General features: G+C 37.3%; 47 protein-coding genes and 2 pseudogenes (2 of these 49 cut by a window edge). 19 read left to right on the top strand and 30 right to left on the bottom strand.

Annotated elements, in window-relative coordinates; all coding sequences use genetic code 11:
* The 12 genes from F6K27_RS05230 to nifB form a co-directional block, all read right to left on the bottom strand.
* Positions 1-442 carry the 5' portion of a HesA/MoeB/ThiF family protein gene (locus tag F6K27_RS05230; RefSeq protein ID WP_287273446.1) on the bottom strand. 341 nt of this gene lie to the left of the window's left edge, so 442 of the gene's 783 nt are visible here — the first part of the coding sequence; its start codon is at positions 440-442; the stop codon falls past the left edge of the window.
* A gap of 9 nt (positions 443-451) precedes the next feature.
* The gene (gene nifW / locus F6K27_RS05225) at positions 452-763 is read right to left on the bottom strand and encodes a nitrogenase-stabilizing/protective protein NifW (RefSeq protein WP_287273448.1); all 312 of its coding nucleotides are present in this window, start codon (positions 761-763) and stop codon (positions 452-454) included.
* A gap of 207 nt (positions 764-970) precedes the next feature.
* Positions 971-1,441 carry a NifX-associated nitrogen fixation protein gene (locus F6K27_RS05220; RefSeq protein ID WP_287273450.1) on the bottom strand — a complete coding sequence of 157 codons (471 nt, stop codon included), beginning with the start codon at positions 1,439-1,441 and terminating at the stop codon, positions 971-973.
* Between the two features lie 39 nt (positions 1,442-1,480).
* Entirely contained in the window at positions 1,481-1,897 is a 417-nt protein-coding gene (gene nifX / locus F6K27_RS05215; RefSeq protein ID WP_287273452.1) for a nitrogen fixation protein NifX, read from the bottom strand.
* A gap of 171 nt (positions 1,898-2,068) precedes the next feature.
* Positions 2,069-4,876, bottom strand: a complete 2,808-nt coding sequence (locus F6K27_RS05210; RefSeq protein ID WP_287273454.1) for a bifunctional nitrogenase iron-molybdenum cofactor biosynthesis protein NifEN — start codon at positions 4,874-4,876, stop codon at positions 2,069-2,071.
* 822 nt (positions 4,877-5,698) lie between these two features.
* Positions 5,699-6,343 (bottom strand): type I restriction endonuclease subunit R, encoded by a 645-nt coding sequence (locus tag F6K27_RS05205; RefSeq protein ID WP_287273455.1) that lies wholly within the window; start codon positions 6,341-6,343, stop codon positions 5,699-5,701.
* A 112-nt stretch (positions 6,344-6,455) separates the two neighbouring features.
* Positions 6,456-7,994 (bottom strand): nitrogenase molybdenum-iron protein subunit beta, encoded by a 1,539-nt coding sequence (gene nifK, locus F6K27_RS05200; protein WP_287273457.1) that lies wholly within the window; start codon positions 7,992-7,994, stop codon positions 6,456-6,458.
* A gap of 310 nt (positions 7,995-8,304) precedes the next feature.
* The gene (gene nifD / locus F6K27_RS05195) at positions 8,305-9,762 is read right to left on the bottom strand and encodes a nitrogenase molybdenum-iron protein alpha chain (RefSeq protein ID WP_287273459.1); all 1,458 of its coding nucleotides are present in this window, start codon (positions 9,760-9,762) and stop codon (positions 8,305-8,307) included.
* A gap of 198 nt (positions 9,763-9,960) precedes the next feature.
* Positions 9,961-10,848: a nitrogenase iron protein gene (nifH, locus tag F6K27_RS05190; RefSeq protein ID WP_287273651.1), complete on the bottom strand. Its 888-nt coding sequence runs from the start codon at positions 10,846-10,848 to the stop codon at positions 9,961-9,963.
* A 356-nt stretch (positions 10,849-11,204) separates the two neighbouring features.
* A complete protein-coding gene (nifU, locus tag F6K27_RS05185; protein ID WP_287273461.1) occupies positions 11,205-12,080 on the bottom strand; it encodes a Fe-S cluster assembly protein NifU in 876 nt (291 codons plus the stop codon).
* 418 nt (positions 12,081-12,498) lie between these two features.
* Entirely contained in the window at positions 12,499-13,701 is a 1,203-nt protein-coding gene (nifS, locus tag F6K27_RS05180; RefSeq protein ID WP_287273463.1) for a cysteine desulfurase NifS, read from the bottom strand.
* A gap of 321 nt (positions 13,702-14,022) precedes the next feature.
* Positions 14,023-15,405 carry a nitrogenase cofactor biosynthesis protein NifB gene (gene nifB, locus F6K27_RS05175; RefSeq protein WP_353735934.1) on the bottom strand — a complete coding sequence of 461 codons (1,383 nt, stop codon included), beginning with the start codon at positions 15,403-15,405 and terminating at the stop codon, positions 14,023-14,025.
* Positions 15,406-17,400: 1,995 nt separating this feature from the next.
* On the opposite strand from nifB, the gene cysE reads away from it, so the two are divergent.
* The 5 genes from cysE (at position 17,401) to nifT (ending at position 19,311) form a co-directional block, all read left to right on the top strand.
* Positions 17,401-18,009 (top strand): serine O-acetyltransferase, encoded by a 609-nt coding sequence (cysE, locus tag F6K27_RS05170; RefSeq protein ID WP_287273652.1) that lies wholly within the window; start codon positions 17,401-17,403, stop codon positions 18,007-18,009.
* Positions 18,010-18,021: 12 nt separating this feature from the next.
* Positions 18,022-18,294 (top strand): Asr1405/Asl0597 family protein, encoded by a 273-nt coding sequence (locus F6K27_RS05165; RefSeq protein ID WP_124143219.1) that lies wholly within the window; start codon positions 18,022-18,024, stop codon positions 18,292-18,294.
* Positions 18,295-18,380: 86 nt separating this feature from the next.
* Positions 18,381-18,611 carry a DUF2949 domain-containing protein gene (locus tag F6K27_RS05160; RefSeq protein WP_124143218.1) on the top strand — a complete coding sequence of 77 codons (231 nt, stop codon included), beginning with the start codon at positions 18,381-18,383 and terminating at the stop codon, positions 18,609-18,611.
* Between the two features lie 233 nt (positions 18,612-18,844).
* Entirely contained in the window at positions 18,845-19,111 is a 267-nt protein-coding gene (locus F6K27_RS05155; RefSeq protein ID WP_124143217.1) for a nitrogen fixation protein NifZ, read from the top strand.
* On the top strand, positions 19,111-19,311 hold the full coding sequence (nifT, locus tag F6K27_RS05150) for a putative nitrogen fixation protein NifT (RefSeq protein ID WP_124143216.1): 201 nt from the start codon (positions 19,111-19,113) through the stop codon (positions 19,309-19,311). Before F6K27_RS05155 ends, nifT begins: the two co-directional genes overlap by 1 nt.
* A gap of 310 nt (positions 19,312-19,621) precedes the next feature.
* On the opposite strand, the gene F6K27_RS05145 is transcribed toward nifT, so the two are convergent.
* The 5 genes from F6K27_RS05145 to F6K27_RS05125 form a co-directional block, all read right to left on the bottom strand.
* Complete coding sequence (locus F6K27_RS05145; protein WP_287273469.1) at positions 19,622-20,104, bottom strand: hypothetical protein; 483 nt, start codon at positions 20,102-20,104, stop codon at positions 19,622-19,624.
* On the bottom strand, positions 20,029-20,502 hold the full coding sequence (locus F6K27_RS05140) for an ADP-ribosylation family protein (protein WP_287273471.1): 474 nt from the start codon (positions 20,500-20,502) through the stop codon (positions 20,029-20,031). Before F6K27_RS05140 ends, F6K27_RS05145 begins: the two co-directional genes overlap by 76 nt.
* Positions 20,503-20,654: 152 nt before the next feature.
* Positions 20,655-21,563, bottom strand: a complete 909-nt coding sequence (locus tag F6K27_RS05135) for a DMT family transporter (RefSeq protein ID WP_124154236.1) — start codon at positions 21,561-21,563, stop codon at positions 20,655-20,657.
* A 499-nt stretch (positions 21,564-22,062) separates the two neighbouring features.
* Positions 22,063-22,521 carry a Ycf66 family protein gene (locus tag F6K27_RS05130; RefSeq protein WP_287273473.1) on the bottom strand — a complete coding sequence of 153 codons (459 nt, stop codon included), beginning with the start codon at positions 22,519-22,521 and terminating at the stop codon, positions 22,063-22,065.
* Between the two features lie 316 nt (positions 22,522-22,837).
* On the bottom strand, positions 22,838-24,352 hold the full coding sequence (locus F6K27_RS05125) for a type II CAAX prenyl endopeptidase Rce1 family protein (RefSeq protein WP_287273475.1): 1,515 nt from the start codon (positions 24,350-24,352) through the stop codon (positions 22,838-22,840).
* Between the two features lie 803 nt (positions 24,353-25,155).
* Between F6K27_RS05125 and F6K27_RS05120 the strand changes: the two genes are divergently transcribed.
* The 4 genes and pseudogenes from F6K27_RS05120 to F6K27_RS05105 form a co-directional block, all read left to right on the top strand.
* Entirely contained in the window at positions 25,156-26,514 is a 1,359-nt protein-coding gene (locus tag F6K27_RS05120; RefSeq protein ID WP_287273477.1) for a histidine phosphatase family protein, read from the top strand.
* Between the two features lie 1,161 nt (positions 26,515-27,675).
* Positions 27,676-28,959, top strand: coding sequence for a dihydroorotase (locus F6K27_RS05115; RefSeq protein WP_287273653.1), 1,284 nt, complete (start codon positions 27,676-27,678; stop codon positions 28,957-28,959).
* 96 nt (positions 28,960-29,055) lie between these two features.
* Positions 29,056-29,307, top strand: a pseudogene (locus F6K27_RS05110) (transposase); the annotation flags it as partial.
* A 476-nt stretch (positions 29,308-29,783) separates the two neighbouring features.
* Positions 29,784-30,160, top strand: a pseudogene (locus F6K27_RS05105) (IS630 transposase-related protein); the annotation flags it as partial.
* Between the two features lie 365 nt (positions 30,161-30,525).
* Here the strand turns inward: F6K27_RS05105 and lepB are convergent.
* Positions 30,526-31,176, bottom strand: coding sequence for a signal peptidase I (gene lepB, locus F6K27_RS05100; protein WP_287273655.1), 651 nt, complete (start codon positions 31,174-31,176; stop codon positions 30,526-30,528).
* Positions 31,177-31,519: 343 nt separating this feature from the next.
* On the opposite strand from lepB, the gene F6K27_RS05095 reads away from it, so the two are divergent.
* Positions 31,520-32,851 carry a dihydroorotase gene (locus F6K27_RS05095; protein ID WP_287273481.1) on the top strand — a complete coding sequence of 444 codons (1,332 nt, stop codon included), beginning with the start codon at positions 31,520-31,522 and terminating at the stop codon, positions 32,849-32,851.
* Positions 32,852-33,278: 427 nt separating this feature from the next.
* Here the strand turns inward: F6K27_RS05095 and tsaE are convergent, their stop codons facing one another.
* Both tsaE and yvcK read right to left on the bottom strand, forming a co-directional pair.
* Positions 33,279-33,767 (bottom strand): tRNA (adenosine(37)-N6)-threonylcarbamoyltransferase complex ATPase subunit type 1 TsaE, encoded by a 489-nt coding sequence (tsaE, locus tag F6K27_RS05090; protein WP_287273483.1) that lies wholly within the window; start codon positions 33,765-33,767, stop codon positions 33,279-33,281.
* 2 nt (positions 33,768-33,769) lie between these two features.
* The gene (gene yvcK, locus F6K27_RS05085) at positions 33,770-35,158 is read right to left on the bottom strand and encodes a uridine diphosphate-N-acetylglucosamine-binding protein YvcK (RefSeq protein ID WP_287273485.1); all 1,389 of its coding nucleotides are present in this window, start codon (positions 35,156-35,158) and stop codon (positions 33,770-33,772) included.
* A 909-nt stretch (positions 35,159-36,067) separates the two neighbouring features.
* Between yvcK and F6K27_RS05080 the strand changes: the two genes are divergently transcribed.
* Positions 36,068-36,892 (top strand): ABC transporter ATP-binding protein, encoded by an 825-nt coding sequence (locus tag F6K27_RS05080; protein ID WP_287273487.1) that lies wholly within the window; start codon positions 36,068-36,070, stop codon positions 36,890-36,892.
* Between the two features lie 73 nt (positions 36,893-36,965).
* Positions 36,966-38,417: an MlaD family protein gene (locus F6K27_RS05075; protein ID WP_287273489.1), complete on the top strand. Its 1,452-nt coding sequence runs from the start codon at positions 36,966-36,968 to the stop codon at positions 38,415-38,417.
* A 561-nt stretch (positions 38,418-38,978) separates the two neighbouring features.
* Here the strand turns inward: F6K27_RS05075 and F6K27_RS05070 are convergent.
* Positions 38,979-39,938: a 3'(2'),5'-bisphosphate nucleotidase gene (locus F6K27_RS05070; RefSeq protein WP_124143205.1), complete on the bottom strand. Its 960-nt coding sequence runs from the start codon at positions 39,936-39,938 to the stop codon at positions 38,979-38,981.
* A gap of 224 nt (positions 39,939-40,162) precedes the next feature.
* Here F6K27_RS05070 and F6K27_RS05065 point away from each other — a divergent pair, with 224 nt between their 5' ends.
* Positions 40,163-40,309 carry a hypothetical protein gene (locus F6K27_RS05065; RefSeq protein ID WP_161564322.1) on the top strand — a complete coding sequence of 49 codons (147 nt, stop codon included), beginning with the start codon at positions 40,163-40,165 and terminating at the stop codon, positions 40,307-40,309.
* 151 nt (positions 40,310-40,460) lie between these two features.
* A complete protein-coding gene (locus tag F6K27_RS05060; RefSeq protein WP_287273656.1) occupies positions 40,461-41,279 on the top strand; it encodes a creatininase family protein in 819 nt (272 codons plus the stop codon).
* Between the two features lie 877 nt (positions 41,280-42,156).
* Here the strand turns inward: F6K27_RS05060 and F6K27_RS05055 are convergent.
* On the bottom strand, positions 42,157-43,482 hold the full coding sequence (locus F6K27_RS05055; RefSeq protein ID WP_287273491.1) for a lipid-A-disaccharide synthase: 1,326 nt from the start codon (positions 43,480-43,482) through the stop codon (positions 42,157-42,159).
* A 240-nt stretch (positions 43,483-43,722) separates the two neighbouring features.
* On the opposite strand from F6K27_RS05055, the gene F6K27_RS05050 reads away from it, so the two are divergent.
* Positions 43,723-44,373 (top strand): PEP-CTERM sorting domain-containing protein, encoded by a 651-nt coding sequence (locus F6K27_RS05050; protein WP_287273493.1) that lies wholly within the window; start codon positions 43,723-43,725, stop codon positions 44,371-44,373.
* A 251-nt stretch (positions 44,374-44,624) separates the two neighbouring features.
* Positions 44,625-45,110, top strand: a complete 486-nt coding sequence (locus F6K27_RS05045; RefSeq protein ID WP_353735933.1) for an ankyrin repeat domain-containing protein — start codon at positions 44,625-44,627, stop codon at positions 45,108-45,110.
* A gap of 176 nt (positions 45,111-45,286) precedes the next feature.
* Here F6K27_RS05045 and F6K27_RS05040 read toward each other — a convergent pair whose 3' ends face one another.
* Positions 45,287-46,249, bottom strand: a complete 963-nt coding sequence (locus F6K27_RS05040; protein WP_287273497.1) for an ROK family protein — start codon at positions 46,247-46,249, stop codon at positions 45,287-45,289.
* Between the two features lie 963 nt (positions 46,250-47,212).
* Here F6K27_RS05040 and F6K27_RS05035 point away from each other — a divergent pair.
* The gene (locus F6K27_RS05035; RefSeq protein ID WP_287238818.1) at positions 47,213-47,611 is read left to right on the top strand and encodes a DUF5132 domain-containing protein; all 399 of its coding nucleotides are present in this window, start codon (positions 47,213-47,215) and stop codon (positions 47,609-47,611) included.
* 190 nt (positions 47,612-47,801) lie between these two features.
* On the opposite strand, the gene F6K27_RS05030 is transcribed toward F6K27_RS05035, so the two are convergent.
* The 3 genes from F6K27_RS05030 to F6K27_RS05020 all read right to left on the bottom strand — a co-directional run bounded on the left by F6K27_RS05030 (position 47,802) and on the right by F6K27_RS05020 (position 50,210).
* The gene (locus F6K27_RS05030; protein WP_287273499.1) at positions 47,802-48,386 is read right to left on the bottom strand and encodes a DUF3226 domain-containing protein; all 585 of its coding nucleotides are present in this window, start codon (positions 48,384-48,386) and stop codon (positions 47,802-47,804) included.
* Positions 48,386-49,477 (bottom strand): ATP/GTP-binding protein, encoded by a 1,092-nt coding sequence (locus F6K27_RS05025; protein WP_287273501.1) that lies wholly within the window; start codon positions 49,475-49,477, stop codon positions 48,386-48,388. The genes F6K27_RS05030 and F6K27_RS05025 overlap by 1 nt, the downstream gene beginning before the upstream one ends.
* 460 nt (positions 49,478-49,937) lie before the next feature.
* Positions 49,938-50,210 carry a hypothetical protein gene (locus tag F6K27_RS05020; protein ID WP_287273503.1) on the bottom strand — a complete coding sequence of 91 codons (273 nt, stop codon included), beginning with the start codon at positions 50,208-50,210 and terminating at the stop codon, positions 49,938-49,940.
* 248 nt (positions 50,211-50,458) lie between these two features.
* On the opposite strand from F6K27_RS05020, the gene F6K27_RS05015 reads away from it, so the two are divergent.
* The gene (locus F6K27_RS05015) at positions 50,459-51,688 is read left to right on the top strand and encodes a transposase (RefSeq protein ID WP_287273504.1); all 1,230 of its coding nucleotides are present in this window, start codon (positions 50,459-50,461) and stop codon (positions 51,686-51,688) included.
* 55 nt (positions 51,689-51,743) lie between these two features.
* Here the strand turns inward: F6K27_RS05015 and F6K27_RS05010 are convergent, their stop codons facing one another.
* The 3 genes from F6K27_RS05010 to F6K27_RS05000 all read right to left on the bottom strand — a co-directional run bounded on the left by F6K27_RS05010 (position 51,744) and on the right by F6K27_RS05000 (position 55,998).
* Positions 51,744-53,993 (bottom strand): heavy metal translocating P-type ATPase, encoded by a 2,250-nt coding sequence (locus F6K27_RS05010; protein WP_353735932.1) that lies wholly within the window; start codon positions 53,991-53,993, stop codon positions 51,744-51,746.
* A 594-nt stretch (positions 53,994-54,587) separates the two neighbouring features.
* Positions 54,588-55,196, bottom strand: a complete 609-nt coding sequence (locus F6K27_RS05005) for an HMA2 domain-containing protein (RefSeq protein ID WP_287273505.1) — start codon at positions 55,194-55,196, stop codon at positions 54,588-54,590.
* Positions 55,197-55,458: 262 nt separating this feature from the next.
* Entirely contained in the window at positions 55,459-55,998 is a 540-nt protein-coding gene (locus tag F6K27_RS05000) for a DUF1499 domain-containing protein (protein ID WP_124143194.1), read from the bottom strand.
* 89 nt (positions 55,999-56,087) lie between these two features.
* On the opposite strand from F6K27_RS05000, the gene F6K27_RS04995 reads away from it, so the two are divergent.
* Positions 56,088-56,477 carry a nuclear transport factor 2 family protein gene (locus F6K27_RS04995; protein ID WP_287273507.1) on the top strand — a complete coding sequence of 130 codons (390 nt, stop codon included), beginning with the start codon at positions 56,088-56,090 and terminating at the stop codon, positions 56,475-56,477.
* 289 nt (positions 56,478-56,766) lie between these two features.
* On the opposite strand, the gene F6K27_RS04990 is transcribed toward F6K27_RS04995, so the two are convergent.
* A protein-coding gene (locus F6K27_RS04990) for a hypothetical protein (RefSeq protein WP_287300846.1) crosses the window boundary here: on the bottom strand, positions 56,767-57,671 show its final stretch. It continues 1,252 nt past the right edge of the window; only the last 905 of its 2,157 coding nucleotides appear in the window; its start codon lies off the right edge, out of view — the gene reads right to left on this strand; its stop codon occupies positions 56,767-56,769.

Below are 57,671 nucleotides of genomic sequence, written 5' to 3'. Positions count from 1 at the left end.
GTTTGCGCCAACGTACACAGGCAGCATTAAGTAAATTCCGTTCGTCAAAGTTGTGGGCGCAGTCGAGAGCAATATCTGCCGACTGTACTAATGTGTCTGCATTTTCAGCAGTGACATATTCAGGTACAGCTTCGATTTCAACATCTGGGTTAATGGCAGATAGAGTTTCTTTAGCTTTGTCTACTCGCAGCTTACCCACCCAATCATCTGTCATCAAGATTTGACGATTCATGTCATCAAGTCGTAGTTCCCCACCTCGGACTAAAATCAGCTTCCCGACACCTGCTACTGCTAAATACAGTGCTACTGTGCCACCCAACCCACCAACTCCATTGACCACTGCTGTAGCTGATTTGAGTCGTTGTTGTGCTTCCTCACCAAAACCTGGAAGCATCATTTGGCGACTATAACGTTCTAATTCTTTGGGTGTCAGATCGAACACTTTTACTCCTTACTCAGCAGTAATTTCTGTTAATTTAACTACATCTTTATGTTCTTGTTGGAATAATGGAAATACCTTTTGTTCTTGAGCGCTAGATGTCAAGAAAGTTTGATAAGCTGACTCTAATGCTTTTTTATATTCTGTCAATTTTTCAGCTTCTGCCAGTTCTGCTTTTTCATCAACTTCTGCAATTGCTACAGAAAACATTTTTAATATATGGAGGCGATTTACGTTGACTGCTGTTTGATCGTAAGGAATGTCAAAAAAGCTGAGGAAGTCTTCTGCATCTACGAGCTTTTGGAAATCTGTTAATGTTTTCATTATGATGAACCCCTTATTTATTGAATTGAGTAGTAGCTATTTGTTCTTTATTATTCTAGACAATAATCGCAATAATTGTTGAAAATTTTGATTTTTTTTAGATTCTTGCCAGCAAAAAAAATTTCCATAGGTTTTTAGATAGAGGCAGTTAGATATTCATGGAATATTCATCTAACTTACCTCTCAAACTCAGGAAAAGTTTACTGTTTAGAGTTTACAAACTTCCTTATATTTTTTGACTAACTCAATGCCAGCTTTAGCCATTTTTTCTCCTTCATCTTCTAATTTTTCCAGAGAAGTAAACCCAAAACGTTGAGCATCCCGTAAAGTTCTAGAAACTACTAAAAGACGACCACAAAATACAAGTGCCCAACCAAATCCTTCATGGTTGATACTAATAACTACTTGCATAATTTGATTAGTTTCTAATTCAATGCAAGTTGCTATTGCATTGTAGAATAACTTAATCCGAGCTAAAGTCATTGGATCGACTTCATTTTCAGTGGAAATTTGGCGTTTTTCTTGCTTACTAACAATATAAGGCTTGATAATTAATTCAGAAGACCAAGACTTATATACTCCATAAGAATCTTGAGCTTGAACTGCTCTAATTAATTCCTTAATAAAAGGAGCGGAATAAATGTCAGTTGTTGTTGTTGTTTCTGTTTGAACAGTCATAATTTTACACTTCTTCAAGTAAAGCTTCTAAGTTAGAGATTAGATATCGAGTAAAGCTTCTAAGTCAGCTACAGAGTCTTTTCGTAAAGCTTTCCTTAACCAAGGGGGAGGATTGCCTTTTAATGTTTCTACCAATCTATCAAGAACTTCAATAATTGTTTGTTCTTCTGAAGTTGACTTCATGGGAGTCACTTTTTTATTGATTAAGCGACCTGCTGCGGGACCGCCAATTTCTAGGACATAAACGATCGTGCAGTCGAGTAAAGCTGCAACTTTGGCATGAAGTTTATCTAGTTTCTCTTGTTTGGGAGCCTCTTGACTAAGATTACCTCCAAAAAACATGGGTGCTAGAACTTCATATCCTTTGTCATCAACTTCATATAATGCCATTTGTTTGGCAGAGCCAAAATGACCGTCTATATGAATAAAATCAGTTGTTGCAAATGCAACTTTCATTGTTATTTTTCCTCCTTGTTGTATGTACCAAAAACTAATAGCAAACTGCCATTAGTTCTTGATAACAAGCTTGTTTTGAAGCGGTATAGATGTTTGTAGTTGGGCTTTAGCCTTAAATCTTGATATTTCCTGCCAAAGTCCTACTACAAGCCCAAACTTAGTTTCTTGTTTCTAACGTAGCGACAATAATGAATAATCATTAGTGTGAATTTTCGATTCCTCTTGCTCTAGGAAAATATTACCAATTTCAAATAATAAATTCATTGTACCACGATAACCGACATAACAACGTTGCCCGTTACCGAGGCGATCGTGAATTGGCATTCCCATCCGATAGAGAGCAATACCTAACTTCTCAGATATTAGCTTACCATGAGAATTGGTAATTAGTAAATCTGAACCTGTTGCTACTTCCTCGAAGTCTCCCAAGTCCCCAACTATCACATTTTCTGCGGGCAACTTTTCTAGTAATGGCGATCGCGTCGTTGTGACAGCAGCTTGAATATATGCCCCCATTTCCCGCAAAAACCAACTGGTTGCCCAAAGTAAATCTGGTTCCAGGGCAATAGACACTTGCTTATGCCCAAAATAGAAGTGAGTATCCAACATCGCATCCTGTAACTGACGGCGTTGGCGTTGGTATTTTTGAGGCACTTCACAATCTTTATCTAAGTGGGGGTCAGTACGAGACACAACTAGCTGAGACAACTTTAACATGAAACTGTCTACAGCACCTAAACCTGTTAACCTAGGAAACACTTGATATTGAGTGCCAAATTTTTCTTGCAGAATTATCGCTGCATTCCGCAGACTTTCCCCAATAACAAAGGTGAACGCGGACTGGCATAAATTACGCAATTCCTCTATTGTTGTACCACCCGAACTCGTCGCACTATAAATATCATCAATTAAATGTCCGTCCAAAGATTGAGATATATCCGGTACAACTATGGGAATTAAACCAAAACCTTCCACAATATCTTTAACTTCCTGCACGTCTCCAGGAGCAAGACTAGAAGCTGCTAAAATTGTAATGAAAGGTTTTTTAGTTTCCCTAGGAATAGGTTCGCCATAATCATAAGCTACTATAGATTCTACCGTAGCAGCAAAACCGTCCTGAGCAGAACCCTTATAATCTGGAGTAGAAACATTTAATATGGGGAACCCATCTAACTCTGGATGCTCTTCCCTAAATTTCTTCAGAATGCGCTCCACGTCATCGCCTCTGGTCTCAGTTAAACCAGTGGTCAACAAACCAATAACTTCCGGGTTAGACTTCTCAATTTGAGTCAGTAGCGCTTTATCAACGTTATCTTCCCCTCCCAAAATAGTTGTCACTTCACTCATTGCAGTGGTAGACAGGGGAACAGCTTCCTGGAAGTGATTTACCAATAATACCTTAGCAAAAGCAGTACAACCTTGAGTTCCGTGGAACAGTGGCATCATGCCGTTAATTCCTAAGTACGCTAAGGAAGCACCCAGAGGTTGACTTAGTTTCAGAGGGTTTGTGGATAATGGGTTTTTATGAATGTTGACTGTTGCGGGTGGAATATTAGTCAGACTTGGTAAAGTTTCAACTGCTAAAACATCATCTAACTGACATTCCTCTAACCAAGGTGCAGGTTGTCTGACTTGTTCCCAAACAGGACTATGGAGAGCTTCATCTAATTCTTTTGCCATTTCGATCATCCCATGATATCCGGCGTAGGGATGATGGCGTTCTTGGTTAATGTGTAAAAACGGAATTCTGGCTTTCAGGGCGGTATATTGGTTACGGCCTCCTGCGATGAGCATATCAGCTTTGGTGTCAGCAATAACTTTCAGCAGAATTTCGGCATTACCCTTTTCTAGCAAAATGCCATCTTTACCAAGCAACTTTTTGATTTTAGCTTTATCTTCTTCCGTACTTTTCTTGGTGCTAGTAGCAACCACATCCATACCTAAATCTTTAGCTGCGGAAATAATAGACCAACTTTTCACCCCACCAGTGTAGAGTACAACTCTCTTACCTTTGAGACGTTGGCGATAGGGTTCCAATATTTCTTGGAGAATTGCTGTTTCTTCAGCAATGAGTTTTTCTGTCCGCTCTTGCAAGTCAGCATCGCCAATTTTTGCTGCTATATTTCTGAGACAGTTATTAATATCAGCAACCCCATAAAATGACTCTTCAATATAAGGAATGCCGTATTCCTCTTCCATTCTCCGTGCCATGTTGATCATAGCTTTAGAGCAGATCATAACGTTGAGTTTGGCACGGTGGGCATAACAAATTTCTTTGTAGGTAGCATCTCCAGTAATTTTTGACAATACCCGAATGCCAAGTTTTTCAAACAGGGGTAACATTGCCCACATTTCACCCGCGATATTGTATTCGCCGATGAGATTAATATCGTAGGGCGTAGTAAATTCTGGTTCTGCGGTACCTACTACATGATCTACTAATGCTTCTGCACTAACCCGGTTACCTAGATTTTTACTACCTATGAAACCAGGAGAGTTAACTGGAATGACTGGAAGCTCTAATTTTTTGGTAGCGATTTTACAAACTGTTTCCAGGTCATCTCCAATTAAGGAAGTCACGCAGGTAGCGTAGACAAATATTGCTGGAGGTTGATAACGTTTTTTTAGTTCAGCGATCGCCTTCACTAATTTTTTCTCACCGCCCATGATAATGTCATTTTCACCCATGTCGGTTGTGAAACCCATTTTGTAGAGGTGGGAGTTAGAGGAAAGACTACCACGAGTTCCCCAGGAGTTACCAGAACAACCTAAAGGTCCATGAACTAAATGAGCTGCATCTGTAATAGGTACAAGGGCGATACTCGCTCCATCAAAAGCGCAACCTCCCTGAGCTGCTCCTGGTGTTGCTTGTTGTTGACAGCCTTTTTGTTTTTTATCTCCGTTATTTTTTTTATGGTTGTGTTCGCAACCTGGCTCATTTAATAGTTCGGCAACTTTGCCTGGGGTCATCATAGCCATATTATTAATTCTCTTTATTAACTACTATGGGGCGGGTATAGAGTATTTAATATTATGATTACAAATTTTTATTATTAGTTTTGTATAGAAATTATCATTTTGTAGGTTGGGTTGAGGAACGAAACCCAACAGAGCGAGAATGACAAATTTTTATTATTAGTCCGGTAGGGTGTGTTAGCGTTTGCGTAGCATTCCGCAGGAAAGCGTAACGCACCGAAATATTTGTTGGGATGGCGGTGGGTTACACTTCATTAACGCACCCTACAAGATGGCTGCTTAAGAATCAGGACTTACGCAAAAGCACTATTTATAGAGGAAAGTAACTGTTGGACAATAGTTTTGAGCGCTATATATAGCGTATCTGCGTAAGTCCTAAGAATAACAAATTTTTATTATTGATCCCACATTCCGCACGTCAATTTGTAGCATTTAAAGTAGTATATAAATCCGTAGCTTGGTAGGTATTTATACTATGCAAATCATCTCAATTACTTTTTTCGTCGATCAAATTCCGAGTAAAAAATTTACGCATAAATACTTGCTTGATCGTGTACTTGATCGCGAAAGCTATGATTTTCTTCTAAAATTCTGTCTCCTGTCTCCTGACTCCTGACTCCTGATTCGATACTACATTTTGTGGTGCGGAATGTGGGATTGATGATTTTTTATAGTGAGTATATAAAGATAATGTTCGTAAGTGTCGAGCTTGTTGTTTGGTTGCGCTGGCGCTTAACCAAACCTACTAATCTTAAAGAATGACAAATTTTTGTTTTTATTTTGTATAAAAATTGGAGCTGATCGCTCTTAAATTTATATCACTCATTATCCAATATTTGCACTCATAATTTTGGCAATTTGCTTGAGAATACTTAAAACATCATATAACTGATTCCTGCGGGGTAGCAGCAGATAAAAAACATTAGACAAATCATATTGGGGAACACCTTCCGTCAACATTTTAACAAACATAAACTCATCCCCGCTACTAATCATGCCATAGACAGGACGTTCGGGATTGGGATTTGCCATCATATAAGTCATTAGTTGAGGTAAAGCTACTGAAAAAGCAATAGTAGATTTAGACTCAATCAGGAGAACCCAAAGTTGTTGTGCAATAACTAAAGTATCAATTCGACCCCGTAAAATTTCATCCTTGTCTTCTACTTCTACTTCAACACTTGCTTCAGTGGTGAGATAGAAAGGTTCATCATATAAACCTGCCAAAGCAAGTAAAGGTCCAATTAGTAATTGATTAATCACACCTTCTGTGAGAGAACTTCGTTTTCTATGACGTAAAAATCGTCCTTGAATTTGGTCTAGCTTCTCCTTTTCTTCAGCAGTGAGCTTCGGTAAGTCTTGTTGCCATTCCGGAAAGAAGAGGTCATTATCTGTGGGAGATAACTTAAACTTTTGCTCAAGGTCTGCTAGAGTAGTAATAGTTTTGGAAATAGGAGAAGTTTGAACCATAATCGGAATATGGAATAGATAGCAATTCCACCATAACTTATCCCTGAATATCTGTCAAAGCAATTAGGGGCAAACTGCCATTTGCCCCTACAAAAACTAGATGATTTATGAATTAACGAATCAAGTCAAAAGATGTATCGTTAACACCTAGCTCCATGCTACCACGGTCTAACTCATCCAGGATAGTATTAACAATCCAGTTGAGTAGATTGAATGCGCCTTTGTATCCTAAGATAGAATAACGGTGCTGGTGGTGGCGATCAAAGATAGGATAGCCAACGCGTAGTAATGGAGTACCAGTATCACGTTGTAGGAACTTACCATAAGAGTTACCAATCAACAAGTCAACTGGCTCAGTATCCAACAATGAACGTAAGTGCCATAAGTCCTTACCGATCCAAACAGTAGCATCTTTACCATTAGGATCATTAGCTAACAATTCCTTAGCTTCATCTTCAAAACCATTAACGTTACCGTTAGTAACAACAACGTGAACTGGCTGCATACCTAACTCTAGAGTAAAGTTCAACAACCCTAATACATGGTCAGGATCGCCGTAGATAGCAATGCGCTTGCCGTGTAACCAAGCTTGAGAGTCAGTGATAGCATCAACTGTACGACCACGCTCAATTTCTAACTCTTCAGGAATAGCCTTTCCAGTCAATTCAGACAATGCCATTAAGAACTCATCAGTACCGCGGATACCTATGGGACGATAAGTAGCTGTTGTTTGACCACCTTTTTCTGCTAGGTACTCTAGAGTCTTAGGAGTAGAATATTTCTGGAAGGAAATAGTAGTCTTAGCATTGATGGAGTCAGCACCTTCTTCCAGAGTTGTACCACCATGGTACATCTTGAATTCACCCAAGTTAGGAGAATCAAAGCTCTCAGCGTTGTCAGCTAAAATAGTGCTAGGAATATCCATTAAAGATAGAATATGCTTCAAATCCCGGATGTTGCCAATGTAAGGGTCGAAACCAGGGATGAAGTTGATTTTACCATTATCAGTTTCTGTCTTCTTACCTTCAGTCAGAGCTATCAAAATACCCTTGAGCATATTGTCATAGCCTGTGATGTGAGAACCAACAAAGCTAGGAGTGTGAGCAAAAGGAACTGGGAAATCTTCAGGTACTGAACCTTGCTGCTTGGAGGTAGTGATGAATGAACCTAAGTCATCTCCAATTACCTCTGCCATACAAGTGGTGCAAAGAGCAATCATTTTTGGCTTGTACAAAGCATAAGAGTTTGCCAAACCATCAGTCATGTTCTTGAGACCACCAAATACCGCAGCATCTTCAGTCATAGAAGAGGAAACTGCTTGGAATGGCTCTTTGTAGTTACGAGTTAAGTGAGAGCGGAAATAAGCAACACATCCTTGAGAACCATGTACAAAAGGTAGAGTTCCTTCAAAACCTGCTGCTGCAAAGATTGCACCTAAAGGCTGACAAGCTTTGGCAGGGTTGATAGTTAGAGCTTCACGAGCAAAGTTCTTTTCGCGATATTCCCAAGTTTTTGTCCACTCACGAACCTTTTCTATTTCTTCTTTGGAAGCACCGCCTTCAAATTCTCTCTTCCGCTCGAACATTTCTTGGTATTCTGGTTCTTGGAAGAGTTGAAAGTGATCTTTGATTTTGTCTATATTCTGACTCATGGTGTTAGTTCCTCTATAACTTAGGATTTACAATTTGGTCGGCAGGAAGAGGGAAGAAGAAAGAAGAAATTTAACTACAACCCTGCATTCCTCAAATTTTGTTTCTGTATTGGGGTTGCCGAGGAGATCGCATACCCCATTTCTTAACTAAATTTATCTTAAAAGTCAGAGTCAAAAGGTTAAAATTAATACTTTTAACTGTCTTGAGCGCATCTTAATATTCTGTTAACAGATGCCTCAGAATTATATACTCACTTCTGACTTCTGTACGGGCGAATAGCCATTCGCCCCTACTGACTTCTGACTTCTACTAGCTAGCTTGCTTCCAAGGAGCCTTGATTAGGTTCCAAGTTGGGCTGTTGAGAGCTAGATCCATGTCACGAGCAAAGATAGCGAATCCATCATAACCGTGATAAGGACCGGAATAATCCCAAGAGTGCATTTGACGGAATGGCATACCCATTTTCTGGAATACATACTTCTCTTTAATACCAGAAGCAATTAAGTCTGGCTTTAATTTCTTAGCAAATTCTTCAAATTCGTAGCCACTAACGTCATCGTAGATTAGAGTACCTTCTTTAGCATAGTCAGCAGTACGCTTGTAGTCGTCACCGTGACCGAATTCATAACCAGTACCGATAACTTCCATTCCTAGATCGTTAAAAGCAGGAATAATGTGACGTGGACGGAGACCACCAACCATCATCATTACTGTCTTGCCTTCTAAACGAGGACGATACTTAGCAATTATTTCATCAGCTTGCTTTTGATAACCAGCAATTACTTTCTCTGTATTTTCTTTGATTGTATCGTCAAAGTAAGAAGCAACCTTCCGGAGAGACTTAGCAATTTGAGTCGGACCAAAGAAGTTAAACTCAACCCAAGGTATACCATACTCTTCTTCCATATAACGGCAGATGTAGTTCATGGAGCGGTAGCAGTGGATGAGGTTTAAGTTCACCCTGGGAGCCATGAATACTTCGTTATAAGTACCATCACCTGTTGCTTGGCTAACTACTCTTAAACCGATTTGCTCTAACAATATGCGAGAACTCCAACCGTCACCACCGATGTTGTAGTCAGCGATTAAGGATACGTCATAAGGAGTCTTTTCAAAACCAATTTCTTCGTCAGTAATCTTAGCAGAAGGTTCGTAAACCCAGTCACGCACTGTGTCGTTAGCGATGTGGTGACCTAATGACTGAGAAACTCCACGGAAACCTTCACAACGTACTGGTACAACTGGCTTATTCAATTCTTTAGCAGCTTTCTTAGCTACTGCTTCGATGTCATCACCAATTAGACCTACTGGGCATTCAGATTCAATTGTGATACCAGAATTGAGTGGGAATAATGTCTCAATTTCATTCATAATTTTGGTGAGTTTCTTATCTCCACCAAAAACGATGTCTCTTTCTTGGAAATCGGAGGTGAAGTGCATTGTACCGAAAGTATCAATACCAGTTACACCATTGTAATAGTTACGACGACCTGCCCAAGAGTAGTAACCGCAACCAACTGGACCGTGACTGATGTGAACCATGTCCTTAACAGGACCCCAAACCACACCTTTTGCTCCAGCAAATGCACAACCACGAGTTGTCATTACACCAGGAACTGATTTTACATTAGACTTAACACCACAGTCAGTTCCTTGTTGTTCGATCACCTTGAGGTGCTTTTTCCGTCTCTTAGCAGCTTTCTCAGGATAAGCTTCTAAAACCTCTTCAATTAACTTTTTATTCTGTTCGATTTGTTCTGATGTCATGTTACATATCTCCCTTTCGGATATTTGAAGATTTTGGTGTTTTAGTTTTGTATTAGTTAGTGGGGACAGGTGCTTTTTTATCGTCTGCAAAACCTGCCCCTACAAAATTGATTAATACAAAACTCAGCACTACTTGTGTCTTGAGATGGGGTGTACTAATCACACCCCTAATATTTTGCTATGAAGATTTTCAGCTAATTAAGCTTTTCCTGCTTTTAAAGCTGCATCTTGTTCTGCAATTTGCTTCTGACGATCGTCTTCGTCACCTAATAGACCGAACTCAATTAACAACTCTTCTAATTCATCCATTTCTAGAGGAGTAGGAATAGTTAGTTTTTCGTTGTTGATGATCTTCTCAGCTAATGTATTGTACTCTTGAGCTTGGTTATCCTCTGGAGAGTATTGCTCAACAGTCATACGACGGATTTCAGCGCGTTGTACAACGTTGTCGCGAGGTACGAAGTGAATCATTTGAGTGTTCAAACGAGCTGCTAAGTTCTCGATTAACTCAGTTTCACGGTCAACTTTACGGCTGTTACAGATTAAACCACCTAAACGTACACCACCAGCGTGAGCATACTTAAGAACACCACGAGCAATGTTGTTAGCAGCATACATTGCCATCATTTCACCGGAACATACGATGTAGATTTCTTGAGCTTTGTTTTCACGGATAGGCATTGCAAATCCACCGCAAACAACGTCACCTAGTACGTCATAACTTACGAAATCTAGATCGGTATAAGCACCTTCTTCTTCTAGGAAGTTGATAGCAGTGATAATACCACGACCTGCGCAACCAACTCCAGGCTCAGGACCACCAGACTCAACGCACTGGATCCCAGCGAAACCAGGCTTCAATACTTCGTCTAATTCTACATCTTCAACTGCACCGCGCTCTGCAGCAACGTGAAGTACAGTAGTTTGAGCTTTAGCATTTAAGATTAAACGAGTAGAATCAGCTTTAGGGTCACAACCTACGATCATGATTCTCTGACCGTGACGGTTAGCCATTGCAGCTAGAGTATTTTGAGAAGTAGTAGACTTACCGATACCACCTTTTCCGTAAAATGCAATCTGACGCATGATAGATTTCTCCGTTTTGTTAGTTAGTTTGTTTGACTTGATTTTGAATGAATGTGATTTTGATTCTGTAAAAGTTTCCTTAGAGTTTGTGTTTGATATATAGCTGCTGTTTTCTAGGGCTTTTGGTTTTACAGATCGCATTCATATATTAATTTTGTTCATGTAAGAACAGTGTGTATTTAGCAGCAACATTGAGTGCCCGGAGGCGCTCGCCCTAAAGCTTGAGCAGGCATAACCTGCGTGTATATAATTGTCATTAATGCACCCGTTTTATTGGTTATTTGTCTATTTCAGTCAACAGTTAATTTTTTCAAACTTAGTAGATACACCTTGATAACTGTTAACTGACAACTTTTTTAAACTGATTCTACTACAATGCTTTCGCTTACTCGTTCTTTCAATGTGGCTTCAATCGCTCCTTTGAGTGTTGCCATTGCACTACTGCAAGTACCACAAGCACCTTTGAGTGTTACTAGCACGCGATCGCCATCTATATCAAATAACTCAACATCTCCTCCATCTTCCGCGAGAACTGGTCTCACTTCTTGTTCTAATACTTGTTGAATTAATGTAATTTTTTGTAGGTTTGTGAGTTTTGTTGCTGGTTTAGTAGTTGTAGGAATTTGTTGTGCTGTAGGTTCTGGCGTTTCGTAAACCGATGCGATTAGATCGTCAATATCTGCCAGACAGGAACCACAACCACCACCTGCTTTTACATAATTTGTTACTTCTTCTGCTGTTGTGAGGTTGTTTTCCCGAATTACTCGCTTAACCTTATTTTCGGTAATCGCAAAACAGCTACAAATTAATGCTCCTTCGTCGTCTTCTTCGTGAACTTCTACTTCAATACCTTTGTACTTAAATATTGCTGCTTCTAATGCTTCCTCTCCCATGACCGAACAGTGCATTTTTTCTTCTGGTAGCCCTCCCAGGTATCCCGCGATATCCTGGTTTTTAATCTTCATGGCTTCGTCTATGGTTTTGCCTTTTAGCATTGCTGTCAGAGCAGAAGATGAAGCGATTGCACTAGCACAGCCAAAGGTTTGAAATTTTGCATCTAATATTTCGCCGGAGGTTTCGTTGACTTTGAGGTGCAGACTTAAAGCATCTCCACACGCTATACTTCCTACCTCACCGCTAACAACCCTTTCCCCTTCTTTCTGGTCTGTAATGGTTCCTTGATTTTGGGGGTTATAGAACAAGTCCATTACTTTTTCAGTATATTCCCACATAGCCCTTATTGTTTAGAACACCCTAATTTTTACTGATGAAAGTTGCGCTTTTTCTTGAAGATTACTACTCAGTTTATAGAGTAATAATTTATTTTTTTAGGAGGTGGGTTAAACTTGTATATTATTAGTATTTCACATTTTTTATATTCAAGCAACCCTTTTTTCTCTTAAATTTATTTTTTCAAGTAATCAGCATTTAAAGTTACTCATTACCCCTAGAAGTTATATTATTTATACTCTAGGTTAAGGAATCTTTTTTCTGTTAATCCTGCTACAATTTTGTGAGTTATTAGCGTGAGATATACCCCTCTTTAAGCTATACAATCATTGTTGCGGAATCAACTGAGTTTTTCTGTTATTCTTGCTACAAAAAAGTAGCGTAAACAAAAGTGTAGTAATCCTTAAAACATTGTAAATTTTAGGACTGTACAGTTGCCTCTTGTCGTTCTTGCAACCAATTAGCTTGGTCGTTCTTAAAGGGTGATAAAGCCCGGAGACGCTCCACAATAGTAGGCATCACTGCTAACACTTCCTCAACCTCTTGGCGGGTTGTGTAACGTGATAAAGAGAAACGAATCGAGCCATGTAAAATTGTGTACGGCAGATCCATTGCCCGCAAAACATGAGACGGTTCCAGAGACCCAGAAGTACAAGCAGATCCAGAAGAAGCACAGATACCATAATGGTTCAAATGTAGCAATATTGCTTCTCCCTCAATAAACTTGAAGCCAATATTAGTAGTATTAGGCAACCTTTCAGTAGGATGACCATTAACAGCACAATCAGAAATAGCAGCAAGAATGCCATTCTCCAAATAATCGCGCAGTTCCCGTTCCCGGTCGATATGTGCTAAATGCTCCTGTGCCAATTCACAAGCTTTACCCAGAGCAATAATACCAGGCACATTTTCCGTACCAGCACGGCGACCGCGTTCCTGATGTCCGCCAATTAATAACGGACGGAACCGAGTACCACGGCGCACATATAAAGCGGCAATACCCTTAGGTGCGTGCAATTTGTGACCAGAGATAGCCAGCATATCTATAGTGCTATTCTTCATATCCAGGGGAATTTTCCCTGCTACTTGCACCGCATCAACATGAAATAGCGCACCATATTCCTTAGCTATCTGCCCTATTTTTTCTATGGGGAAAATCACGCCTGTTTCATTATTGGCGTACATAACCGAGACTAAGGCAGTATCACCTGTAATAGCAGCTTCCAGCTCAAGTAAATCTATCATTCCTTGGCTATCTACTGACAGATAAGTAACCGTATAACCCTGCTTTTCCAAATGCTTGCACAGATTTAAAACTGCTGGGTGTTCTACCTGAGTAGTAATAATATGCCGTTTATTTGGTTGGGCGGTGAGAGCAGCTCGAATTGCAGCATTATCACCCTCAGTACCACAACTGGTAAAGACAATTTCTGTATCCTGGGCACCTAATAAAGCTGCAACTTGCGATCGCGCTTTTCTCACAGCTTTACCAACTTGTCCGCCAAAAGTGTGCATACTAGAGGGGTTACCATAAAACTGACTCAGGTAAGGCAGCATCTCCGCTAGCACTGCATCATCTACTTTGGTGGTAGCATTATTATCGAGATAAATGGTTTGTTGCATAGCTGACTAAATACTTGAGGTGATGGTTGTAGAGATTTTGAAAGCTTGTGACTTTTGACTAAGGAAGAAGGAAGAAGAAAGAAGAAAGAAACATCTTCCATTGCTTGAGTTTTAAGCTTTTGATCTGTTCCCGTCTGCAGAAGAGAAGAAGGAAAAAGGAAGAAAGAAACATCTTCCATTGCTTGAGTTTTAAGCTTTTGATCTGTTCCCGTCTGTAGAAGAGAAGAAGGAAGAAAGAAACATCTTCCATTGCTTGAGTTTTAAGCTAATATCAAATAATTGCCTGAAACTTCTAACTTCTAACTTCTGACTTCCGTTTACCTATGCAGGTTGTATTAGTTTGATGAACTGCTTGTAAAAATCTAAAGCAACTGTTTCAATTACATCGTAGCTCTCTACTACGTCTATTCCTGCATTGAGTACCTTTTCTTTAGGACTCTCACCAATTTTAGAAACCAGCACAGCTTTACAATCAGAAATTGCTTTGATAATATTCTCCAAACTGCCTTCTTCACCATAACCACCTAAACAATAGTGGTCAACTTTGCGGTGAGCAATAAATCTAGCTTTCACACCATCAACTTCATAAATCATAAACTCTTTAGCATGACCGAAGTGTTGATTAACTAATCCATTACCCTTACTTGCTACTGCTAAAAGTATAGGAGGACCAGCTTGAGCAACTGCTTCTTTTACCTGAGTCTGGGCCTTAGCTGTTGCTAGTTTGTTGCGGAAACCTTCAATGCCAGCATGGAATTCTTTACGCTTTTCCAAGTCATATTCTGGAGTCATCTCCATGATTGCTTTTTTTGTGAATTCCTTACTCCGGTCTTCACCTAACAGACCAACTGCATCTGCACGACATTGACGACAGTGACGCATCATTTTCATGCCACCTACATCACATTTGTCTTGCAATGTTTTCAATTCTTCAGTGGTAGGGCCACGCTGACCATTTAAGCCAAAGTAAGTGCCGTGTTCTGGTGAAGAAATCAGAGGCATAATATTGTGAATGAATGCACCCTTAGAACGAACAACTTTATTTACTTCTTCTAAATGTTCATCATTGATGCCAGGAATCATTACTGAATTAACTTTGCAGAGAATATCAGCTTCTCTGAGTAAGTCTAAGGATTCCATTTGCCTTTGATGCAGAATTTTTACCCCTTCAATTCCTCTATAGCGTTTCCGTCGATAATGAACCCAAGGATAAATCTTTACCCCGATTTCAGGGTCAACCATATTAATCGTTATAGTAACGTGGTCAATATTGAGTGCTTTGAGTCGATCTATATGATCGGGTAAAGCTAGACCATTGGTTGACAAGCAAAGCTTGATATCTGGTGCTTTCTCAGCTACAAGCTCAAAAGTGCGGAATGTTTTCTCTGGGTTCGCTAATGGGTCTCCTGGGCCAGCAATTCCCATAACAGTCATTTGGGGAATTTTACCTGCAATTACTAGAGCTTTATGAGCTGCTTCTTCAGGAGTTAGTAGTTCACTAACTACACCGGGACGACTTTCGTTGGCGCAGTCGTATTTACGGTTACAGAAATTACATTGAATGTTGCAAGCTGGTGCAACTGGAGCGTGCATCCTCGCATAATGGTGATGTGCTTCTTGACTGTAACAAGGATGGTTAGCAATACGCTCTTGAATACTGGCGGGGAGTTCCTGTTTGGTAGTACTTCCGCAACCCTTTGACACGCAGCCTCCGGATTTCTTTTCCGTGCTCTTCGTGGTGTTTGCGAAGCTGTCTACTGTTGGTTGGGAATATAGTTCTGTTGGCTGTAACATCTAAGTTTCCACTATTGTTGGGCTAGCTGTCGCCGTGAGTGACGGATTACTCGCGTCGATACACTTTTCCTGAAACGATTATTTTCCGTATGCAGTTTAGGTGTCCGGCGTTATAGTTTTTATATCAGTGGCCTTTAAATTGCTATTGTCAACAACCCGGATTAATATTGATTATTATGATTAGTTTTGTACTCAAACTTGTATCATCTAATAATTCAAATCAAATTGAGATATCTAATTTTTTTATTGGGGTATAGGTACTTGTATTTTTTAAGTGGGGTACAAGTATTTATGGGGTAATGGTATGGAGTTCTATGTACTCATCATCAAATCTATATATATCAGGAATTCAACTACTTTTTTTACCCTGATTTTTGCCTCTATACTCCTGTACTCATACACCCCTTATTCAACTCAATCTTTTCTTACTGTATACAATGTATCAGTTTTTGGCAAGTAGTTTAGATTTATCTTAATTTTTCTTTAAAGTTTGACAATTATTTTCAATACTGACAGAGAGAATGCAGAAAAAAAGGAGTAAAGTTGTCAGGAATCAAGCTTTTCGTTACTAATCATCCAGATTTAATACAACTGCACTTTAGAGTAATCTACATTAACAAAATCCTGAGAAATATGACCAATTTCCTTAACATTTTTATTTGGCCAAAGACCAAGTGCAATTTTAATACAACTTTTTAGTTTTTGTAAAAAATTTAGCAGTTTTTCAGGATTAATGTAAGTAATTTTCAATGCTTCGTCCTGAGAAAAATTTTCAATTTTCTGTAGCTAAAAAATAAAAATGCAACTTGTTAGCTTTTGTAATAAATTTAGCAGTTTTTTCAGAATTAAGTAGATAATTTTTAATATTTTTTTTAATCTTTTCCCCATAATTATGAGTTAAACTATAATTTGAGTACAAGTTTCAATTTCAGCATAAACCCCACTTAAAAACTTCAAACCTGCTGATACACAAGCATTAACCTTGAGTACAAAAATGCTAGTACATTGTTCAGTAAATACTCGTACACGCTACAAAAAATACTAGCACCTATACCCCAAAATATATTTCAAACATCTATCTACAGTCATTTTCAGTCTTTTGAGTACAAGCTTAATATATCTAATAAAGATTGACCGTTAAATATTGGTTAGTAGTTTACAAGGCACTTGATATAAAAATTGAAAAGCAAACGTCCTTGTCAAACACGGAACCCCTTATTTAGGGTTTGCTGAAAAAATTGGTTGGTGGGGGTAGGACACGGGGACGCGGGGACGCGGGGACGCGGAGACGCAAAGATGGGGGGAACAGGCAACGGTTTAGGCCATTTTATGTGAAGAAATTTTCTGCTGAAATTCAAGAAAATTTCAGTGTGGAGCTTCCCGTAGTAGACTGACACACCTTAAATGGTGCAATAGATTTTTATTTCTAGGTGTCTTTATCTCCCCTACTCACTAATGCACCATTTTAGGTGAAACAGTCCAGTAGGGTGGGATGGTGAGGAAACCTGCGCTATATCCAATCGACCAAGAGAAAGATAAACTTCAGTATTTCAACGCTCCCTGTTACAGGAAGTGCTGATAACTGATAACTGATAACTGAATTTCAACGCTCCCTATTACAGGAAGTACTGATAACTGATAACTGATAACTGATAACTGATAACTGAAATGACCACCTTACTAACTGGCAATACTTGTACATTACCTAACACAACTAACACTTCTAATTTCAAAAAAAGCCAAGGTAACTTTAGGTTTCCATTCAAACTCAAAGCTAATACTGACACTGCTCAACAAAATCGACAACCAGAATCAGGTAGAGACCTTTCTTCTTCTCGTCGTCATAGATTTTGGTATAAATATTTTACCTTTCCAGAGCTAGAGACAGTCTTAACAGATTTTCAAATGATCTTTGAGCGAGACCCCGCAGCACGCAACTGGGTTGAAGTCTTATGTTGCTATCCTGGTTTGCACGCTTTAGTACTACATCGCCTTGCTCATTGGTTAGAACTTCAGAACATTTCTCTAATTCCACGTTTAATTTCCCATCTTGGGCGGTTTTTAACCGGAATTGAAATTCACCCTGGAGCAACAATTGGACGAGGAGTATTTATCGATCATGGCATGGGAGTGGTGATTGGTGAAACTGCAATCATTGGAGACTATTCTTTAATTTATCAAGGTGTCACTCTTGGTGGTACAGGAAAAGAAATAGGCAAACGTCATCCCACTATTGGCAAGAATGTTGTAATTGGTGCTGGTGCTAAGGTACTAGGTAATATAAATATCGGAGATAATGTTCGCATAGGTGCTGGTTCAATTGTATTGAATAATGTTCCTTCTGAATGCACAGTTGTCGGTATACCTGGTCGAATTGTTTCTAAATCTGGCGAACGAGTTGGACCTCTTGAACATGGACGGTTACCAGATACACAAGCTACTGTAACTCGCGCTTTACTTGACAGAATTGAGCAACTAGAACAAACAATTGCAAACTTTTATCAGCAACACTAAGGAATGACAACGATGTATAGCAATCATAATCCTAACCCTCAAGACTTGATTACAGTTGTGAATGTTTCTCAAATCGATCGTTGGTTCATTCATCAGCGCTTACAAGAACTAATGATTAATAGCTGGTGTTCCGCTAGCGGTGAGTTATTAGTCGAAATCAATAATTTCACTGATGCTCTTCTTGTCCACAGCATTGTTAAGCAATTTGTTGCCCCTCGCAAAGAGTTAGTGGACTGGTTAGAAAGATGCTGGCAGATGGAAGTTTTTCCTAAATACAACCATTGATTTAATGAACAATTCTCATTGGTAATAGATATGGAGTTACCTTCCTTATCTATTACCTGTAGTTTAATATTTTAAGGATAATAACTATGGAAGGCGATCGCAAAACAACTCTATTTATTAATTTTTTGCAGGAAGAATTAGCTATTTCTGCCGCAGCTATTTCTGTAGCACGGAAACACAGTGAAGCTTCTTGTGGACCTCTACCAATGATTCTCTGGAAGTTTGGTATGATTTCTCTCCAACAACTGCAACAAATTTTTGATTGGCATGAGTCTTACGATAGCAATACTTTCTGCTATGATCGACCAATTAGTTAAAAGATGAATTATAAAGTTTATCTAAATAAAAGCTTTCTCGTTGACAAACCCATGTTTAATAGTGATAAATACTTTTAGATTTTGCTTAAATGTAATTTTTACTATCCTAAAGAAAGAAGCAATAGCTACTTTTTCTTAAATAATTAATATGTCATAATCTCTAAAGAAATTATCACTATTCATTCCACCAAAAATAACGCTAAGATTTAGCTCAGTATTAGGGAGGCAACTACATGAAATTAGATGAGGCGATCGAATTAGATGGACCACCAGTATTTGAATTGGAACAAAAGGTAAGAGTTCGCAAAATAATTCGTAATGATGGTACTTTCCCTGGAAAAAATCGAGGTGATATTCTTTTAGAAGGGGGAGAAGTAGGTTATATTTGTGGCATAGGTACCTTCTTACAAAAATTTTATATTTATTCCGTACATTTCATTAAAAAAGGAATGATTATAGGCTGTCGTAAAAATGAAATAGAAGTTGTAGAGGAAAATTAATGAAAGTAATCTTACGAAATAATGCAGCAGGAAATTTAGAAGTTTATGTTGCTAAAAAAGATTTGGAAGAAGAAGTTGTTTCACAAAAAATTGATGGAGATATTAAAGTTTTAACTTTAACAAATGGTTGGGAATTATCTATTCCTAAAGACCAACCAGAAAAACTACCTCTAACTATCGATGCTAAGAGATTAAACTAAAAGTTTCCTTTCCATAGTTACTCCTTATTGTACAGCCACCAAATGAGATTTATCTCTTGTTTGGTGGTTTTTTTGACCCCAATATATCTAATACCAAGCGTGATAAATATTTGTTACAAATGGTAGGAACGTTGCATGCAATGTCCGTACGAAAGAAGGAAGAGGGAAGACCGAAGTTGGGGTAAATATTGAAAAAAAGGGAAAAAAGATAGAGATAACTATCTCAAATGAACTGGAGCAGCTATTTTTAAGAATCTCTGATTGAGGTCTACCTTTATCTATCAAGACTTTGATATTTAATCAGCAAACCCTACTTAGGATAGCCAGTCATATCAACCCATCTAATATCCCTTTTATTATAGTGAATCTCAAGAATGTGTAACAATTTTTCACGCTGGAGTACAGTGTAAGCTTTTTTAAGTAAATTGTAGGCTCTCTCAGAATATTTTTCACCACCCCAGTACCATAAAGATCGACCTGCCTTTAAGGCAGGTACTACGTTATCATCTTTACATTCATCAAGAAGTGCTTTGTATCTTTCATTGCTAAGTTTACGATAAACCTTTGATGATTCATTTCTGCGGAACTTTTCAGGTACACAAAGTCCCAAACCAGTATCTGATGAAACGCTCTCTACTCGATTTTCGACAATCTCTATTGAATGCTTGTCTATATAATCTTGAATGCGTTCTAAAAATCTATTAATTCTACTTTTAGTCACATGATAATCTTCATCCTCATCCTCTGAAAAATCTGCAAGACATTCATCACAATATTCAAGCTCTTCTCGCACCGATCAATAAGTGCTGAGAAAATGCTGCTGTAGACCGTTATTTCATCACCATCATTGTTATAGTATGAGGCAGCACCTCGAAAACCAACAGAAGGGTTATCAAGTAGAAGTCCCCAGTGCAAACCATCACAATCTCCATGTAAGCAGGTAAAAAATTCTGGTAAATCTCGATAATAACGATAATGAAGAAGTGCTGATTCCTTAAAATTTTCAGTTAGTAATTTTGGGTTTAATATCAAGCTCAATATTCCAGAAGGACGTACACGAATTGTACTTAAATCCCACATTCCTTCTTCAGGATAGTTTTGTAAAAAATCAGCTAATTGAAAGATTGAAACTGGAAATTCCAAATCATAATACTCTTTTAGTAAGCTTTTAATATCTGCAAACTTTTCCATCAGTTATTTACTGTTTTAATATAATCTATCTATTTGTAGTAAAAATTTATCAATTTGGTATTATACCGTGTCCTCTTTTTTCTTGCTTATTCCTTCTTTTTTCCCTCCTGACTCCTCCCCCCCCTCTAAAAAACTTTTTCAGCAAACCCTAATTACTGAAAAGTGAATAGTAAACTAATTCCTACTACTGCAACTAATACTCCTAAAATTGACCTAATGCTTATTTTTTCTCCCATTTGAGCAGCAATGGGAATTATAAATATTGGGCTGGTAGCTAAGAGGGTTTGAGCAATACCTGCGGGAGAAAATTTTAGGGAAGTTTGCTGTAGCCAAATACCTAAATAAGTGCTGCTAAAAGCTGTAATAAAAATTGCTCCTACAAGTTTCATTGACCAGTTAAATTTCTCTGATTTATCTTGTTTTATTTTCTGAAAAAATAACAATAAAACAACAATAGTTGTTCCTCCAATTAAACGAAATAATGTGCTTAATAAAGGATTAATATCTGAGGAAAGCAAAGCAAAACGGGAGATAACTGCACCACTAGAATTAGCTATTGCTGCTAATATTGCCCAGAGTATTCCTTGTTTGATATTAACATTACTAATTGCTGCACCGGGAGTTCTTTCTGAGATTACCCAAGCTACGCCTCCAACTGTAATTAAAATTCCACACCAAGCACCAAAAGTTAATTGTTCTCCTAAGAAAATTAAAGCTAATAAAGCTGTCATGGGAGGAGATAAAGTTTCCATGAGAAGAGTTCTTCTTGCACCCATATTTTTGAGGGCAGAAAAAAAGGCAGTATCTCCTAAACCAATACCAAGAATGCCACTAATCAGAAATAAATTAATAGTAGTTGAGTTGATTTCTGTCTGAAGTTTGTCACTAATAATTAAAGTTAGAAAAATCAGAGCGATCGCTATTAAACCTTTGAATAAATTTAATTTTAGGGGAGATATTTTTTGCCCAAGTAAGCTATAAGCAGCGGAGGATGCTGCCCATAAAAATGCACCGGTTAATGCTGCTAGTTCGCCTTGAAAATTAGTTATCCACAGTTCCATAATTTTTAGAAGGAAGAAGGAAGAAGGAAGAAGAAAGAAGAAAGAGGTAAGAAGGTTTAAGAGTCAAGAAAAAAATTTAAATTTCCTATATATATTAAGGAAGAAGGAAGAGGGAAGAGGGAAGAGGCAGGAAGGGTTTAAGAGTCAAGAAAAAAATTTAAATTTCCTACATATATTAAGGAAGAAGGAAGAGGGAAGAGGGAAGAGGCAGGAAGGGTTTAAGAGTCAAGAAAAAAATTTAAATTTCCTACATATATTAAGGAAGAAGGAAGAGGGAAGAGGGAAGAGGCAGGAAGGGTTTAAGAGTCAAGAAAAAAATTTAAATTTCCTACATATATTTATGCTTGGGTTTACACAAACTTCCCCCAACGGAGATGATATGACCAATAATAACTATTCAAGTAGTAATAGTAATGAAAAAACTGTATTTATGAGATTTATTAATAAATCCAGTATGATAGTTATTTAAAGTTATTAGTGAAAGGTGTATGGAAGCAACTTATTTAAAGATATCTTTAATACCCAAAAATATAGATACACTAATTAACAAAAATATAGCAAAAGATAATATTGAATCGAGTCTCCAGCCCTGATAAAGCAAAATTCCTCCACACAATAGTATGGCGATCGGAAGAAAAATTTGAACAAAAATCCATTGAATAATATTAAAAGCTTTTTGATGAGAAACAATATTGTATAGGGAAGTTTTAATTACCAAAAATACTAATATAATATGTAACAAAAACATCACAAAAAATAATATTGGATCGAGTCTCCACCCCTGAAAAATCAAAATTCCTCCACACCATAGTATGGCGATCGGGACAAAAATCCATTGAACAATATCAAAAGCTTCTTGAGATAATAATTTTTTTAGGGATTCGTTGAAAATTAATAGGGCTAGTAAGATATCTAATAACCCAAGTAAACTCGAATAATTTAAAAAAAGATTCACCATTTTATACTTCTTCGATTATTTACCGAAAAATTAATAATTAATAATTATTAATTAAATAATTCAGCTTACTCTGCCTCCCCTTTCAAGGGGAAAAAAAGAAATAATATTTCCTTACATTCAATTCCGTAAAGGTTTTAACCAGAGGTAATTATCAATTATCCATGATCAATTATCAATTAATGAAATTGCTTCCCGTTTTTATGAGGCACAATAAGTAGACTTTTCACAGGGTAAATATTTTTTCCCCACTCCCCCACTCCCCTACTCCCCTACTCCCCTACTCCCTATTTTATGTCTCTGAAACTAACACTAAAAATTAACTCGCTCCACTTCCCAGAATATACAAACTTAACAAAGTTCCAGTATTCCATAAACTATGTAACAACATAGAAGATAAAAGATTACGAGACCTAGTATAAACTACTCCTAAAATTATTCCTAAAACAGCTAAAGGTAAAACTTCTGAAATATTCAAATGAGCTATGGCGAATAAAAATCCACTTGCTACAATAGCTCCCCAAACTGGCATATATTTTGTCAAAGAAGGCAACAAAAATCCTCGAAACATAATCTCTTCAAAAACTGGTGCAGCAATAGAAGCTGTGACATAAAACATAGCTAAAGCTAATCCATCTTGCCCTTTCAAAGCAATAGGTAAAATTGGATTACTTCCACCTTGACCTTGCCATAATTGTTGATTAATTAAAGAGATTAAAATTACCATTGGCAAAGCAACAAAATATCCACCCAAACCCCACAAAAACCAGCCACCGCGTAAATTAAATTTAAACCAACCTTCCGGCAGTGGAAAAAATGACTTTAATGATAAATAAAGTACCAATAAACCACCTAGAGAAAACAGAATATAACTCCCTAAAATATATCCAGCTTGTACCCGCACTCCCATCATTGCAGGTTGCCAATTTGTGAAACCTTTAAAAATCTCTAATCCTAAAGGAATCAGAATTTGTCCGACTAAGAAAAATCCGACTACAAATACTTGTAAAATTGTTTCACCATCCCAAGTAACTTCCCAAGGTAAATTGGCATTTTTTAATAATAAAGATTCTTTACCAGAGATTAACCATTGCACTCCTAAAAATATTAGTAACCCTACTCCGAATACTAATCCCATTCCCGGCAAACCAGCCACAATTGCTAACTTTAATACGGCCTGTTGAGCTATTTCTTGTTCCTGGGTTTCTAGTTGAGCTAAAACCTCTTGTCTTTCCTGTAATTTATATAATTTTTTTAAGGCACGATAACGAAACCATCCATCTAAATTTTTCTGGATTAAAGATTCTGCATCAGGTAAAATTCTCGCTGGTTTATTCCAAATTTCACTTAAAACTTTTGCCGTTTCTCCTAAAGACAGATTTTCTATTTCTGACTTAGTTAAATTTTGCCAACTTTGCCTAGCATCATCTATTTTATTTTTTTGTGCCTGTAAAATTCCGATATTAATATCAAACTCATTAATCAGACTTTTTAACTGATTTATATTCTTGTCTAACTGTTTTACTTCTCCTAAATTTTCCACTTCTAAAGTTTGTTTTTCCAGTTGCTGTTGAGCAGACTGACGAGCATTTTTGTATTGTATTAATCCAGCTTGATAAGAATCATTACCAATCAAAGCTTCACTAGCTAAAGTAAAATTCTTACTATCTAAATCTTCAGGTTGCCATTCCGCAGCGTGCAACAATAAATTAGTCTGATATAACTCCAGACGACTTTGAATTTGTGGCTGAGTTACACTACTAAATAAAGAAAAACCAATAAAAGAAATGGCTACAATAGTCAGAATACTTAAAATTAATCTTTTAATCGTCATTAATATCTCCTAATAATATCTCTCTAAAATTGCAGATTTTTGCTTCAGTCTAGATATAGTAATTTCATTTGAGTTGCGTAAAAAACCTGGTCGCTTTTAGGCAACAGGCAACAGGCAACAGGTAAGAAGGTTTCCCGGACCTTTTACTGTTAATAAATAACCAACTCTTGTTTGACATCTCATTTGAAAACGCTATATAGCAGACTTCAAGTTTGTGAAGTATAGCAGGGAACAGGCAACAGTGGGAAAAACATTTCCTCTGATTCGGATCATCATCAGTCTACTTAACCTACCGGTTTATTGCTATACACAAATTAAGTCTTTAAACCAGACAGAAAAAATACTATACTTCTGAAAAATAACTTCTAATTTATTAATTATGCTGTACTAAATGATATATAGAATTTTTATCTAGGTCTTCAACAATTAATAATTAATAATTACCTCTCCTTAAAATTATTAAAATTATAGGATTAACGAACTGGATTTTTTGGATTTATTTCTTCTTGAATTTCTCGGTAAAAAATCCATGGATAGATAAAAAGTTGGAAATTTTAACCTCAGATGAACTGTTGCCTTTTCAAGCTGTTATCTAAATTCCAAGATATTTTACCCACAACTGAAATAGAATTCTAGACCATTAGACATAGGAGTGGAAATTACACATATAGATCATATTTTGTGCCTTTTTTCAGAAATTTTCTTCCCTGTTGCCTGTTGCCTGTTCCCTGCTATAAGTACCAAAAACAAGATAAAATCACTCTGTTGCAAAGTTTCCAGCAAATTTATAATCTAAACTATCCATGAGTACCCGTGTTATCCTTGTGCGCCATGGCCAAAGCACCTACAATGTTGAACGTCGAATTCAAGGCCGTCTTGATGTCTCAATTCTCACAGACATAGGCATAAATGCTGCCCGTCAGGTAGGTGAAGCTCTCAAAGGTCTAAAGTTTGATGCTATTTACGCTAGTCCTCTCAAAAGGGCCAAACAAACAGCAGAAATTATCCATTCCTGTTTAAATTCTCCCCCCCCATTACAAAGCAAAGAAAACTTAAGGGAAGTAGATTTACCATTATGGGAAGGAATGTTGCGCCAAGAAGTCAAGGATAAATTTGGAGAAGATTATCGTATCTGGAGTCAACTTCCCCATGAATTTTATATGGAAGTCTCAACACCAGAGGGGCAAATCAAGCATTTTCCTGTTCTATCTTTGTTTGACCAAGCTAAACAATTTTGGCAAGAAACTTTAAGTCAAAATAACGATAAAACTATTTTGGTTGTGGCTCACAATGGAATTAATCGCTGTCTTATCGCTACAGCTTTAGAAATACAACCATCTTTTTATCAATCCATACAACAGTCTAATTGTGGTATTAGCATTCTCAACTTTACTCCTCCTTTCCCTTCTTTTTCTGGAGAAGATAAATCCGGAGGTTCTGTTCAGTTAGAATCAATGAATCTTACTACTCACATTGGTGAGAAATTCCCTAAACCTAGAGAGAAACATCAAGGTCCTCGATTGTTATTGGTGCGCCACGGTGAGACAAACTGGAACCGAGATGGTAAATTTCAGGGACAAATTGATGTACCACTTAATGATAATGGTCGCCTTCAAGGTGGCCAAGCTGCCGAGTTTCTCAAAGATGTACATCTAGATTTTGCTGTGAGTAGTTCTATGTCACGTCCCAAGGAAACGGCAGAGATTATTTTGCAGCACCATCCAGATGTGGAGTTACAGTTAGATGATGGTTTATGGGAAATTAGTCACGGTCTCTGGGAGGGAAAATTTGAATCGGAAATTGAATCTGGTTTTCCTGGTCTGTTGAAGCAGTGGAAAGAATTTCCAGAAACGGTACAAATGCCAGAAGGTGAAAATTTACAGCAGGTTTGGGAACGAGCAATGATTGCTTGGCAAAAAATTATTCGGTCAGTTTCTGGTGTTGGTATTGTCGTTGCCCATGATGCGATAAATAAGGCAATTCTTTGTCAATTATTTGGTCTGGAACCTAAACATTTCTGGAATTTTAAGCAGGGAAATGGGGCAGTTAGCGTAATTGATTATCCTCAAGGGCCAGATGGACGACCAGTCTTGGAGGCCATGAATATTACTTCTCATTTATCTGGCGGTATTTTGGACAAGACTGCGGCCGGGGCGTTGTAAGGGAAGGCAGAAGGCAGAAGGCAGAAGGCAGAAGGTAATCATATTTTTTCATCGGACTTATCCTCAGACTGTATTTTTGAGATTTGGGGTAAATACTATAGCGCCATATTATTTCTCTCTATAGCAATGAGCGCTCAGGTATTAACAACTTAGTAGCTCAAAGTGCAGTAAGGGAAAAGGTTTACAAAAAATAATGTGTAAATATGCCAGAGCACATTGCTATATCTGAAGAAGACAAAAAAAGCTTTGTCTATCAGAAGGCAAATTTTCACGCTATGAAGAATTGATGGGGATAATTCAATATTTGTCCGGCACTGAAAGGCGATCGCCTTTTTTGATTGGACTTTCTCAAACTATATTTCTCAGATGTGGAACCAAAACTAGGTAGTCTTGCTCGCGTAATGGTATACAGGAAAAAGTAATATCTGGTACGGGAGCAAGATACTCCCACTGCCGTGCCTCGTAAAAAATAATGACAATGCACGACCAATGAAAATTCACCACCGCCAAAAACTATAGCGCCATATTATTTCTCTCTATCTGGAGAAGGTAAAAGAAAACTTTATTTATCCTCGGTAAATTTTCACCCTATGGAGGATAGATGAAAATAATTTAATATTTACCTGGCACTGGAAGACTATCGCCTTTTTTCATCGGACTTCCTCAGAGTAATTTCTCAGATGTGGAGCCAAAACTATAGCGCCATATTATTTCTCTCTATCTGGAGAAGGTAAAAGAAAACTTTATTTATCCTCGGTAAATTTTCACCCTATGGAGGATAGATGAAAATAATTTAATATTTGTCTGGCACTGGAGGGTAATAATTTTTTTTCATCGGACTTCCTCAGATGTGGAGCCAAAACTATAGCGCCATATTATTTCTCTCTATCTGGAGAAGGCAAAGTCAAGCTTTGTATATCCTCAGTAAATTTCCCCACTGATAGAGGATGGATGAGAATAATTGAATATTTGCCCGACACTGGAAGGCGATCGCCTTCCAGTGTCGGACTTTCTCAGACTATATTTGTCAGATGTAGAGCCAAAACTATAGCGCCATACTATTTAGTCAAAGGAAAACCTCTTGTAGATTCTTTTAATCACTCTTATCATTCAAAAACATTCTTTTTTCACCCTTGGTACAGCACCTACCACCTTCCTCAGATGAACAGCAAATTATTTCAACAAATCCGAATATTAGACCCAGTTTCCAATACAGACAGAATTGCTGATGTATTAATCATCGATAGTAAAATCGCAGCAGTTGAGACACAAATTTCTGAATTTCCCACTAAAACAGAAATTCAAAATTCCCATGGACTAATTTTAGGCCCTGGTTTAGTAGACTTATATTCTCATAGTGGCGAACCAGGGTTTGAGGAACGAGAAACTATTGAGTCTTTAATTCAAGCTGCTACAGCAGGGGGTTTTACTAGATTAGCTATTTTGCCTGATACTTTTCCACCTGTAGATAATCCTGCTGGTTTGGCTAGGTTGCAAAATTTAGCCAAAAATTATGCTTCTACTCCCATCATTTATTATTGGGGTGCTATTACCCAAGGTTTACAAGGGGAGCAAATGACCGAGTTGGGAGAGTTGGCAACAACAGGAGTTGTGGGGTTTGCCGATGGTTTACCTCTACAAAATCTTGGTTTGTTACGACGAATCTTGGAATATCTCAAACCTCTGAATAAACCTCTAGCTTTATGTTGCAATAATTCTAGGTTGGCGGGTAAAGGGGTAATGCGAGAGGGGTATGATTCTATTCGCTTGGGTTTGCCTGGAGTTCCCACTATGGCTGAAACTTCTGCTTTAGCTGCTGTGTTGGAATTAGTAGATGCTATTGGTACTCCTGTCCATATTATGCGGGTTTCCACTGCTCGGAGTGTGGAATTAATTAGAGTAGCTAAAAATAGGGGTTTGCCTATTACTGCTAGTACAACTTGGATGCACTTGTTGTTGGATACTCAGGCAATGGAGGGTAAGTCTCCTTTTGAGACGAAGTTTTTTCCTTATGACACTAATTTACGTTTGGAACCTCCTTTAGGAAATTCTAGCGATCGCTTGGCTTTGGTTCAAGGTATTAAGGATGGGGTTTTGGATGCTATTGCTATTGAGCATGCTCCTTTTTGTTATGAGGAGAAAACGGTTACTTTTTATGAAGCACCCCCAGGAACTATAGGATTAGAAATAGCATTACCTTTATTATGGCAGAATTTTGTCCAAACAGGAAAGTTGTCGGCTTTAGATTTATGGAGGGTATTAAGTACGGCTCCTAGCAAATGTTTAGGATTAAGTCCTGGAGAGGTAAGACCTCAAAAGTCAGCAGAAGTTACCCTATTTGGGCCTCAAGAAACTTGGGTAGTAGAAAAGCAAACTTTGAAATCTCGTTCTATTAATACGCCTTGGTTGGGAAAACAAATTCAAGGTCGTGTTCTCGAAGTTTAGTTTTAAAGGATTTGACTTTTTCTGAAGTACCCATACTAAATGTAGAGTGATATTCCACGGGAGTTATCTAAGATATGAGTTCTAAAAACTACATAATACTTAGAACAATATTTATTACCATCACTTGAGCGAAAATCAGTCCTAATAATGGACAATGCACCAATTCACAGAAAAACGCTGATTAAGGAATTAGTCAATGGCCAAGGACATGAAGTTATATTTCTCCCTAAATACTCTCCAGGTTTAAATGATATAGAACACGACTTTGGTGCATTAAAGAAGAAAAGAATGTACGAAGGAAAAGATAAATCCATTGATGATATCATTCGAGATTATTGTGCCTCTTAGTGTCCCAGTCTTATTCGGAATGACTATAGCTGCCGCTAGGCTCCGCCAACGCTCATCAAGTCTTTCTCTAATTCCTAGAACTCATACCTGAATTATCAGGGAGTGTTGGCATATCCTAGTGGTGGCAACATTGCTCTCACCTGAACCCTTACATTATATCATTTTTAGTTGCTTTTTTTAAGGCTTTTTTCTAACATTCAACACTTCTGGAAATAGCCCTGAACTCTATACATCTTTTGGTAAAACGTAAGGAAATTTATAGCTATGAGGATTTCTATAATATTGAACATATTTAATTGCGTTTAATATTATGCAAGGAATATCCAATAAAATATAGTAAATAGCTTTTATAAATAAATTTAGATTATGTCTGAATGTAAAAATTCTACTGTAAAAAATAATACTATTTTTATTTTTTGATACCATATAATGAAATCGTGGAAAATCAAGTTTTTTTAATTTAAAATGAAGGAAGTATTTTATCGGCAGCCAGAATCTATAAAGTGGGACGTTCTACAATATATCGGTGGCTAGCAAGAGTAGAATTAAAACCGACAAAAGTCACAATACGTCGGCGAAAACTAGATTGGCAGGCATTAGAACAAGATGTGAAAGAAAATCCAGATTTAAGATTGTGCGATCGCGCTCTTAAGTTTGGAGTTAATATTAGTTCAATTGGTTATGCGCTGCATCAAATGAAAATCACACAAAAAAAAAGAATTAAGGTATCGAGAAAGAAATAGACTTGAAAGAATAAAATACTATAAATTACTAGGGAGAATTGATAAAAAAATATGGGATAGAAAGGCTTGTATATATTGATGAGAGTCGATTTGAGTCAGTCCAAGAATGTCTATTGTATTGATGGAAATAACTCTATTAATTTGCTTCGACTGAATAACTATAGTCCTAGAGTCTGAATTAGTTTTGAGTTTTCCTAGATATGACTTTTTCTGAAGCATTCATAATTACAGAAGTAAAAATAGCATTACCCTGACTATGAAATAATTTTGTAAAAATGAGGAGTTTGTCAGGTCTAGAGCTATTGAAATTTAATAACTTAACTCCTCCGACGGCAATTAAATGTTAATTTTAAATTCTAAAAATTTTTACCAAAAAATCAGGTCTCAACTCTCCTTTTTTAAAATGATGAAAAAATCAACTTCAGTATTTCAACAATAAGGCTTGAATGGTCAGCACTAATAAGTAAAATAACTTTCATTTGTACAATGGTAATTCATCTATTGTACCAAGACTATCGAGGGGCCAAAAGCGAAATATAGCTCGACCAATAATATTTTCATAAGGAACAAAACCCCAACATCGTCCATCATAACTATGATTACGATTATCCCCCATAACTAAATAAGAATTTGGAGGCACTGTCACAGGTTGAGAAAGAAACCTTTTATCAGGAGGACAAACATCTATTCTAGTTTGTTGATGATTAATTTTTCTTGCCTCAAGTTCTGCTGGATTCAAATCTGAAGCAACATAAGTTTCTTCTACTACCTGATCATTCAAATATACTCTTCCATCCTTCAATTCTACTCGATCTCCAGGCAATCCAACTATCCGTTTAATAAAAGCATCTTTGTACTGAGTTTTAAGTTCATTTGTTGGATTAAAAACCACAATATCTCCTCTTTCTGGCTCTTTAAATTGATAACCCAATTTATCTATAATCAAACGGTCATTAATTTGTAAAGTTGGTAGCATCGAACCAGAAGGAATATAACGTGCTTCAGCAACAAATTGACGAATTCCTATAGCTAAAATCACGCTAAGTCCAATAGTTTTGATTGACTCAATCAAAGGATTTTCTTCATTGGAATTTTCTTTATGTTTTGATTTTTCTTCTTGATTCATCATTTATATCCATCGAATAATTAATTTTAAAGTACTGGTTTTGTTTATGGGTTTTACAACTTGGTAATTAAGTTTTTTTGACTAGACTCTCTTACATAAATATTAAAAAGATTCTAGAGTGTAAATCATCTAAGTTCACAATTATAAGACTACATTTTTAGGTTTTTGAGTTTATAGTCATTATTATAGCTATCCTATCAAACTGTAATATATTAGAATCAAAGTAACATTATAGCCTTTCTGCTCTATTTCCTGTTTCCATAATTACTACTCTGTACGGACGTTGTATGTAACTACCCCTTACTCCCTAAAACAATATAAATACAAAACCCAATCTTTAATCATGTCTACTATCTCTTCTTTGTTGATTCGTCGCGCCCGCATCCTTTTACCCAATGGGGAATTTTTGATTGGTGATGTGCAAACTCAAGGCCAAGAAATTATTCAAGTCGCTCCAGAAATCTCATTTTATGAAGCTTCAGAAAAAATCATAGATGCTGAAGGCTTAACCCTATTACCTGGAGTCATCGACCCCCAGGTACATTTTCGGGAACCTGGATTGGAACATAAGGAAGATTTATTTACTGCTAGTCGAGCTTGTGTGAAAGGTGGTGTTACTTCTTTTCTGGAAATGCCTAATACTAAACCTTTGACTACGACTCAAACCGCATTGGATGATAAGTTACAACGGGCAGCTCAAAAATGTTTGGTTAATTTCGGTTTTTTTATTGGGGCAACGGCAGAAAATTTACCCGATTTATTAACTGCTAATCCTACTCCTGGGATTAAAATTTTTATGGGTTCTATGCACGGACCTTTATTAGTAGATACGGAGGAAAAGTTAGAGCCAATTTTTGCGAGGGGAAAAAGGTTAATAGCTGTTCATGCAGAAAATCAAGCTCGAATTGATGAAAGGAAAAAAGAGTTTGCTGGTATTTCTGACCCTGCTATTCATTCACAAATTCAGGATAATGAGACTGCTTTATTGGCAACTAAGATGGCTTTGAAGTTGTCGAAAAAATATCAGCGGAGGTTACATATTTTGCATACTTCGACTGGAGATGAAGCTGAATTATTGCGTCAGGATAAACCGAGTTGGGTGACTGCTGAAGTTACGCCTCAACATTTATTATTAAATACAAGTGCTTATGAAAAGATTGGTACTTTAGCTCAGATGAATCCTCCTTTAAAATCTGCTTGGGATAATGATATTTTATGGCAAGCTTTGTTAGATGGGGTAATTGATTTTATTGCCACAGATCATGCACCTCATACTTTGGAAGAAAAAGCAAAAGGTTATCCAAATACTCCTTCAGGAATGCCTGGGGTGGAAACTTCTTTACCTTTAATGTTAACTCAAGCTATTCAGGGAAAATGTTCTGTTGCTCAAGTTTCTAATTGGATGTCTACTGCCGTTGCTAAAGGTTATGGCATTCCGAAAAAGGGAGCGATCGCTCCTGGTTTTGATGCGGATTTAGTATTAGTTGATTTGGATAATTATCGCCCTGTTTTAAGAGAGGAATTAATGACAAAATGTGGGTGGAGTCCGTTTGAAGGATGGAGTTTAACTGGTTGGCCTGTTGTTACTATTGTTGGGGGAGAAATTGTGTTTAATCGTGGTGAATTTAATTCTAATGTTCGGGGTAAAGCTATAACATTTTCTGTAGCTACCTAATTAATTTTCATAACGACTTTTTTTGAAGTTTTGCTTGACTTTTAGTTGACTTGAAGGGCAAAAAAATTACTCCCCCACTCCCCTATTCCCCCGCTCCCCCACTCCTTAAAAAGACTTTTTCAGCAAACCATAACTAGCTCATTAATTTTTGAAGACGTTAATATCTATCTATCTGTCATCCAAACTATATTCTTAATCCCAAACCTTTATAAAGGAGTATTAGCTAATTTTAAGAGTCCCTGCAACTCAGAAAGTTTCGGGCTTTTTTTTGGCAGATATTCCTTAACTTTAGTATCATTTTGTAGTGGCTTAATTTCCTCAATGTATTTTTTCTCTAAACTATCTAATTCTGATAAAAGTACCTACCAGCTAAAACAGTAATTTAGTATATAATCATATGTAGAATTATCTTAGTAAGTTTTTGAACCTAAATTTTATCCAAATCCAAATCAAACTTACCAATAGAAATCAATTTAGCATGGCGTGCGCAGGGCGTTTGTTCACAAATATCTCCTACATTAGAAAAACTTAAACAAACTCGCAAAAAATTAGGAGGATAATAAACCAACTTCTCAGCCCATTCAATGGCGACAATACCCAAAGGTACTTCCAAACCCTCCCAATAAATCTCCAAATTTAAAGCTTCAATCTCAGAACTTTCTAAACGATATAAATCAAAATGATAAAGAGGTATTCTGCCAGAAAAATACTCATTAATCAAAGTAAAAGTAGGGCTATCAATTGTTTCTTTGATTCCCAAACCAGCACCAAGACCTTGAACAAAAGTCGTCTTACCACTACCTAAATTTCCCTCCAATAAAATCACACTACCAGCAGGCAAAATTTTCCCTAAACTTTTACCAATATTGTGAGTTGCGACAGTATTTTGTAGTGAAAAAAAAACTTCTTTATTCATAACTATTTATTAAATTCAATACGCTCATACCACTCTAATAATACCTGCGCTAACATCATCGAATCGTGACGAACAAAACCAGTTTCTTCATCCTCATACATCACATTAGTCAAAAGAATTTTCCTTCCTAAATTTCTAACAGCTTCACGGTCAAGAAAAACAGGATGAGAATCTTCTTGAGCATAACGAACTAATGCTTGTGCTGAAGGACTTTTTCCCTGCACTAAAACAGTATCAAATAATCGTTTACCAGCAGCAACATCAATAGCACGAATATGGTCAGCCACAGTATATCCAGTAGTTTCTCCAGGCTGAGTCATAATATTACAAACATAAATACTAGGAATATTTCTAGAAGCAATTGCCTCAGCAATTTCAGACACTAATAAATTAGGAATCACGCTAGTATATAAACTACCAGGGCCAATAATAATATAGTCAGCTTCTTCTATTGCCTGTAAAACTTTAGGCAAAGCCAGAGGATGTTCAGGAGTACAGCCAATTTTGACAATTTTTCCCCTAGCTTCCGTAATATTAGACTCGCCCTCAATACGTCGTCCATCAGCCAATTCTGCCCACAAATTAACATCAGTAAGAGTCGCAGGTAAAACCTGACCCTGTATAGCCAAAACTTGAGAGCTAGCAGCTACCGCCTGTTCCAAATCTCCAGTTACCTCACTCATAGCCGTGAGGAAAAGATTGCCAAAACTATGTCCCACCAAACCATCACCAGCACGAAACCGATACTGAAACAACTCAGTTAATAACTTTTCCTCATTAGCCAAAGCTGCCAAACAATTACGAATATCCCCTGGTGGTAGTACCCCTATCTCTCGGCGCAACCTACCAGAAGACCCACCATCATCTGCCACCGTCACAACAGCAGTAATATTAGCACTGTAATCTTTGATACCCCTTAACAAAGTAGAAAGACCTGTACCCCCACCAATAGCAACTATCTTTGGACCTCGATTTAATCGTCGATGGGCAAGTAAGCGATCCACCAGTTTTTCCTCTCCCTCTGGTATTAACACCTGAGTAATGGAATTAATACTACGATTTTGACCCCAGAAGATAAAAAGTAATCCAGCAAAGATAATTATTGGCCCAGAAATATAACTAGGAACTATAGTCGTCACCCACCCCAAAAATTCTTTAAGTAGTCGTAGGGTGTAAAAAATTGGAGTCATTCCCGTCCATATTGATAGACCTAAGCTAGTCAGTAGTACGCCAGCAGCACTCAAGAGTAACCACCGCTTGATAAATAATCCTGGAGCTAGCCACTTAAACCATTGGCCAATTACCTGAGAGTTAGTCTGATCAGATTTTGCAATAAAAAAATTACTTTTGAGAAAGATGCGTAGGGTTTTCTTTACTAAACTAGTTGACATAGCAATATTAGCCTTAGCTTGATTAAGGACAAATTTGTACAAAAATACTATCTACAATAAAGAAGATTCTGGCAGTATTATGGCGCTTCAGAACTAAATTGTGTTGAGATGAAATGCCTTAAAGAAGTCAGAAGTCAGTAGGGGCGTTAGCGGAGCTATGCGTCAGCTAACGCCCCTACAGAAGTTGTTTTTGTAACGGGGATTTGAGCAACCCTCCAAAAACATTTCGCCTTAAAAGGCGGGGTTACGCGACCCAATGATTTTGTTAAGGAAGATAAACTAAGGAGATTTAATCAAATCAGTATATATATAGAACAGGCAACAGGCAATAGTGGAAAAAGTATTTCTCTGTCTTACTGTTCATTATCAGCATAAGTCAAACACCAGCTCGTTCCTTCCTATAACAGCAGCCACGATAAATATTTGCTACAAATAATAGAGCATCTTGGTATAGAATTACTCTATTTTTGTCAAAACTGATTTTTATTAGAGAGAGAAAATATATCATTAATTGTTAATTTTTTCTTACTTATTTCTTCTTCCCTATGCTCTAGATAACTAATCACCTAGATAACTAAAACCTTCTTGCTTTTTCTTGACTTACAGTATTTGTAACATTATTTTTTGAAAATGGTATAACAGAAGGCAAAGTTTAGAAGAGAAAAGCTGACTAAATCTCAAAGTTTGAGACTTTTATTATGCCCCCTTGCTATACTGCCAACAAAATCTGTTATGGCGCTACGCATTAAGTTTAGGACATAAATAGAAGCTGTTTGCGCAGCATTCCGTAGGAAAACCCTTTTGTATTTCTCTGTTGCCTATTGCCTGTTGCCTGTTGCCTTGCGCGTAGCGCTATACTTGCTGCTTTTTTAAGACCAATACTTTATTGTGGACTGTTAAGTATAAACGATGAACCACGAACCTATAATCGAACTGAAAGGAGTTAGTAAATCATTCGGGTCTAATGTTGTTTTAGATCAAACAGACTTAACAATTTATCGCGGGGAAGCATTGGCAATCATTGGTCCATCTGGAACTGGTAAATCCACAGTTCTGAGAATTATTGCTGGTTTATTGACTCCTGATGCTGGAGAAGTTTATGTCCAGGGACAGCGACGAGTCAGATGGATGGATGATTTGAAAGATCCAATTACTACTGGTATGGTCTTTCAAAATGCTGCTCTGTTTGACTCGTTGACAGTAGAAGAAAATGTTGGTTTTCTTTTGTATCAACAGAGTAAGTTACCACATTCCCAGATTCAGGAGTTGGTGCAGCAGAAATTGGAAATGGTGGGGTTGGGTAATATTGGCGATCGCTATCCGGCAGAGTTATCTGGTGGAATGCGTAAACGAGTGAGTTTTGCTAGGGCAATTATGACTAATCCAGAAAATCCTCATGATGACCCAGAAATATTATTGTATGATGAACCAACTGCAGGTTTGGACCCCATCGCTTCTACTGTAATTGAAGATTTGGTACGTCACTTACAATCTGTAGATGGTGGTTGTAGCACCTATGTAATGGTTACTCATCAACATAGTACCATTCGTCGCACAGCAGACAGAATTGTATTTCTTTATCAGGGTAAGGTGCAGTGGATTGGTACTGTAGATGAAATTGATGTGGTGGACAATCCCTTGGTACAACAATTTTTTACAGGTAGTGTAGATGGGCCAATTCATGTCTTGGATAGAGGTTTGACTAAGAGGCAAAAGCTACAAGTAGAAGATTAATGTCTGAAAAAGTAATGGATTAGATTATATCACTATTGGTTAATAGCCAAAATCTGTAAATCGTCACAGCTTATTGATAATTTTTGGGGAAACTATGCGATCGCGAACAGCTAGAGAAGGTTCAGTTGGTTTATTAACTTTGCTAGGATTAGGTTTATTTGGTGTATTGGTGCTTTGGTTGAAGGGAGTAAACTTAGGCCAACGTAGTTATAAGGTCATAGTAGAATTTGAAAGTGCATCTGGTATGGAATTAGGCACATCAGTTAGATATCGAGGTATTAATGTAGGACAGGTAGTAGGAATTAAACCAGGGCCAAATGGAGTAGATATTAGTCTAGAAATTAAACCTGAAGATTTAATTATTCCTCGTGATGTGTTTATTCAAGCAAATACATCTTCATTTATTGGTACTGCAGTGATAGATATTACTCCTAGAGGTAGAATACCAGAATCAGAAATTTCTGCTGGTCCTTTATCCTCTAATTGTTCGGAAATAATTATCTGTAATAATGATCGTTTACAGGGGCAAGCAGGAGTAGAAATACAGCAATTATTAAGAGCAGGAATACGTTTAATCGATCTATACAGTGACCCAGAGTTATTTAGTAATGTTAAAATAATTGCTGAAAATACAGCTAATGCTTCTGAAGAGGCTTCTAAGTTAGCAAAACAACTGGCTGATTTATCAGAAACTATTAGAGGAGAAATGCAAGGTATAAGTCAATATTTAAGAGAAGATGTAGATGAAATAACAGGGATTCTTAGAGCAGAAGTGGGTGGTTTGACTCAAACCTTAGAGGGAGAAATAGGTGGTTTGACTAATACTTTGGAAGGGGAAATAGGTGGTTTGACTAATACTGTAGAGAGAGATTTGGATAGCCTGACTAAAACTGTAGAAAGAGAAGTAAATGAAATTTCCAATGGAATAGCAAATGTGACTAAAGCCATGGAAGAATCTACAGCAAAAGTTTCCGAGGCAGCGATAGCTTCAGCAAATTCTGTAGAGGAAGTAGCGAAGAAAGTTAGTTTAACAGCAGAGCAGGTTAATTCAATTGTTAATACAAATCGTTCTACTCTTATAGCAACTTTAGATAATATTGAAAAAACGACGGAAGAGTTAGCAGTGTTAATGGAAAGTTTAAGTCCGATAGTTAGCGATATAGAAAGAGGAGAATTGATTGGTAATTTAGAAATATTATCAGCAAATGCAGTAGAAACTTCTGCTAATCTACGAGATATTTCTACTGACTTAAATAGTTCTACAAATATAATTATGTTGCAACAAACATTAGATTCAGCTAGAGCAACATTTCAGAATGTGCAGAAAATGACATCAGATTTAGATGATTTAACTGGGGATGATAGATTTAGGAAAAGTCTTAAACAAATTATTAATGGATTAGGTGATTTATTCTCTTCAACAAAGCAGTTAGAGCAGCAAACTCGGATGGCAAAAAATATTGAAACTTTGTTAAAAGATAGTAGAAGTTCAGAGGTTAGTAAATTGACAGATTTGAGGGAATAGGGAATAGGGAATAGGGAACAGGGAATGAGAAACGCCGAAGTATAGCAGGCCATGGCATCCGCCCAGAAATTTCTTTCTGGGCTGCATAGCAGAAGTCATCTAAAGATGACTTAAAGATAGCTAATTTATTATGGCTAATTAGGGTTTGCTGATTAAATACCAAAGCATTGACTTATATTGGTTGTAGCATTTTTTTGTCTCAAAAAGTGTCATCTTTTCAGTGGCAAGAGCTGCAAAAAGCTAGTATTTTGGGATGATTATGGTAGAAAAATCAAGGGACAATTTTCCGACTACCTCTTCTACAATTCCCATTTCTCCTGTCTCCTGTCTCCTGTCTCCTGTCTCCTACCCTCATCCATAAGACTTTTTCAGCAAGCCCTAATTAATGAGACTTGATATAACTTCTGACTTCTGTGAAACGGTATAACCACCCTGATTTTTCGTTGCCTAGCTTTAGTTACAGCAGTCGAAGGAAAGGAGGCCGACATATCAAAAGCTTAAAACTCAGACAACGCCAGATTTTCCTTCTTCCTTCTTCCTTCTTCCTTCTGCTATAAATATCTATTCTTGCAAAGCAGCTAAAACTCGATCGTGAATTATCCCATTACTAACAACTACACCACGGTTATCAACCATCTTCGCTCCATCAGCAAAATTTAACGGTTTACCATAAAGATCGGAAACACGTCCTCCAGCTTCTTCCACAACGATCGCTCCGGCAGCATGATCCCAAATATTCTCCCGGTAGTTAGGAGACTTCGGTGAAGGCAAACGCAAATATAAAGCAGCTTGCCCAGATGCCACAATACCATACTTTGCTTGAGAGTCTACCCGTACAGAAGGCGCAGTAATACCCGCAGCTTTCGCTACTGCATTCTGACGGTCTTGGTCGCCGTGAGAAGTTTCCACACTTTCCACAAACCGGAGATTAGTAGTATCACCCGCTTTCACAACATGAATAGGAGTAAATTCACCTCCTGCTATTGGCATCATTGCTGCTCCTTCACCCCGAACCGCTACATACAACATCCCTGGTTGATTATTTTCTACTGGCATCGCTGGGCAAGCTAACACCCCTACCTTAACTTCTCCTGCTTCCACCAATGCCAACGCTACTGCATATTGGTCTTGACGTAAAAACCCTTTTGTGCCATCAATGGGGTCTAAAGTCCAATAACGAGGTCCGACTTTACCGTTACCTTGGTTAATCCATTGTACTATCTGTTCTGGAGTAGCATCTGCTATCTGTTCTTTTACATAATTTGTCACTTTTGTCAAATTTTCTGCCATCTCTGGAGTTTGTAATTCAGTGGCGTCTTCTTCTCCTACCACTGGATCGTCTGGAAAGGTCTCACCCAAGGCTTTGCAAATCAACGCTTGAGCGCCATAGTCAGCAACAGTTACCGGACTTTTATCACCTTTTTCCATTGCAGGTGGAATATTTCCACGAACCTGTTCGCAGAGTTTAGCTGCTGCTAGAGCAGCTTCAATTGCTATTTGTTTTTCGTGTTCGTAAGCCATGAGTAGTTTCAAATTAAGTACTATTTATAGCATATTTATAACATATATAGCGCTGTGCGCAGGCAACAGCTCATCTGGCAACAGGCAACAAGGGGAATAAAAAACCAATAATATAAGACTTTTAGCTATTGGACAGTTCCTGTAATTTGTAAATATCCCAGCGCACATTGCTATACCAATGTTTGAATATTTAGAACTTGGTTTGGTGGTGGTGGATTGTAATTGTGGTCTATTGTCATTATTTTGGTCAAGGACAAAAACAGTGGGAGCAAGATGCTCCCATGAAGCGCCGTTGTTCATCCCCATCTACCATTACGCGAGCAGGACTACCCTTAGTTTTGGGCACTAAACTATATATCGCTATACATTAAGGTGTTTGACATGAATAGAAACTGAAACCCTTTTGTATTCCTGTGTTGCCTGTTGCCTGTTGCCTTACGCGTAGCGCGATAAGATTGACAAAAGTTTCTTGAACAAGTTCACTTAAATTATTAATGATAATTTATTTAACTATTAATGATGATGCACAATTTCATCCCACCAGAAAGATTTTTTCCCTATCTCACCTGGCAAGATATTGAAACAATGCCAAATAAGGAAAATGTAGTAATTATTCAACCAGTGGGTTCTATTGAACAACATGGTTTTCATTTACCTATAATTGTTGATTCAGCGATCGCTACTTTTATTACAGGTAAAGCACTAGCTAAACTCGACTCTAATATTCCTGCCTATGCCTTACCAACTCAATATTACGGTAAATCTAACGAACATTGGCATTTTCCTGGTACCATTACTCTCACCGCCCAGACTTTGATGGCAGTATTAACAGAAATGGCTGAAAGTATCTATCGCTCTGGGTTCCGCAAATTGGTGTTTTTGAATGCTCATGGCGGACAACCACAAGTTCTCGAAATTGTGGCGCGAGACTTGCACCAGAAATATGAGGATTTTTTGCTATTTCCGCTTTTTGCTTGGCGCGTACCTCACCCAAGCGAAGAGTTGTTTACGCCAAAGGAAATGGAGTTGGGAATTCATGCAGGAGATGGGGAAACCAGTATGATGTTGTCAATATTGCCGGATACGGTAAAAATGGATAAGGCAGTAACGGAATATCCTCAAGATTTGCCTGAAGACAGTATGTTAAGTATGGAGGGAAAGTTTCCTTTTGCTTGGTTAACCAAGGAGTTGAGTTGTAGTGGGGTTTTGGGTGATGCAAAGGTGGCGACCAAAGAAAAAGGCGATCGCCTTATTGAGGCTTTTACGGATGGTTGGGTGCAGGTTATTCAGGACATTTATAAATTTCAGCAACCAAAACAAAAATCTAACTCGCGATCGTAATTGGTAGTTGTATCATGTCCGGTTTAATACTTAAACAATAAAATAATTCAAGCAATCATGGTATAATTGGCGAGTATTTATGTATTGGTTAAAAATTCCCAGAACGCTTACTATCCAATTTGATATGATTGCTATGGATATCAAGATCAGACTAATAAAAAAACTCTTTTTACGAGTTCTCACTGTTTTAATAATAATTATCCTTACAGGAGCAAAGGTAGTCGCACTTACTGTATAAAACACAATATAATCTTCTAATACAAGCACTATTGATAATAGTTCTAGCTTTGATACAGAGATGTAGTATCATGTCCGGTTGAACACTTATTATTAAGATAGTAGGGGAGTAGGGGAGTAGGGGAGTAGGGGAGTAGGGGAGTAGAGAAAATAGACATATTTATTGTTTAAGCACTCATGATAAGTTTTTTCCAGATCGCTCTTATGCGGACATGATTTCATTAATTGATAATTGATAATGGATAATTGATAATTACCTCTGGTTAAAACCGTTACAGAATTGAATATAAGGAGATATTATTTCTTTTTTTTTCCCCTTAAAAGGGGAGGCTTTAAACCAAAATTATTTAATTATTAATAATTAATAATTAATAATTCGGTAATACCAATTTGATAACTGTTTGCTACAAATAGTTAGGCTATTTATTAGGAGTCAGGAGCCAGGATGAATAAAGGATTTGAATAGCATTGATTTTTAAATTCGGGAACGGGGGAACGGGCAAGATGCTCATTCCACAAAACCACAAAATTATTAACCTACATTCCGCACTTATGAACGCCCAATATTTCCTTCCTCCTTCTTCCTTATTTTTCGGCAAAATTTCTTCCCTCTTCCTTCTTCCCTCTTCCTTCTTCCTTGCTACAGCAACGATAACACAATTTCAGCCAACTTTTGTGCTGCTCCCGGTTGACCTCTAACACTTCTAAGGCGATCGCGCATTTCTGCTAATTTTTCTGGATGACTCAAAAAATCTAATACCAATTCTGCTACTGTTTCTGGTGTCAGTTTCCCTACTAACTCCGGCACAATTTCTTGTTTTGCCCAAATATTCGGCCAAGCAAACAGTTGTCCCTTGCGCAACACTAACCAATTAATTCCGGCAGCAAAAGCAGCTCCTACCCCCGGTAAATTTGCTAACAACCCAGGTAAACCATCCCAAGCTCTCATAATATCTAGTTGTTGGGTGGGTAATAATACAATCATCGGTATTGCCAAGGAACCTAACTCAGCAGTATTAGCACCAACTGTGGTCAAGCAAAGACGGCATTGGGAAAGTAGATCGTAAGCAGGAGTGCGCGTTATTAATTCCACCTCTAGACCTGTAGATGTAACCAGTTTAGGATTTTCCATCTCGCAGTCTGGAGGCATTAATAATTTCGCCTCAACACCACCCATTTTTTGAACTGCCGGATTTTTTCGAGAGTCGGCAAAACTGGCTAAAGTAGATAATTCCAGAGTAGGAGCAACTGGAATAATAAATCTAGTTTGCGGGCGTATTTTGTGGAGATGTTGAGCGATCGCTAAAGTTAAAGGTACACCTAAAGATAGTTTAGTAGGTTTAGAACCAGGCAATAACCCAATATACTCAACAACATTTTCCTCTGTTGTTGGTAAATCTAAATTACTGCTTACCGAAAATCTTGGTTTAAAGCCTCCCCTTTTGAGGCTGGAGGTACTGATAACTGATAACTGATAACTGATAACTGAATTGACCTCCGCCATCAAATCTCCCACTACCGTAAATTTGTCAGCATATTTTGGTGGTACTTCAGCAGCAACTTCTGGTTTCATTACCCCAAATTTATCTATCCAGCGCCACCATCTAGCATCCCATTCAGCGTAAATAACAGTACGATAACCAAGGCGTTTTCCTACCGCAACAGTAAAAAATTGGTCGCCTCCCAAAAATAAAACTATTCCCTGGGGATACCAATGCCAGTTTTCCGCCGTTTTTCCCCACAGCAAAAACCGCCAAAAATATTCTGCGGGTTGTACTCGGTCTATTTCTGGATAGGAAAGAGCGATCGCTGCTTCTTTTCCGGTAGCATGGGGACAAGGTGAAAGTATGACAGAAATTCTCATATCAATATTTGCCTGTTGTCGTAACTGTTGCACAACAGGTCGCACCCAGGTAGCTAATTCTCCCGGGCCATTTGAGAGGATGACAATATCAATTTTTTTCATAGGGGGGTAATACTAAATCCGGTTTTACTAGACAACAGGGCAGAAATACAGCTATGGATAATAGTTCCTTTTAGTGCATTGGGATTTGGAAATATGATGCCACCATTTTTACGTCTATAATTCTCAATATTACAGCACTTTCGATAATAGTAAGGTAGTGCTGTAATAGCTTTTATTCTGTGAAATCTATGCTATTATCATACCAGATGCAACATAGAATTCATTTGGGAGATTGAAGATATGCTGAGAAAAAATCACTTATCCCTACCGTTTTTCACTATTTTGACAACCCTGACTTTCTGGGTTCCTAAAGAAGCGCTTGCTATTTCTATAAAAGCTACTGCAACTGGGTCTTCTAACCCAACTCCTGTTGTTGAAGGAGATCTACAGAATGGAGATTTTCTGATTCTACAGAATCCAACTGTCCCAAGTTTGCCTACAGGTGATGGAATTGATGAAACAACAAACTGGTTATTTGATTTCTCAAATGACAGCAATCTAATGTTTTTTCCAGTTTCCAGCCCTCTAGACTCGGCTCTCCTAACTTTGACTCTCTCTCCTATGATTTCTGGAGTTACAACAGATACTATTGGAGTTCCTGGCGTAAAACCTATTAATATATCTAGCATTCCTGGTATCCCTGCGGTGGGAACTACAGGTACAGTTTCTATAGATTTGCTAGACTTTGGGTTTACCTCTGCAGATATTATCAATTCATTAGATCCTGTTACGAATACAATTCCCTGGTTTTATCAGGATGATGCGGTTATTTCTTTCGCGGAACTAGAATTGACAGCAGAATCTGTCCCGGAACCCACAAGTATTCTTGGTCTCTTGGTTACTGGTGCTATTGCTTCAGGTATAGTACGGGGAAAAAAGCAAGAAAATTAATAGACTAACAGAGCGATCGCTCTAGTGCCGCTACGCGGAAGTCAAAAGTCAAAAGTTAAAAGTATTGATTTGTAATTGTTTTAGGATTTTGTAACTGGTCAGTTATTTCCGCCATCCTGCTCTAGTAGGTAGATGTGTTAACTAACTATCAACTTTTGAACCTAAGCTTTCAGCACCCTAAAAGCTTGGGTTTAAATCCCCGACTTCTAGCTTGTCGTTCTAGAAAACAAAATTATAGGAGAAAATTTAAGATGACAGAATTAATTGATGCGGTTAAAACCGGAGATATTTCTCAAGTCGAAACTTTGCTGAATAAAGTTACAGATATCGATGCTAAAGACTCGGAGGGTTCCACTCCTTTAATTGCTGCTGTGGAAGCTGGCCATATAGAGATAGTTAAAAAATTATTGGCTGCTGGCGCTGATGTCAATAACAATGATAATGATGGTTGGGTGCCTTTGATGGGTGCTGCTGGTAGTGGCGATCGGAAAATTTTGCAAATTTTATTGGATGCTGGTGCTGATGTCAATGCTGCTACTAATTTTGGCTTGACTCCCTTGATGACAGCTGCTGGTAGTGGCCATATTAACGCCATTCAAATTTTGCTAGACCGGGGCGCAAATATCAAGGCTAAAGATAATAATAAATGGACTGCTTTGGTCTGGGCAAGTTCAGAAGGTCATCAAGAGGCAGTGGAATTGCTAAAGCAGGTACGCGATCGGGGAGTTTTGCATTAGGTGGTAGGTATGGCAATAACCAGAGCGGTTAGGACTTATGCTGATGATGAATCTTAGACTAGGCAATATTTGTTCCACTGTTGTCTGTTGCCTTTTCTCTGCTATATATAGAACCCCTGCTCTCTCTCCTTTCTCCATCTCTAAAAATTCTTTAAACTTTTCAACCGAATATGATATTATTGGTTACTCAACAACAAATCCTCAGCTAATGCAACTGCTCCCCACAAAGGTGCTTCATCACCCAATGCTGCCGGTAAAATCTCAAAATTGACTTCTGGTAAAGCAGTTTCTCTTGCTACTCGTTGTAGGGTTTCCCACAATAATTCACCTGCTTTCATTACCCCACCCCCTAAAATAAATCGTTCGGGATTAACTAAATTAGCTACATTCCCAATACCAACTCCTAGACCCCAACCAGCTAACTTGATCGCCTTAATGGCAATTTTGTCTCCTTGCATAGCTGCTTGACTAACTTCCTGAGCAGTTATTGCTTCTAAATCATTATTTACCAAACTGCGTAAAATTTGCCCTTCTTGAGGTTGATATTGCAACTGTTCCCTTACCTGTTGGGCAATATAGGGACCTGATGCTAATCTTTCCACACAACCACGCTTACCACAAAGACAAATTGGACCTTCTGGATCGACTGTGACATGACCTATTTCTCCTGCCATACTCTGAACACCCCGCCATGGTTTGCCATTGAGAATCCAACCCCCACCAACACCTGTGCTTACAGTAATATAGAGTAAATTGTCATATCCTTGACCAGCGCCAAAACGATGTTCTCCTAATGCTGCTACGTTGGCATCATTATCAACTATTGCGGGTGAGTTAAATTCGGTTTCTAAGATTTGCTTGAGGGGAATATTTTCCCAACCTTTTACATGATGGGATAGACGAACTGTACCTGTTGTTGCATCTACGGGGCCGCCAAAACTGACTCCTATAGCAGCAGGTTTTTCACCTTTGAGGAGGTTGTGAGAAATAGTTTGGATTATTTCAATATCTGTTTGAGCAGAAGCATGGGGAGGGGAAAAAGTTTTTTGATAGTCTTGCCAGTTTCTTTCGCCAGCATTTAATACTGCTGCTGCTAACTTTGTACCACCAAAATCAAGGGCTAAAATTTTATTTGTCATAAAATAAATCAGGTTTATTGAGGATATTTTTAAGTTCTTAAACTAGGGTTTGGAGAAAAGCTCCGGTTAAATTCATTTAATATCAAGTTTATATAATAAAGGTTTTATAGCAAAAATTCATCTACTTTGCCACAGTAAGTATTCAGCTAGCTCGCATTCAGCTTTTAGCTGTTTCATAAATAATGGATATACACTGCTCAGGTCAAGGTTAGTTGTTTTTTCAATACTTTGAATTCTCCTTAAACTTCTCAATACTAATTCCTGCTATAAAGGCAGTGAATTAATAGCTGATTGCTGAATGCTGACCGCTGAATGCTTACTTGCCACATTCTTCAGTCTTAAAATTATTTATTAAATATTTAAGTGAACTCGGTCTAAAATTTTAGTATTTTTAAAATATATGGGGTATAAGTTTCATCTTAATTTTTGTAGTTTACTCTGGGTTATTAAGTAATCTATAAATTTGTGGTTGATATAGCAGTGGAAGGAAAGGTCGCAGACAGATCGAGAGCTTAAAGCTAAGACAAAGCAATATTTTTCCGTAAGCATTCAGCCGTCAGCTATCAGCTATCAGCTATCAGCTATTGCTTTTAATGAGTGATAAAAGCTTTATTGACTAAGAAACGAAAAATCTTACTATAACAGTCAGCTCTAAAGTCTATATTCATTTAAAACTCGTCCTTAAGCACAGGTTATTATTGCTGAGAGCTGACTGCTAATAGCTGTTTGCGCAGCATTCCGGAGGAAATGCTTACATTTTTCCTTCTTCCCTCTTCCCTCTTCCCTCTTCCCTCTTCCCTCTTCCCTCTTCCCTCTTCCTTTTTCCCTCTTTATTCTGCTATATTTTATTGTTGAAAATAAATAGCAACAAAAATTTAATAAAAAATTAATTACCCTCGTTTGTGTTTTTTTGTTATAGTTATTTTATAAGATTAATAATACTAATATCAGGAGAGCATTAATATGGTAGAACAAACTAATCAAAATATACCAGAATCAGTGGTTCAAAATTTGCCTGTGGTAGCTAATCAAACCTGGCAACAAGCAACTCAAAATTTACCTCAACAAGTTAAACAAACTGTTATTCAAAATCGAGTTCCGATTGCAGTAGGTGTGGGTGCTATTGTATTAACTCCGATTCTTTTACCTTTGTTAAAACCTGTAGCTAAAGCAACTATTAAAACTGGTGTTTCTTTCTTGGAAAAAACTAAAGGTGCTCTAGCAGAAACAGTAGAAATATTCGGGGATATTGTGGCGGAAGCTAAGGCAGAAGTAGCGGCAGAAGCACAACATAAATCTAACTTAAAAGCAGGTATATATTCTCAACAAGAATTGAATGCAAATAAGTCAGCAACTCCTTGAAGAAGGAGTCAGGAGACAGAAGACAGGAGACAGAATCAATTGCATAGGGATAGGAGGGCGATTAGCATTAAAGGCTCACTAGGGCAGAAAAATTAAGGGACTATTCTTCCTACTAACTCCTCCATAACTCCTATTTCTCCTGACTCCTGAACTCCTACCCTTACCAAAATACTTTTTCAGCAAACCCTATTTAAAGATTTTTGATAAAATTTGTCAGTTCTTTAAAAGCTTCGTTATCCCATTTAATATAACCTGCTTGAGCTGCTGCACCTAGACGTTTATCGGGATGTTCTTGAGTAGATAACCAGGCGTATATTTTAGCTTTAGAAATTTTATTAGATTTTCTTCCTGTACTTGTTTCAATGCACTGAAAGAAATCTTCAATACAACTAATTTCATCAGTATCTATTGATTTTAAACATAAGTCTTCTAGCATTCCTTCAGAACGGTTGTCTGGAAGGATAAACTTTTCTATTTTTAAATTCTCTATTTCATTTAATTTATATTTTATGAGAGAATCTTCAATACTTTTAGAGGCATAATTGAATGAATCATCAGCATCTCTAGTAATTCCTAAAGAACGCAAATTAGAAAAACCTGGTATTAAATGCAAAGTTTTCAAGTAATTATTAAGGTTATCTTTCCCTCCATAAAAATCAACTTGGATATCATTAATTTCTAAATATTCAATTAATTGAGAGAAAAACATTTCATCCTCTTTTCCTTCACCAAGAATCAACTTTGACTTTTCAATTGTTTTTTTACTTTGACTCATTAACGCATCTCCAAGTTAAGTTCTAAAGAAGTCTCAATATTATCTTTGTCATAAACTAAACTCTTGATAATATTAGTCTCTTTTTCTCTCTCTAGTCTGAAATAACGAAAGTCATATAATTCGGAGTTGGAAAATGCTTGATGAGCAGCACGAATACATTCATAACTATGAGTAGTAGCAAAGAGTTGAGTGTTAGATTTTCTAGTTGCTACAGCTATAGACTGCCAAACTTTTTCCATCACTGAGTAATGTATGCCATTTTCAATTTCATCAATTAATACTGTTCCTTCTTTTGCATTCATAATCGATAAAATAATAGATAATAATCTGCCCATTCCTTCTCCCATTAATGAAACGGGAATTAAATAATCTGCTCCAATATCTCCATAAATCATAGGTACTCCTCCAGTTACTAAAACGGCTAAACGTTTTAATCTTGGTTCTATTATTTTCAAGATTTCTATAATTTCATTTTGTTGATTTATGGCCTCAAATTGACTGAATATTTCTGCATCTTCGGTTGGTGAGACTCTTAAACGACTACTGAGAAAAATACTAGGAGGAAAAACTTCTATTTCTCTAGCTTCCTGTTCTTTGTCTTGCTGAATTGCTAATCTTATTTGATTTTGGTCTTCTCTATCTGCTGTAAAAAAAATTGTAAATACAAATGGTTCTCCATCTGCTTTTTTAAACTTTACTTTTAAATCTTTTAAAGTTTTTCTGTTATTTGATTTTAAACTTAAAGGAAATAATCTTGGGCTTGATGCTTTATCTAAACTTAACTTTAGCTCACTCTCTTCATTATTGTCATTTACTATTTTAATTTTAATGACTTTACTGACTTGCTTTTGATAGAATAACCATTCGCAAATTTCTTCTACATCAAAAGTTTGTTGTTGAAAAATTCCTCTATTAAAATTTAATTTTAGAGGATTTTCTATAGAATTTAAACTTGTTAACAAAAAAATTGCTTCTAGCAGAGCTGTTTTTCCCACATTATTGATACCTCCAATTAAATTGACTCGTTCGATATTATCAATACTAATTTCTTCAAAACATCTAAAATTTTTAACTGTAATACATTTAAACATAATTAATTTAACGCTTTCTTTTTTAACTGTTATAAAAGCTGTTTGGTATTTTTGTCAAAGTAGATAGTTTAGTCAAATTAGTCAAACATAATAGTTGGGAGATAATTCGGTTTTAAGTTGAATAAAAAGTCATGTATAGGGGCGAATGACTCCCAATAATAGAATAGTACCACACTTATTTTGGGAATGCAAGGCAGAAAAATTTGGCGATTTTTTTGAGCTTCACAGAATGATGATTTGAACTAAAATAATAATTTTCTCTATTTCTGAGTTGACGGTAGACTTTTATATAAGAAAGTTGGATTCTATAGAGGTGAATTTGACTAATTATCAAAATCATAAGGGTCGTGTAACGCCGTCTTTTAAAGCGAAATATTTTTGGCTCGAAGCTCAAATACCCGTTACAAAAATAACTTCTGACTTGGTTAATCAACTCACCCCTAACTTAATAATTTTAATCTCAACGATTAGTTTGAGATTCTGCCAAATTATCGGCAAACTCTTCACTAATTCCGGCAAAAGTCTCCTGACTCTGTTCATACATAGAAAGACCACTTTTAATTGCACCCTTAACTACTTTTCTTGCAACTTTTGTGACAGTAGGAGCAACTAATGGACCGATCAAAAACGCACCTAGTCCTAATAATGCAAGGCGATCGTTTGTTTGACCATCTTCAACCATTTCCCGGAGGTGAAGAGTTAGTACAGATTTTTTTAAGTGAACAAGTGACATAATTAATATAAGGAACAAGATAAGATGGGTTTTTTGTAGGGGCTGATTTAGTAAATAAAGTCTTGGAATTAACCAAAATATATATACAAATATCTACAAAAACTATTTCCCTACCATTCTATCAGAGAATCTTGAAAGAGGACTCCCGCTATAATTTCTAATTTAGCGGTGAAATGAATTTCAACAAATCTATTAATTGAGCGAAGCGCGAATCAATCCAGCATCAGTTATAATATAGTTATTAACATTTGATTTTTCAACCTTTGATTACTTTAACTTACCAGTACAAGCTCAACCCAACTCAGCAACAAGAAATAGAGATTAATCGTATTCTTGATGTTTGTAAGAGTGTGTACAATTATGCTTTGAGAGAGCGAAAAGACTGGTCAAGTGCGAGAAAATCACCAATTAATAGCTGTTCAATTGTTTCCGAATATATTATTCCTGCTGATGCGCCTTATCCTAATTACAATCATCAAGCCAAAAATCTCACAATAGCTAAAAAAATTCATCCTAAATTAAAGTCAGTTAATGCTCAAGTTTTACAACAAACTTTAAAAATTTTGGATAGAGCTTTTTCTGACATGAAATCTCAAGGAAAAGGTTATCCAAGGTTTAAGAAAAAACTGAGAAGTTTTGTTTTTCCTGCAATGCTGAAAAATTGCTTAGGCAATAATAGAGTTAAACTACCTCAACTAGGTTGGATTAAAATCAGACAAAGTAGACCATATCCAGATGGTTTTCAAGCTAAACAAGCTAGGATAGTCAAAAAAGCTAGTGGCTATTATTTGATGATTATTTTTACTTCATCTGAGTTATTGCCAGATAATCCAGTAGGTAAAAAGTCATTAGGAATAGATGCAGGTATAGAAAGTTTTGTAGCTACTTCAACTGGAAAATTAATCAAATCTCCTAAGTTTTTATTCAGCCAACTACGCGAGCTTAAATTGCTGCAAAGAAGACTTAATAAAAAAAAGAAGGGGTCAAATAATTGGTTAAAACTTCAGAAAAAGATAGCTAAAATACATGAGAAAATAGCCAATACTAGACGGGACTGGCATTTCAAATTAGCTCATGAACTTTGTGATAATACAGACAATATTTTCGTTGAAGATATTAACTTTAATTCTTGGTCTAGAGGTATTGTCAGAAAACAATCTAATGACAGTGGCATCGGTCAATTTATCAATGAAATACTTCCTTATATCTGCTGGAAAAGAGGCAAATATTATGGAAAAGTTGACAAGAATTATACTTCTCAAGAATGCCCTAAATGTGGGCAGATTGAAAAGAAAAAACTCTCTGATAGAAAACATAATTGCAGCAACTGTGGTTATGAAATAAATCGTGATATAGCTGCTGCAAAAGTAATCAGAAATAGAGGTTTAATAGCCGTGGGGCACGCGGTTAAAGAAAAAGCTTGTGGAGATGGTCTGACGGGGGTACAACTCAGTTTATTTGATTTGTTGCCTAGTTAAGAATCTGCGAGACAAGAATCTCCCGTTATAATCACCAGATTTAACGGTGAGAGTGTCAATATGTACCACTTTCTAACTGATGCTGCACCAGGGGACGCAAACTATTTAAACCAGCAGCGATCGCACTGCCATTGTGGACAACCGTAGCAATGAGAGGATGTAGTCCCACTGTCGAGGCCAACCCTAAAGCCACCAAATTTGGCCCTACTACCATAACAGTATTTTGTTCGATGAGATGCTTAGTCTGCTTGGCAATAGCGATCGCCTCCAACAAACTAGATAAATTATTATTCATCAACACCACATCTGCTGTTTCCCTCGCTACATCCGAACCATTTTCAAAAGAAACAGACACATCTGCATAAGCTAAAGCCACAGAATCATTTAACCCATCTCCCACAAAAGCCACAGTTTTTCCGGTGCGACGCAATTCTCGAACAATAGCAGCTTTTTGGTCAGGAAAAGCCTCAGCATGAACTTGAGACTCTGGGATTTTCAACTCTGTGGCCACCATCTTCGCCCTAACTTCGTTGTCCCCAGTCAGTAAATGTACTTCCATACCATACTCTTGTTGCAATCTCATAATCAGAGGCATACTTTCCGGACGCACTGGGTCTTTATATTGAATTGCCCCCTGAAACTCGCCATTGCAGGCCACATAAATCAAAGATAACCACTCAGAAACTGGGCATTCTTGGTCGGGATGGGCGCAACTTTCCTGAAAACAAGGATGATTTTCATAGAAGCAGTCCAAATCTACTCCTGCTTGAGTCAAAAATTTAGCACTGCCGACCAAAACATCCTGACCATTAATATCTACCTGAATACCCAGTCCTACTTTATAGTCCCACTCACCCCGTGGATAAATATTCACACCTTGTTCCTGAGCGTAACGGGCGATCGCCTCTGCCACTGGATGAGTAATACGTTGTTCCGCAGAAGCTGCTAAAGCCAAAACTTCTGTAGCACTCATTCGTCCTGATACTGTTTCTACTCCCACCACAGCAATATTACCTTGAGTCAAAGTACCAGTTTTGTCAAAAACAATAGTATCAATTTCGGCTAACATTTCCAGAGTACGACCACTCCTAACCAAAATACCGTGTCTGGTAGTATGGTTTAGCGCTCCCAAAAATGCGGTGGGAACTGATACTCGAATTCCTGTGACAAAGTCTAGGGTGAGAATAGATGCAGCTCTACTGGGATCGTGAGTTGTGGCTAAGACAATACCAGCTAATATCAAGGACGGCAAAATTAATTTGTCTGCCATTTGAGAGGCATAGTTTGCCATTCTGGTGTCATGTACTGGAGCTTTTTGTAATAGTTCGATACTAGCAGCAGCGCGAGTTTGTTTGCCGACTCTTTCTGCTCGAATATAAATTTGACCGGAACGTACTAAGGTCGAAGCATAAACTAATGTACCTGGTTTGCCGACAACTGGCATTGACTCTCCGGTGAGTTGCTGTTGGTCAATGACTGCTTCACCTTGCAAGACTTCTCCATCTACTGGTATTTGTTCTCCTGGGTAAACTATGACTGTATCGCCTCGTTTGACTTGGTCGCTTGGTATTTGTTGTTCTTCTCCATCTTTTTCTACCCAGGCAAAACGTCCGATAGTGTCTAACAGGTCTGAAGTTTGATGTTCGGTCGATCTGGCTGTTTGTTCCCGTATCACATCTCCCAGTTCGTGGAGAGTTAAGACTAATGCGGGAGTTAATACTTTGCCTTGGATGGCACCGAGGGTTAGGGAGAGGAAGTCGAGACAGTCTATATTCAGGCAATGTTCGATGAATAAGCTCTGGAAAGCGCGTTTGACAACTGGGAATGCTGCAATGGCCAAGGCACTAAAACTCAGTTGTGGGGAAATTGGTAATTTTAATGGTCCGCCGAGGAATGCTAAGAGGGTTGCTAGACTTGGTATTACTAAACTTGACAATTCTCCTTCATTTTGGTGTTCTGTTTCTGGTGGTGTTTGGGAGTTAACTTTTTTTTTGAAAACTGTTACGGTAGAGCGATCGACGTTTTCTATTAGATATATAAGATGGTCTAGTATTTCTGTTTCTGATTTGCCTTTGGTCTGATAATTAATGGCGATCGAACTTGCTGCTTGGTTAATGCGAGTTTGTTTGACGTGGATATCTGATTCTAATAATGTTTGTACATTGTCAGTATAGTTTTTGTCTAGACTCAAGTGCATGACGCGAAGTCTGACTCTTCCGGGAATGCCATGAACTAATGATATTGTGGGAGTTTTGACTGTTACTGTTGATTTTGACCCTGATTGTTGTGATTTGATAGTTTTCATGGTTTTAGTTGATTTGTCTTGGTTCCGGGTGAGAATGTGGCTTCATTAATTGATAATTACCTCGGGTTTTAACCGTTACGGAATAGAATATAAGGAATATTTTCTTTTTTTTCCCCTTAAAAGGGGAGTATTTTTACCAGAATTATTTAATTATTAATTATTCGGTAATATTATTGGTATAGCTGAAGGAAGAAGCAAAAACTTAAGTTGGAAAAATCTGGCGTTGTCTTAGTTTTAAGCTTTTGATATGTTTGCACCCTTTGCTTCGACTGCTATAAGAGTTGTTCCAGCTAACGATACTTTGGCAAAAAATATGTTCAGAACAGCATCAAACCCTTATATAGTCTATATTTTACATTTTATCAACCTTTTTCCTGATATATCTAGGTTTAAGCCATTTTTAGCCTATTGATGTATTTCCCTTATCCCTAATAGCTTTGAAGGCATTTTCATTGTAAAAAATATCAAAGTACCGCTAAGTATAAACCTATGATTTTAAAGATTTAACCTACTGGGGAATTAGAGGGGGGATGACATCAAGGTCGAAGTTGGAAGTCAGTGTCAAACTGTCTTTTTCCAAAACCTTAAATGTACTTAATCAGTTTCTTCTGGCGTTTCTGGGGACTCTGAATTTGCTTCTGGTTGGGGTATTTCCTCTTCATCAGGTTCAGCTTCTTGAATGATATTCATCAATAGCATTCCTAGTTCCCATTCTGACATTCCATCAGCTTGATACTGGATGGCAACTGAAGCTGCTGCTGTATTTATCCGCACTCCTAATACATGGGAGTCTGCTGTTAAAAGTTGTTCTAAACGTCTGACATAATTTGGGTCAGATGCTACTTTTGGTATTCGCAGTCGGATGCGACCGGGTACTGAATGCACTATGGTGTATGTTGGTGAGTCATCACTAGCAACGGTTGTCACTGGTTGAGGAATAGTTGTTTGCTCAGTATCAATTACAGGTATAGTTACTGTTTGTTCTTTTAGTTGTTCAATTATTTGGCGCACAAAACCTGCAACTGTAAGGTTTACTAGAAGTGCAGTAGCACCCCGTAGTTTAAATCTATTGGTAATTATGATTCCGACTAAGGGTGGTAGAATGTATTCGATTTCATTATGTGCTTGTAAAAATGCACCTAACTGGGGGAAAGTTGTTTCAGTTGGGTTGATCGTGTTTGTATAGCTTGAGGTTGTTGTCATGGTGAATATTCCTTTGGTGAAAGGGAACAGGGAGTGAGGGAGTGGATCACACTGATTATGGCACGGATACACGGATACGGAAGGGAGTGGGGAAGTATTTGGCGTTGGTGATTTGAGCTATGATATCGTGTCCGGGTAAGAGCGCGAACAAAAAACTTTCTCCTTCTACTACTCTTTCTTTCTCCTGACTCCTGACTCCTGACTCCTGACTCCTGACTCCTGACTCCTGACTCCTGACTCCTCCCTTATTATTTATAACTATTCAACTGGACATGGTATTACTTGTTTTTAGTTGGTTCCATTTTGTCCGAATAGTTTCGACTCGTTCGCGGTTAACACCTAAATCTGATTCTCCTAGACGGGAAGCTGAACGTAGTTGAATAGCATTAGCTTCTTCATCTACATAAAATTCTACATCATCTACAAATCCCATTATCTTACTTGTAAACTCAGCATACAAGTAATTTTTATCCTCCTTAACAATATTTGTCCGAGACATAGATGCAATTATTTGTTTGAGGTTAGCGATCGCTGTTTCTGGATTATTAGAGTCATAGCTAAGAGAGACTATACCATGTTCTGCATCTTGACTGTAACTACTGACACAGTTTGGACTATTGGGACAAGGTGCTAGTCGTCCAGAATATACGCCTAGATTATTGGGTCTGGTGCCAGCAAATAAATTTAGTTTGTCAGAGGTGGCATTAACTCCGACAACAATGGCAACTGTTACTAACAAAAAGAGGGTAATGTATAACATTTTCAAAAATATATTAGGAGATTTTTTTTCTGTTGTTTCCATGGTCTATCGGAGAATAATTTGATTGAACTGGTTAATATGATTCTATCGTTAGATAATAACAATTATTCTATATCTAAACTAAAAATTTTATGACTGACGAAAAGCAAGCAATATTAACAGCAAATCAAGCCTTTTATCGAGCTTTTGAAAAACGGGACATCGAAACTATCAGTTATATTTTGTCCAAGGGTATTGACACAGTTTGTATTCATCCAGGTCGTAATGCCATTCGTGGTTTTGAAAATATTCGGAATTCCTGGGATTTAATATTTAAAAATACTAATTATATGGAAATAGATCTTGATATTGTGACAATAGAAATTAATGGAGATATTGGTTATGTTATTTTGATTGAAAATTTGATGCAAGTGATTGGAGGTAGGAAAAGTAAAGCTCAGTGTATAGCAACAAATATTTTTGAGCGGATGGGTGGAAATTGGTATCTGATTCATCATCATGGTAGTCCATTGATGAGCTAGAGTATTTCTTAGGAGTCAGGAGTCAGGAGGGAAGAAAGAAGCAAGAAGGAAGAGGTGGGAAAGGAGAAAGTTTTTTTGATCGTTAATTGTCTGGACATGATATAATTCCAGATCATAAAAAACAGAAAAAAAGTTGAATTTTTAGAATTTATGGAATTCCGCTTAATTCAGTTTAATTCAGTAGAAAAAAATGTTTCATCTGAGCGTCATTTCCAAATCTTTCTAAATTCTCTTCCTTCCTCTAAGGGCAAACGCCGTTAGCTTCGCATAACTATCGTTAACGCCCCTACTACTCCTCACAATATTGAGGTCTCTGTTGTAATTGAATATCCAATAAATCAGCCACATCACACTTTAATCTACCTGCTGTTTGTTTATCTGGTTTTATATAGCCAAAACCACTACTAAAAAACTTTTGCTGATAAGAATAAATTGCTTCTATCCATTGTTTTTGTGCTTCTAAATATTTCTCTGGTTCTCCTAAAATTTCATCTTCTATCGCCCCTGCATACTGAAGTTTTATATCATTTTCTAGAATTTGCTTAATTGCTTGAATAATTTTTAAGCGTGCATCTTCTGCTATAAATACTGTTGAGTTTTGAGATAATATTTCTGTCTCTAGTTCCTGGACTATTTCTCGAATTACACTACTAGTAGTGGGAAATTTTTCTAGTGCTTTTTCCATTTTTACTGAGGAAATTGCACTAACATTTTTTGTTGAACTATCAGTTAATTGTTCTTCTGAAAAAGTAGAAGGTTCATTTTTTTTCGGTTCAGCAATAGTACCATTATTAAACTTACTTGCCTGATATCCTAAAACAAAAGATAGAGCATGAGAAAGCAGTAATAAAAATGTTACTGCTACTTGTACGCCATACTTTTTTATAGAAATAATTATTCGGTCAGAAACAGTTAATTCTTGCCGAACATTTAACCCAAAAACTCTAATTTCATAAATTGACTTTAACCTCGGAAATGCTGATGTAAATATTAATTTTGGGACTTTTCCATTACTGAGTTGATGAAAATAAGCTGCTAACTCATAATCAGGTAGTTGAGAGAATAACTCGGCAAAAGGTTGATAATAATTGCAGCGATCGCGACGATATTTTAAGTGGGAAATGAGTTTTTTCCAAATAGTATTTCCATAAATTAGTTGCTCTATTTCTTGGTCAATATTTGTGTTTAATAAAT

The organism is Okeania sp. SIO2F5, from assembly GCF_010692685.1.
GTDB lineage: Bacteria > Cyanobacteriota > Cyanobacteriia > Cyanobacteriales > Microcoleaceae > Okeania > Okeania hirsuta.
Note: the sequence above shows the minus strand (reverse complement) of the source record. Positions and strands in the feature narration are given on the sequence as shown.

Bases quoted from the DNA above. Each gene is read 5' to 3' on its own strand.
- F6K27_RS05120 (WP_287273477.1), top strand. From the start codon at position 25,156: ATGAGTACCCGTGTTATCCTTGTGCGCCATGGCCAAAGCACCTACAAT.
- nifU (WP_287273461.1), bottom strand. From the start codon at position 12,080: ATGTGGGAATATACTGAAAAAGTAATGGACTTGTTCTATAACCCCCAA.
- F6K27_RS05055 (WP_287273491.1), bottom strand. From the start codon at position 43,482: ATGAAAAAAATTGATATTGTCATCCTCTCAAATGGCCCGGGAGAATTA.
- F6K27_RS05035 (WP_287238818.1), top strand. From the start codon at position 47,213: ATGGTAGAACAAACTAATCAAAATATACCAGAATCAGTGGTTCAAAAT.
- F6K27_RS05080 (WP_287273487.1), top strand. From the start codon at position 36,068: ATGAACCACGAACCTATAATCGAACTGAAAGGAGTTAGTAAATCATTC.
- F6K27_RS05165 (WP_124143219.1), top strand. From the start codon at position 18,022: ATGTATAGCAATCATAATCCTAACCCTCAAGACTTGATTACAGTTGTG.
- F6K27_RS04995 (WP_287273507.1), top strand. From the start codon at position 56,088: ATGACTGACGAAAAGCAAGCAATATTAACAGCAAATCAAGCCTTTTAT.
- yvcK (WP_287273485.1), bottom strand. From the start codon at position 35,158: ATGTCAACTAGTTTAGTAAAGAAAACCCTACGCATCTTTCTCAAAAGT.
- F6K27_RS05155 (WP_124143217.1), top strand. From the start codon at position 18,845: ATGAAATTAGATGAGGCGATCGAATTAGATGGACCACCAGTATTTGAA.
- F6K27_RS05040 (WP_287273497.1), bottom strand. From the start codon at position 46,249: ATGACAAATAAAATTTTAGCCCTTGATTTTGGTGGTACAAAGTTAGCA.
- nifH (WP_287273651.1), bottom strand. From the start codon at position 10,848: ATGCGTCAGATTGCATTTTACGGAAAAGGTGGTATCGGTAAGTCTACT.
- F6K27_RS05020 (WP_287273503.1), bottom strand. From the start codon at position 50,210: ATGTCACTTGTTCACTTAAAAAAATCTGTACTAACTCTTCACCTCCGG.
- F6K27_RS05130 (WP_287273473.1), bottom strand. From the start codon at position 22,521: ATGGTGAATCTTTTTTTAAATTATTCGAGTTTACTTGGGTTATTAGAT.
- nifW (WP_287273448.1), bottom strand. From the start codon at position 763: ATGAAAACATTAACAGATTTCCAAAAGCTCGTAGATGCAGAAGACTTC.
- F6K27_RS05125 (WP_287273475.1), bottom strand. From the start codon at position 24,352: ATGACGATTAAAAGATTAATTTTAAGTATTCTGACTATTGTAGCCATT.
- F6K27_RS05220 (WP_287273450.1), bottom strand. From the start codon at position 1,441: ATGACTGTTCAAACAGAAACAACAACAACAACTGACATTTATTCCGCT.
- nifX (WP_287273452.1), bottom strand. From the start codon at position 1,897: ATGAAAGTTGCATTTGCAACAACTGATTTTATTCATATAGACGGTCAT.
- cysE (WP_287273652.1), top strand. From the start codon at position 17,401: ATGATCTTTGAGCGAGACCCCGCAGCACGCAACTGGGTTGAAGTCTTA.
- F6K27_RS05030 (WP_287273499.1), bottom strand. From the start codon at position 48,386: ATGAGTCAAAGTAAAAAAACAATTGAAAAGTCAAAGTTGATTCTTGGT.
- nifS (WP_287273463.1), bottom strand. From the start codon at position 13,701: ATGCAACAAACCATTTATCTCGATAATAATGCTACCACCAAAGTAGAT.
- F6K27_RS05005 (WP_287273505.1), bottom strand. From the start codon at position 55,196: ATGACAACAACCTCAAGCTATACAAACACGATCAACCCAACTGAAACA.
- F6K27_RS05115 (WP_287273653.1), top strand. From the start codon at position 27,676: ATGAACAGCAAATTATTTCAACAAATCCGAATATTAGACCCAGTTTCC.
- nifT (WP_124143216.1), top strand. From the start codon at position 19,111: ATGAAAGTAATCTTACGAAATAATGCAGCAGGAAATTTAGAAGTTTAT.
- tsaE (WP_287273483.1), bottom strand. From the start codon at position 33,767: ATGAATAAAGAAGTTTTTTTTTCACTACAAAATACTGTCGCAACTCAC.
- F6K27_RS05045 (WP_353735933.1), top strand. From the start codon at position 44,625: ATGACAGAATTAATTGATGCGGTTAAAACCGGAGATATTTCTCAAGTC.
- nifK (WP_287273457.1), bottom strand. From the start codon at position 7,994: ATGAGTCAGAATATAGACAAAATCAAAGATCACTTTCAACTCTTCCAA.
- F6K27_RS05050 (WP_287273493.1), top strand. From the start codon at position 43,723: ATGCTGAGAAAAAATCACTTATCCCTACCGTTTTTCACTATTTTGACA.
- F6K27_RS05140 (WP_287273471.1), bottom strand. From the start codon at position 20,502: ATGGAAAAGTTTGCAGATATTAAAAGCTTACTAAAAGAGTATTATGAT.
- F6K27_RS05205 (WP_287273455.1), bottom strand. From the start codon at position 6,343: ATGGTTCAAACTTCTCCTATTTCCAAAACTATTACTACTCTAGCAGAC.
- lepB (WP_287273655.1), bottom strand. From the start codon at position 31,176: ATGAATCAAGAAGAAAAATCAAAACATAAAGAAAATTCCAATGAAGAA.
- F6K27_RS05025 (WP_287273501.1), bottom strand. From the start codon at position 49,477: ATGTTTAAATGTATTACAGTTAAAAATTTTAGATGTTTTGAAGAAATT.
- F6K27_RS05210 (WP_287273454.1), bottom strand. From the start codon at position 4,876: ATGGCTATGATGACCCCAGGCAAAGTTGCCGAACTATTAAATGAGCCA.
- F6K27_RS05070 (WP_124143205.1), bottom strand. From the start codon at position 39,938: ATGGCTTACGAACACGAAAAACAAATAGCAATTGAAGCTGCTCTAGCA.
- nifD (WP_287273459.1), bottom strand. From the start codon at position 9,762: ATGACATCAGAACAAATCGAACAGAATAAAAAGTTAATTGAAGAGGTT.
- F6K27_RS05060 (WP_287273656.1), top strand. From the start codon at position 40,461: ATGCACAATTTCATCCCACCAGAAAGATTTTTTCCCTATCTCACCTGG.
- F6K27_RS05160 (WP_124143218.1), top strand. From the start codon at position 18,381: ATGGAAGGCGATCGCAAAACAACTCTATTTATTAATTTTTTGCAGGAA.
- F6K27_RS05000 (WP_124143194.1), bottom strand. From the start codon at position 55,998: ATGGAAACAACAGAAAAAAAATCTCCTAATATATTTTTGAAAATGTTA.
- F6K27_RS05010 (WP_353735932.1), bottom strand. From the start codon at position 53,993: ATGAAAACTATCAAATCACAACAATCAGGGTCAAAATCAACAGTAACA.
- F6K27_RS05095 (WP_287273481.1), top strand. From the start codon at position 31,520: ATGTCTACTATCTCTTCTTTGTTGATTCGTCGCGCCCGCATCCTTTTA.
- F6K27_RS05135 (WP_124154236.1), bottom strand. From the start codon at position 21,563: ATGGAACTGTGGATAACTAATTTTCAAGGCGAACTAGCAGCATTAACC.